Genomic DNA, 57,671 nt, shown 5'->3' with positions numbered 1-57,671 from the left:
AGTCAAGTAGCCTGGGGCGTAGTGTCTAAGTTGCTATGTGGGAATCGACTGTTTTTGCAAGAACTGATTAACCTTGGTGTGGATGAAATTCACGACAGTAGGATCAGTAATCTTGCAATGATCAAAAAACTGAACCCGGAGGTTCAAACCGTTTATATCAAACCTGTTTCTAAGCGTAATGTGGGCAAAATGGTCGAGTTTGCCGATGTCAGTTTGAATAGTGAATTGGAGACAATCCACTGGATTAGCGAAGAAGCAGTGAGGCAGGACAAAAAGCACAAGATTATCATTATGGTCGAGACAGGGGACCTTCGTGAGGGTGTTATGGGAGAGCAGCTGTTGGATTTCTATTCGGAAGTTTTTAACCTACCCAATATCGAGATCATCGGTTTGGGCACCAACCTGAACTGTCTCAATGGGGTCATGCCTTCCACTGACAAACTGATTCAGCTTTCCCTTTACAAACAGATCATCGAATTAAAATTCAACAAAGAAATTCCCTGGGTTTCTGCCGGGACTTCAGTGACGATCCCTTTAATGCTCACTCAGCAGCTTCCAAAAGGAATTAATCACTTTAGGGTAGGGGAAACCTTGTTTTTTGGAGTGGATCTTTTCGAAGAAAAACTAATCGAGGGAATGCATGGAGATGTCTTTGAGTTGCATGCAGAAATAATCGAAATGCAGGAAAAGCCGCTTTTGCCGGTAGGGACTCTCGCTGCCAATCCACAAGGTGAAGTGCTTGAAATTGACGAAACGCTATACGGACAGACTTCCTATCGTGCCATCGTCGATATCGGATTATTGGATGTGGATCCTAAGTATTTGATTCCTTCTGATCAACATATCGAGATTCTTGGGGCCAGCTCAGATATGTTGATTATTAATTTGGGAAAAAATCCAAATGGCTACAAGGTTGGAGACCTTATGTCTTTTCAGCTCAAATATATGGGAGCCTTGAGTGTTCTCAATTCAAATTACGTAGATAAAAAATTGATCGATTAAACTTCTACTAATTCCTGGATTGATTTTTTAGTCTTGGATCGAATTGATCCAGTTGCTGATTAGTTCTATTCCCTCCTTGTCGACAGTAGTTCTTCCTATTTCGGGCATAGCGATTCCCACTTCGGTACTATTCATTCGATGCAAAAGGATGGATTCCTCAGCTTTTCCAGGTAGAATGTCGAAGGTGAAATTTCCTGCACCTGCTCCCGCCGCCACTGGGGTTTTCCTTATTCCCAACTTCATAAGGTTGGATTCATCATACGTTAAAAAAAGTCCAGATGTGCTGGCAGGTCCCTCCGCTCGATGGCAATGCGCACAGTTGATGTCTAGATATGCCCGAGCTCGAAGTTCGAGGGATTGGTTCTTGTCCTCATAATTGACCATTTGAGGATGATTTTCCTCTCCCATAAATCCTTCTAATTTCTCCAATTCAGTCCATTTTTCCAGTTGATTGGCTTTTTGACCAGCTTCATCAAGCGATGTATTTAAGTATGCAACGGAGATACCGATTGGAGTTAGCTTTTCATTTTTGTTATGGCAGCTTTTACACTGGTTTTTGTTTGGGATTAGGTAGTTGATGATTTGATCCTCCCCGTTTTGATCAGTGAATGCTACAGTGGTTTTTCCTCCTGCAATTTTTAAAACTGCATCGGTTTGGGTGTCATTCCAGACATAAGGAAAGGCTTCCCATCCGTTTTCCTGATGAATCATGATTCGGGTTTCGATGATTTTTCGAGTTGAATTGGGTTTTCTGAAATCTTCCGGATAAAAGAAGTTTTTGATCAACATACTACCAAGAGGCAGGTTCAATTCATCCGATTCGATTTTTACTTTTTTTTCTTCAGGAATCCATACAAACCGGCTTTTCTGAGCATAATCCGTGAATAGTGAAGATGCTGGCTGATAAAAAATGACTTCAGAACTCGGGCTAAGGTTTTTTAAATCTCCCTGAAAAAAACCATAGGTCGAAAGCCGCTGATAAGGAAAATTGCCATCAACAAGTTCCTCTTTGAGGATTTCTTCTGCCTTTGGGATTTCAGTTTTAGGGTTTTGGCAGGAAAAATTAACCATAGCAATAAATCCCAAAAGGACTAGGCTAGTTTCTATTTTTCCCTTGTAAAAGTACATGTAGCTTGAGGGTATATTTTAACGTGCAGCGATCATGCTGACATCAGTGTTGATTTCAACTCGGCAGTTGGTAAAAGGGCTTGGATCATCAAACGAATCAATTTTATCCTCACCTTCCATTAAATAAAATCTTGAAAATCTAAGTTCGGAAAGATTGTCTTCGCGGATGCAGAGATTCATCGGATTATCTTCGATTGATTTTCCTTGGGTATTTTCCCAAAACCCATCATAGATGATATCTTGGGTTTTGCCTTTGCCATGGGCATTGTAGATACTTACTAACTGGCCAAGTTCTCTGCTCAGATCAGGAATCCCAGCTCTTTTTCGATCGTAAGTATTACCATGGATGGAAATATTTTTGGAATAGGGTGACCAATTCGGAGCTTCCGAAGGAAATCCGGTAATCTGATAACTCGCGATGCCGATCCCAAAGGTTTTGTTTCGGATGAGTTCGTTTTCAAATATTTCCACCTCCTTAGCTGCTAGCAGTACAATGCCAGATCCCGGAGGGATCATTGTGACCGTGTTTCCATTGGGGCCTTCGCCCATAGGAGTGGCAAAGTTTTTATGGTTATTTTCGATGATTTTGTTTCGGTAAATTTTGGTGCCTCGCCCATCGGATTTGGGCAATCCGGGTAGGTTGAAAACCAAAATGCCTCCTGCATTATCCCTAGCGACATTATCAAAGACCTCAGCATTGTCACAGTTTTCGATTTCGATTCCCGCCACATTGCCAAAAGCTAAAGAGTTTTTGACGATGATATTTTCTGACTGGCCAACATAGATTCCGGCATCCCGAGAATGTGAAGCGATGCATTCATCGATCATGATATTTTTGCATTGGACAGGATAGATGGCGTAAGTGCCGTTTTTGGACTTGTCTCCGTGAGTCCAAGTGACATTGATCCGTCGGAAAGTCAACCCGTCAGTATGTTGGGCTTTGATCCCATCTCCAGGCGCATCTTCTACACTGAAATCCTGTAGAATGATATTTTCGCCGACTATTTTAATTCCCTCGCCTCCGCTTTTCAATTCACGGAAAGAAAGCACCGTTTGCTCCATACCAGCCCCTTTGATGGTCACATTTTTTTTATTGTCTAAGATCAGCTGCGTTTCTAATTCATAAAATCCAGCTGGAATTTCGATGATAGCTCCGTCCTCTGCGAGAATAAAATCCTCAATCAATTGTTCGACTTGTGCTGAACTTACTCTGGGTAGCTTGGCGGAATCAAAAATTTGTTCGTGGTTGGTTTTGCCGCAGGCAGCAAATAGAAAAATGAGGAATAGACTGAAAAGATATTGGCGTTTCATAAATGCGGGGTTTGGCCAAAGGATATTTGAATAAATTTACCTTTTTGCCAAAAGAAATGCATTGATGAAAGTCAAAAATCTAAATTTTTGCTCGAATGCGACTTAGAGTTTCAATGGTCATGTCCAAAAATGAAGCAATCTGTCCCACGGATGCTTTTTGGATGATCTTGGGTTTGTTGTCCATTAGCTCAAGGTATCGATCTCTGGCCGATTTGAATTTGGTGAAAATCTGTCGCTCCTCGAGTGCGATGTAGTATTTCTCCAAAATCATGCGATAGGCCCGTTCCATTTCTGGAAATTCCTCGAAGCTGTCTTGTAAATCTTTGTGCGAAATCCGGTAAAGGATAGATTTTTCAAGAGTTTCGATGGTTTCATAGCTGGGTTTTCGCGTGATAAAGGAATGCATGGCAGTCACAAATTCGCCTTCAAGCGAAAACGAGACGGTGATATCACGATTTTCACGAATGTAAAAACTCCGTGCCGAGCCCTCTGAGATGTAGTACAAATGATTACTTACTTGACCTTCACGCTCCATTTTAAAGCCTTTTTCGGCTTTAATTTCTTCCAGTTTCGCGATAAAAGCCAACCTCGCCGCCTCACTAACGGTGGTAATATTTTCAAAAAGGCCCGATGATTGTTTCATGTTTTTTGAGTAAAAAAAGAAAGAGTGTTAAAGCGGATTCAAGTAGATCTGCTAGTTTTAACGGAAATTTAAAACATTAAGAACATATGAGAAAGATTTTAATCTTATTCTTCGTCCTAGGCTTCTATTTTACTGCTGAAGCACAGTTTGGAATTCGGGCTGGATTCTCCTCGTCCAATTTTTCAAATACCAATTTCAATGCAAATCCCGGCTTCCATTTCGGGGGATATTATACCATTTTAGCTTCGGAATTCATCAGTGTGGAGCCCGGTATCCAATTTTCCCAAAAGGGATTTGAGACAGTTGATCCTCCGACAGCCAATGATGTAGATGAGCGCTTGAATTATTTAGACGTCCCTCTGTTGTTGAGATTAAACTTTCTGCCAGCAGTCAATGTTTTTGCCGGACCTCAGTTCGGTGCCTTGATTTCCAGACAGCGAACAGAAGAAGGGAATAATCAGACCTCAACCGAGCCCGTTCGTGGCTATGATATCAGCGGAGTAGTTGGCCTGCAGGCGCTTTTTCCTGCGGGAATCAATCTTCAGGTCAGTTATGACTTGGGCTTGACCAGTGTCAATTATTTTGGGCAGGATGCCAATAATCAAGTGTTGAAGCTGTCGATTGCATACGATTTTAATTAAATCTGAAATACGCATTAGATAATCTACTCCTAACTCAAAATGCTGAAAAATCAGCCGCCTTGCTTCACTTTTCGATCTTACCGTAGCGGTGACGCATCGACCTCCAAAGTGACAAATTTTCTTACATTTTGAACTCTCGCAACGGATTCTTATGCATAGTTCATATTAAAAGTAAAGGCTTGGTAATTCAGGCCTTTATTTTTTGATGCGATCGGGATTCTCGTCAATGAAGGATTTCCAGCCTGCATTTCTTCCGCGGGTTTGGACCCTTCCTTCGTGAAAATGATGACAAAGCGCCACCGCAAGTGCATCGGTAGCATCGAGGAGTTTTGGGATTTCGGTCAGATCAAATAGCGTCTGAAGCATTGCGGCGACTTGCTCTTTTGAGGCATTGCCGTTTCCGGTGACAGATTGCTTTACTTTTTTGGGAGAATACTCGGTAATTGGGATTTCCCGGGCCAATGCAGCCGCCATCGCTACGCCTTGGGCCCGTCCCAGCTTGAGCATGGATTGGATATTGACTCCGTGAAAAGGTGCCTCCAAAGCGACAGTGTCCGGTAAAAATTCGTCGATTATTCCCGTGATTCGCTCAAAAATCTTTTTGAGCTTCAGTTCGTGGGTTTCGTATTTTTTTAGATGTATGACACCGTATTGGAGGAGTTTGTATTTTTTGCCTTCTGTGAGAATCAATCCATACCCCATGACCGTAGTGCCGGGATCTATACCCAAGATGATTTTTTCCTTTGTCTCTTTTTTTGCTTCTTTACTCACCCTCGCAAGTTAGTCGAAAAGATGATCAATTTTTACCTGTTTTGGATCATAATCTATTTCCTTTCTCTTTGGATTATGGCCAGAAAATGGTCAGTTCAAAAAAAAATGGATTTGCCAGAAACCGATAAATCTCAGGTATCGCTGATTATTCCCTTTAGAAATGAGTCTGAGAATGCAGAAGAACTTTTGCGGCAGCTAGCAAAGATGGAGGCTAATGTAGGGGAGATCTTGTTAGTCAATGATCATAGTGAAGACGATTCACGAATTATTTTTGAAAGAGGTGCTGGGGATAGTAATCACATCAAAATTTTGGATAGTCCGGGAATTGGCAAAAAAGCCGCAGTTGAATTTGCCGTCAAGCAAGCTAAAGGCTCCATTATTTTGGTTTCAGATGCGGATTGTACATTTTCTGAAACTTGGGTGAAAAAACTACTTGCTCAATTTTCCGATCCCACCGTTCAACTGGTTGCCGGTCCGGTGCTTTCTCAGATGGAAAGGGATGGGTTTCTAGACCGGTTTCAGCAAATCGAATGGGCTAGTATTTTATTGCTAACCCATTATTTTTTTCATATCCAAAAACCGCTCATGTGCAGCGCTGCCAATTTGGCGTATCGAAAAGCTACTTTTATAGCGGTAGGGGGATTTTCTGGGAATGCCAACATCGCGTCTGGAGATGATGAGTTTTTATTAAAGAAAATAATGAAAAAATACGGTCCTGCTTCTTGCCGATACCTTAGAAATCAGGAGACCTTGGTTTGGACACGTCCGCAAGAAGATTTTTTTGCCTTGCTCAATCAGCGCATGCGGTGGGCAGGAAAATGGAAAAAGCATTCCTCATTTTCACATCTGATGACTTCGGTAGTTTTTGCGGCATTTCAAATGGTATGGATCTCGAGTTTTTGTCTTCCATTTTTTGGAGGGTTTTTTACTTTGATTTTTTTGGGGATTTGGGGAGTCAAAATTGGGATGGAGAGCCGGGTTTTGGGTAAAGTGCTAAGAAGTTTTGGAATAAGTATCCCAATTGAGTACTATATCAAAACCGGATTTTTTCATCCATTATATGTGCTATTGACAGTTTCTGGTATCTTTTTCGGGAAATTTGTTTGGAAGGGGAGAAGCGATTGATTTTGCTTAATTTAGCGTTAAGAAAAATAAAATATGAGTGACGAGGAATTTGACTTGCTGGATGAATTGTATTTTGTTCAGCCCTATTCTTATTTGAAAGAAAGTTTGGGATGGGAAGATCAACGGTTGTTGGAAACGCTAGCCCATTTATACCAAAAATCTTTTATTAAGTGCCTTTCAGCGCCTGATTCAGAGCGATTTGATCAGGTTGATTTAAAGAATGAAGGAAAAAACCTCTATTACCTGGCCACCAAAAAAGGCCTCATGGCCCATAATGCCCTTTGAAATTGATATCCGAAAACCACAAATACCAACGAAAAGAACTGGAATTAAAGGCCTTGCTTGAAATTACCCAAGCGATCAATGAAAACCAGTCGGAATCCGTCCTTGTCAATATTTTTAAATTCACCTGTCTGGTCCATCTGAATATCAATTCCTTGGTGCTGTATGTGTTGAAAGAAGGAGGTTTTGAGAAAAAGATTGCCCACGGAATCAAAGGCTCGGTCCCCGAGTTTATTCCAGAAAATGAAGTCACAGATAGTGGCGCGAAAAGTCAGTTTCGACTGGATTTTGAGGAGCGGAGTAATTTTTCGGAATTTGAAACAGCACTTCCCGTCTACCATAAGGAAAAAATGCTGGCGATTTTGTTTTTGCGAAGCAAAGATCCTGAGCTTGAATTGAATCTAAACTTTACCCAAGCGATTGCCAATATTCTGGTGGTGGCTTTAGAAAATAAGCGCTTTGCACGAAAACAAGTGCAGCAGGAAGTACTCAACCGAGAAGTAGCTATCGCCTCTCAGGTGCAGCAGATGCTTTTTCCTTCGGTTTTGCCCAATCAAGAAAATCTAAAAGCAAAGGTAACTTATATCCCACATAGCATGGTGGGTGGGGATTATTATGATTTTATCCAGCAATCCGAGGATGTAATTTATTTTTGTGTGGCGGATGTTTCGGGAAAAGGAATTTCCGCAGCGCTTTTGATGTCCAATTTTCAGGCGGCACTACGGACTTTGCTCCGAACAAACACCGATCTGGAAACCATCGTACATCAGTTGAATTTCACACTGTTCGAAAACACCAATGGAGAGCGTTTTATTACTTTTTTTCTTGGAAGATTTAATCTGAAAACCCGGCAGCTTCACTATGTCAATGCGGGGCATAATCCTCCGATACTTTGCTATGAGGCCAAACAAAGCAGTGAGTTGCTTGAAGCAGGGACGACGATTCTGGGAGCTTTTGAGCGGTTGCCCTTTTTGGAAGTGGGCCACCGTGACTTACCTGCCAATTTCACCATTCATCTTTATACCGACGGCTTGACGGAGACGTTGGATGAGTCGGAGCAGGAGTTTGGAGATCAGCGACTTCAGAATTTTGTAAGTGGTCATCTTTGTATGAATCCCGAAGACTTTCACCGGGAATTTTTGGATGTTTTGTCTCAGTTTTCGGGCAAAGTGCCATTACATGATGACTTGACTTTGTTTAGTATTCGGGTTAAATGAATCTGTATTTTCATCGGACCCCAACTTTGCTTTCGGTACTTTTTCCGAAGCGAATTTGGTCTATGCCATCGACAGATCGTCGTATTTTTTTGACCTTTGATGATGGACCGGTTCCTGGGGTGACTGATTTTGTATTAAATGAATTGGAAAAGCGAGGACAGAAAGCCACATTTTTTGTGGTAGGGGATAATGTCCGCAAGAATCTCACTTTGGCTGAGGATATCTTAAAAGCAAATCACACAATTGGCAATCATACTTTCAACCATTTTAATGGGTGGAAGACCAACACCGATCGCTACTTGGAGAATGTGGACCGCTGTCAAAAAATTCTTGAGGACCAACTGAATTTTAGTCCCGGTTATTTTCGCCCTCCATACGGATTACTTAAATCTTCCCAAGCGAAAGATCTTCAGAAAAAATTTCAGATCGTAATGTGGAGCTTATTGTCAGGTGATTTTGATTTGAATTTGTCAAAAGAGATAATTTTAAAAAAATCAAAGAGTGGAACGAGGCCGGGTACTGTGGTGGTTTTTCATGATCAGGAAAAAACCAAAGAGATCATTCGAAGGGTGCTGCCTGAATATTTGGACTTTTTAGGTGATCAAGGTTGGAAAACGGAAAGCTTATGATTTTTTCCGTGCTAATTGTTTCAATTCTGCTTTTACAGTTTGCATTTCTGTGGATTTACATTCGTTTTTTTTCTAAAAATTTTAGAAAAGAAGTCCATGAATTACCCATGGTATCCATTCTTGTGGCAGCAAGAAATGAACAGAGCGATCTTCCCAGACTGCTCGACTCCTTTGCTGAGTTGGAGTATCCTCAGGATAAAATCCAGTTTTTGTTTGTAGATGATAATAGTCAGGACGCGACTGCTTTGATTTTGGAGAATTGGTGTGTGACACGTGAGAATGCAAAGTGGGTAAAGCTTGATGCTAAAGATCTATTTAGGAAAAGCCCAAGTCCGAAGGCCAATGCACTTGCTTTTTTGGACGAGTATGCGATTGGTGAATATTTGTTTTTTACCGATGCGGATTGCCAGGTTCCGAAGTCTTGGATCGAAGAAATGTGGTTGAGTTTTGAAGATCAAACAGGAATTGTTTTGGGCATTACTCAAGTAATCGGCGTGGATTGGCTTGCTTACTTTCAAAGAATGGATTGGTGGTTTACCTTGGGTTTGGTGAAAATTGCCTCAGATTTTGGATTGCCGACGACGGGTTTGGGAAACAATATGGCGATTAGGAAAGATGCTTATGAAGCTTGTGGAGGATTTTCTGCAGTTTCTGATAGCTTGACAGAAGATCTGGAAATTAGCCGTGCTATTCAGCAGGAACGATATCAAATCCGTTTCCAACTCAGCCCGGGGACTTTGGTGGACACCAAAGCTGAAGCCGATTTGTCCAGCCTACTTTCCCAAAGAAAGCGCTGGATGTCCGGAGCGATGACTTTGCCTTGGTTTTGGAAGGCGGCTTTATTTCTTCAAATCCTGTATTTTCCTGCTTTAATCTATATTTTAATAACAGTGCCTATTCTTGGAATTGTTTTAGCTGCAACGAAGATGGTTTTGCAAAGTCAGTTTTTGAAACGAACTGGTCTTAAAGCCGGCCAAAGCCTATCAACAGTCTTCACCTTACTTTTTGATTTTTACTTTCTCCCATTATCTGTGCTGACAATTCTTTATTACTTTTGGCCTTCTGCAACTGAATGGAAATCCCGAAGGTATTCATGAATTTGATTGATACACACGCCCATATTTATTCTTCTAAATTTGACTCCGATAGAGATGAGGTCATCGACGCCATCAAAATGGCTGGCGTAGAGCGGATTTATATGCCCAATGTGGATGTGGAGACCATCGATCGGATGTTGGATTGTGAAAGACGCTATCCGAATTTTTGCATTCCTATGATGGGTTTACATCCCTGTGATGTGAAAGAAGATTATCAGGAGCAACTGAAAGTTATGAAATCCTGGCTTGATAAACGTTCCTTCGCCGCTGTGGGAGAGATTGGGCTGGACCTGTACTGGGATAAAAGTTTTTTTGAGCAGCAAAAATTGGCTCTGAAGGAACAAATCGAATGGGCTAAAGCATATGATTTGCCGATTGTACTTCATTGCAGGGAATCTATGGACGAAACGATTGAAATCGTTCGTGAATCCCATGATGGAAAGTTGAAAGGTGTTTTTCACTGTTTTACCGGAGATTTAACTCAGGCCATGCAGATTATAGAAATGGGATTTTTGCTGGGAATCGGAGGAGTAAGTACCTATAAAAACGGAGGACTTGATCGGGTCATTCCACATTTGTCTTTGGAAAATCTTGTATTGGAGACGGATGCACCCTATTTGGCTCCGGTTCCTCACCGGGGAAAGCGGAATTCTCCCCAATATTTACCTTTTATTGCGGAGCGGGTCGGGGATTTGCTACAGGTCAGCGCTGCAGAAGTGGCTCTTCGGACCAAGAAAAACGCATTGGGACTTTTTAAGGAATTTACACATGAATTATAAAATCGTACGACTGAATACCCGGATCAAAACGAGTCGAACTTCCTCTGTTTTGATTATTTACACCGGGGGTACTTTAGGCATGGCCTATGATGATAGCGGTGCGTTGGTTCCCTTTAATTTTGGGCAGATTCTGGAGAAAATCCCCATTCTATCCAATATGGATATTGCCATTACAGTAATTTCTTTTCCAGAGCCCATTGATTCCTCCAATGTTTCAATGAGTCATTGGGTGGATATGGCCTATATTATTACGGAGAATTATGACAGTTACGATGGATTTGTAGTATTGCATGGTACAGACACGATGGCCTATTCTGCATCAATGCTCAGCTACATGCTTCAGGGGTTGAATAAACCGGTGATTTTTACCGGCGCTCAGTTGCCGATTTCTGCCATGCGCTCAGATGCCCGTGAAAACCTGATGACTAGTTTGGAAATCGCCACTGCCAAGATTGACGATATTCCCATTGTGCCTGAGGTGTGTATCTTTTTCAATCATATGCTACTCAGAGGGAACCGGGCCAAAAAAGTACAGTCAGTTCATTTTGACGCTTTTGAATCCGAAAATTATCCCTCATTGGCGGAATCGGGAATTGTAATCGATTACAATACGGCTGCTATTCGCCCTCATGAACCGCATCGAAAATTGGTGAACAAAAATCAATTGGACAATCGGGTGATGATTCTAAAGTTATTCCCAGGAATAACAGAAAAAGTCATGGATGCCTGTTTTGCGATCGAAGGCTTACGCGGAGTAGTTCTAGAAACTTATGGCTCCGGCAATAGTCCAAGTGAGGCGTGGTTTATGAAATCTCTGGAGCGGGCGATCAAAAAAGGGGTGATTATTTTAAATGTGTCCCAATGCAATGGAGGTCGGGTGATTCAGGGTCGATACGAGACTTCAAAAGAACTCCTTCAGGTGGGCGTAGTCAGTGGAGCAGATATGACTACTGAGGCCGCAGTGACTAAATTGATGTTTTTACTTGGTCAGGAAAAAGCGGTCAGCGAAATTCGATCTAAACTGACTTTACCCTTGGCTGGAGAAATGACGACCTAGAAAAAGGTCATTCCTTTTGGGATGTAAATTTGGAAAGGGGGAGAATAATTAATTTCTTTGCACTCCGATTCAGAAAAGGGTCGGAAAATTCAACTAGAGAGGTGTCCGAGTGGTTGAAGGAGCACGCCTGGAAAGCGTGTATACCCCTAAAGGGTATCGAGGGTTCGAATCCCTTCCTCTCTGCAAGTCAACTTTAGCAATAAGGTTGACTTTTTTATTTTTTGTAAAATTCTAGGTTGTCGACCAAGAAGGGATGAAAACCCTCGGGTTTGAAATCGACCGGGCCGTACGGCATGGCTTCCCGTATGAGCAATCTCTTCCTCCCTCCCATAAAAATGAAACAAAAGGACACCGAGCGACTGTTGGTGAGCGAAGTCGAACCAAGTCGAGGTGGATATAGAAAAAACTTAGGTACAGGCAGAATTCCGTATATCCACAAAATCAAAATATAGTAATAGGGTTAAACAAAAAGATAATTTTGCCTTAAATATGGATTGCTTTGCTTTTTATTGCCGAGAATGAGCCGTTGGTATTTTTTCAGTGGGATGAATGGCGCTTATTTTTCAGAATTATATTTCAATTATTTGCTGAATACGCAAGATACTTCTGAGTGGAGAAAATAAGTTGACCGATCACCAAAATTCTTGTTTATAATCACATTTTTATTTTTGATTCTGATAAAAAATGAGAACCTTTCGAGCGGTTTTAGAGGAAGTCAAACTTTCAAAGAGGAAAATAAAAATTGTCCGCTTGTGTAAAAAATGCCTAATTCATGCATTAAATGCGGACTTTTCGAAAAAAATCTAAGGAGGTACATTGTTTTTTGAATATAAAAAATGATAACTTTAAAACTCGATTTTACTTAAGAAACCATTTAACCTTTATCAAAAGTCTATTTAAAATTCACATTATGAGAAAGTTAATCGCTTTGTTCATGCTTGCAGGTATTCTATTTGCGCCTGTTTTCGCTAACGCACAAGAAGCAGAATCAGATTCTGTCGTTCAGGAAGAAGAAACCACCCCAGTCGTAGAGGAAGAGCCTGAGGCTACTCCTGCTATGGTAGATGATGATATCGTCGCTGAGGAGCAGAGTTTCCACCAAGTAGTAAAGGAGAAGTTCATTGAAGGGGATCCCCTTTACATGACTCCTGTATTAATCTGTTTGATCCTTGGATTGGCAGTTGCATTAGAAAGAATCGTAGTTTTGAACCTTTCTACTACCAACACCAAGAAATTGTTGAACAAAGTTGAAGAGGCTTTGGCATCAGGTGGTATTGAAGCTGCTAAAGATGTAACCAAAAGCACTAAAGGTCCTGTTGCATCGATCTTTACCCAAGGATTGATGAGATACTCTGAAGGTATCGAAATGGTAGAAAAATCAATCATTGCCTACGGATCTGTGGAAATGGGTCGATTGGAAAAAGGTCTTGTTTGGATCTCTCTATTCATTTCTCTAGCTCCGATGTTGGGATTCATGGGTACAGTAATCGGTATGATTGGTGCATTTGACTCAATCGAAGCTGCCGGTGATATTTCTCCATCTCTTGTGGCTAGCGGTATTAAAATTGCACTTTTGACCACAGTAGCTGGTTTGATCGTAGCGATTATCCTTCAGTTGTTCTACAATTACTGTGTAGCAAAAATTGATTCTTTGGTTAATGACATGGAAGATTCCTCCATTTCTTTGGTGGATATTCTAGTAAGACACAAATTGACGGGTAAGTAATTGCTTGTAGTCCCTAATCAATTTAAATTAACTAGTTAACCTCAAAGAACAAACAATATGGATACCTATGATATTTTACTATATGCAGGTTACCTACTGATTGCTGTCGGAGCAGTGGTTGCGATTATTATGCCTTTGATTAATTCATTGGATAATCCAAAATCTCTGTTGAAGACTGGTCTAGGTATAGTGGGCATAGTAGTATTGTTCTTTATTGCTTATTCAGTTTCGAGCAATGAAGTATTACCTAAATTTGAAGCAGATCCTTTCAACCTGACCCCTCAAGGTTCGCAGTTGGTTGGGGGAATGCTGATCACAACCTATATTTTGGCGATCATCTCCTTATTAGGAATTGTGTTTACTGAACTAAATAAAGCTATTAAGTAATATGGCCAGAAAGAAAAATAGAATGAGTCAGGAGGTCAATGCAGGATCTATGGCAGATATTGCTTTCCTGCTCCTGATCTTCTTTCTCGTCACCACTACGATCGCTTCGGATAAGGGGATTCTAAATGTCCTTCCTCCAAAGCTGGATCCCAATAATCCTCCTCCGGAAATTGATAAAAACGAACGAAATATCTTTACGATATTAGTTAACGCCAACGATCAACTTTTGGTAGAAGGTGAGTATGCTGAGCCTGAAGGTTTGGATGAAGAAATCAAACTATTTGTGTTGAATTTCGGTCAGCCGGATGAAGAAGCTTCAGCCTTGTACAATTCGTTGCCTGCTTCTTTAAGAGCGCTGGCTCAGCAAGATCCTGAATCTTCGGATCACCCCAATGAGGCTGTGGTATCGATCAAGACTAACCGGGGTACAAGTTATGAGCGGTTTTTGGAAGTGTTTGATTTAGCAAAGAAAGCTTATTTCGACATTTACGCAGCCCGAGTGAACTTGACTACCGACGAATATCGAGCCTTGAGTGGTAAAGATGCTGCAGAGCAAGCCTTGATTGATAAAGGCAAGGAAAATCTACCCATGGCAATCTCGATTGCGGAACCAGATAAAATAGGAAGTTGATATGGCAAAGTTTAGTAAGAAAACAAAGACTTCTGAAAATATCCCAACCTCGGCGTTGCCGGATATTATCTTCATGCTTTTGTTCTTCTTTATGGTTACCACCGTATTGAGAGAGCAGGAGATATTGGTAGAGCAGAAAATTCCTCAGGCCACTCAGCTTCAAAAACTTCAGAAGAAAACACTGATCTCCTATGTTTACATAGGTAAGCCTAAAAACACGGCGCTTTATGGTTCCGAACCTCGCGTTCAAGCCAACGATGCCTTGTTAAATACAGCAGATATCGTTCAGTGGGTCAATAGAGAGCGAGATGCTTTACCCGAGGCAGATCGTCCGATGATCACGATTTCTATGAAAGTGGATAGAGATGTGAAAATGGGGCCGATTTCTGACGTTCAGACTGAACTTAGAGATGCAGACGCACGTCGTGTACTCTATGCTTCGGTAGGAAAAGTAGCAGGGAATTAATTAAGAAATTAAACTTAAAATATATAAAGCTGTCTCTTTTGAGATGGCTTTTTTTATTTTCACTCCATGCTTTTATCACTTCAAAATAAAAAGAAGGTCCAGAACTCCTGGGCTATGTATGACTGGGCCAATTCGGTGTACAGTCTCGTCATTACTTCTACAATTTTCCCAGTGTATTACAATTCGGTAACAAAAGGACTGAATGATCTAGATAGAGTTTCTTTTTTCGGATTTGAGATTGTCAATACAGTACTTTACTCGTATTCTATTTCGTTCTCGTTTTTGATTATTGCGATTATTTCTCCATTGCTTTCTGGAGTAGCTGATTCGAGTGGAAAGAAACTTCAATTCATGAAGTTTTTCGCATACTTGGGATCTTCCGCATGTGTAGGACTTTTCTTTTTTGATGCCAGTAATATCGAATGGGGGATTATCTGTAGCGTCACTGCCAGTATTGGTTATGCGGGAAGCATTGTTTTTTACAATGCCTATTTGCCTGAGATTTCTGAAGAAAAAGAATACGATTTATTAAGTGCCAAAGGATTTGCTTTGGGTTATATCGGGTCAGTCATACTTTTAATTCTCAACCTCCTGATGATTCAAATGCCTCATTGGTTTGGAATTCCTGAAGGAGGTTTTGCTGCTAGACTTTCCTTTTTGATCACTGGTTTATGGTGGGCCGGGTTTTCTCAGATTCCGTTTCGGTTTTTACCTAAGAACCCTTACAATAAAAAGATTAAGCGAGAACTATTATTGCACGGGTATCAAGAAATCAGAAAGGTTTTCAAAGAGGTCCGTCAAATAAAAGTCATGAACCGCTTCCTTGCTTCTTTCTTTTTCTATTCCATGGGTGTCCAAACGGTGATGTATCTGGCGGCAACCTTCGGGGATAAAGAATTAGGACTGCCAGGTGATCAGTTGATCATTACCATTTTGATCATTCAATTTGTAGCGATCATTGGAAGTTATTTCTTCGCTTTTATTTCCAAGCAATATGGCAATAAAATCAGCTTGGTAATTATGGTTTTGATTTGGACATTGATTTGTGGTGCAGCCTATTATGTTTATACCGTATATGAATTTTTTGCCTTGGCTTTTGTGGTGGGATTAGTCATGGGAGGAATTCAATCTCTTTCTAGGTCTACTTTTTCTAAATTGATTCCACAGTCAACCACACAACACGCAAGTTATTTTAGCTTTTACGATGTCACTGAGAAGTTGGCAATTGTAATCGGTACCTTTTCCTATGGCGTGATCGAACAAGTCACGGGAAGTATGCGTAATTCAGCGCTTTCCTTGGGGATTTTCTTTCTGGTAGGATTAGGTTTCTTACTTTTGGTAAGTATCCCAAAACGGGAATTGGCGGCTCAACCTGTGCTAAGCGATGATTAAAATCTTAAATGGAAATTCGGTTGGTCAATTGGATAAGCTTCACTGTGAGGTTTCAGGTCAGCATAGCTTGGATCTAATGGAACAAGCAGCTGATTCTTTCGTCACTTGGTTTCTGGAACATTTTTCTGACAGGAAACATAAAATTGCAATTTTTTGTGGTGCAGGTAATAATGGTGGTGATGGATTTGCCATCGGAAGATTACTTAGGGAAAAAGGTTTTGAAGTTCATATAATCAAGTGTTTTTCTCCCGATTCCAAGCTGAGCGAAGATGCTCAAACTAATTTGGACCGACTTCCTTTAGAGGTTGATTCATATTTCTTCAATTCTAATTTAGAAAAATTAGAAGTCGATGTCATTTTGGATGCCTTTCTTGGGGTAGGATTAACTGGAGACTTGCGAGAAAACGCCAAGGGAGTGATCGGATTTATGAATCAATGCGATGGAGTCAAAATCGCAGTGGATATCCCCAGCGGCTTGCCTTCAGATGGGCTTGCTTCTGAACATGCCTTTAAAGCTGATTTTACCATTTCATTCGCTTTTCCAAAATTGAGTCTACTTCTGCCAGATAATGCCCAATTCAGTGGAGACTTAGTCGTCCAAGACATTGGAATACTTCCCGAGCTTTATGACAAATTTGATAGTGATTTTTATTTTTTGACTGCAAAGGATATTCCTCAGTTTCATCGCAAATTTCATCGGTTTTCCCATAAAGGAGATTTCGGAAAAGTGCTTTTAATCGGAGGAAGTCCAGGGAAAATGGGTGCGCTCCATCTTTCTGCAAAGAGTGCTTTACGAACGGGGGCTGGATTAGTCTCTTGTCATTTGGATGAAAGCGAGCGATTGATACTTCAATCTTCTTTGCCTGAGGCGATGTGTCTTTGGGGAGATTTGCCTAATCTGGGATTGTTTGATGCTATTGGCATTGGTCCTGGATGGGGAGTCGAGCCTAGAAAAAAAATATTGGAGGAGTTGTTAAGGCAGGTTTCAAGGGCTCTGGTTCTGGATGCAGACGCAATTACTATTCTAGCAGAGAATAAAAAATTGCTTGATTTACTTCCTGAAAACAGTATTCTAACCCCGCATCCCGGAGAGTTTGATCGACTGCTTGGCAAATCGAAAAATCATTTAGAGCGTTTGGAAAAAGCTAAAGAATTTTCCGAAAAACGAAAAGTAGTAATGGTGTTGAAAGGTGCGAATACGGTAGTTTCTTTGCCAGATGGTCGACAGATTTTTAATAGCACGGGCAGTAAGTTTATGGCCACAGGAGGCTCAGGAGATGTATTGACTGGAATGATTACCGCATTTTTGGGGATGGGATATCAGCCCGAGCATGCCGCACTGTGTGGGGTTTTTCACCATGGTTTGGCTGGAGAAATTGCAGGTTCGAAAACACGTAGAAGTACCATCGCCAGTGATTTGATCGCCCATATTTCCGAAACCTATATTCAGCTAGGTATCGATTAAAAATAGAACTGATGGGTAAACTAATCTTGGGCATTCGGGGTTTTGGCCTAAAGCATTTTTTATGAATCGGGAAAAATTACTCCTTTGGACCCTGGCGGCCATCAATTTTATCCACATTGTAGACTTTATGATTTTGATGCCCTTAGGGCCTCAACTGATGCGGGTATTTGATATTTCTCCAAGAGAATTCGGGTTGTTGGTTTCCTCCTATACTTTCAGTGCCGGGGTTTCCAGCTTTTTTGGAGCTTTCTTTTTGGATCGATTTGATCGAAAGAAGATTTTAATTTGGGTTTATGTGGGATTTTCCATCGCTACTTTAGGTTGCGCACTTTCACCCAGTTATCCGATTTTATTAATTGCTCGCGTCATATCAGGTCTTTTTGGAGGATTGACTTCAGCTTTGATTTTAGCAATTATCGGTGACGTGATTCCCAATGAACGTCGGGGACGTGCGATGGGATTGGTTATGGCGGCCTTTTCAGTTGCTTCTGTGCTTGGAGTCCCAATGGGCTTGTTTTTAGCGAGTTTATCAGATTGGCATATGCCATTTTATATCTTGACAGGGCTATCGGTGGTTAGTTTAGGAATGATCTTTCGATTTATTCCAAAAATCACGGAGCATCTGGGCAAGGAAATTAAGCGACCTCATCCACTCCAGGTGATTCGCAGAGTGACGAGCAATCCCAATCAAATGCGTGCCATTACCCTCTCCGTGATGATGATGTTTGGACAGTTTATGATCATTCCTTTTCTCAGTCCTTATACCGTCGCCAATGTCGGATTTACCGAGATGCAGTTGACTTATATCTACATGGCTGGTGGAGCATTTACCATATTTACCTCTCCTTGGGTGGGGAAAATGTCGGATAAATACGGAAAGCTAAGAATTTTCACCATTTTCATGTCGCTGAATGTGGTTCCTATTGCGATCATTACCCATCTTGGGGTTACACCGATTTTCTATGTACTGTTGGTATCAACGCTGTTTTTTGTGACTTCCAATGGCCGTTATGTTCCGGCAGCAGCTATTATCACGGGTACGGCAAAGCCCGAAAATAGAGGCAGTTTTTTGAGTTTCAATTCCGCCGTGCAGCAGTTGGCTACGGGAGTAGCTTCTCTAATTGCAGGAATTATCATCGGGGAGACTGCCACCGGAGAGCTGACCAATTATAATGTAGTGGGATATATTGCTATTGTTTTTAGTGTGCTTTGTATTCCTTTGGCAAGGAGAGTTAAAATAATTAGCTAAAAAATCCCCGACATTACTGCCGGGGATCGTGACTATTTTGAATCTTTAAGAATATTAAAACTCTGCATTTCCCGGAGTTCGTGGGAATGCAATGACATCACGGATATTTCCCATACCGGTGACAAACTGCACCATTCTTTCGAAGCCCAAGCCAAAACCTGAGTGAGGGGTAGACCCGAATCTGCGGGTATCCAAAAACCACCACATTTCATCAGTCGGGATTCCGAGCTCTTCCATTCGGTTCACCAAAAGATCCATTCGTTCCTCCCGCTGGGATCCTCCTACAATCTCGCCGATTCCGGGGAAGAGGATATCCATCGCCGCTACTGTTTTGCCATCTTCATTCTGTCTCATATAGAAGGATTTGATTTCCTTCGGATAATCAGTCAAAATCACAGGTTTTTTGAAATGCTTCTCGACCAAAAATCTTTCGTGCTCGGATTGCAAATCTGCTCCCCATTCTTCAATCAGGAACTGAAACTTTTTCTTCTGATTGGGCTTTGATCTTTTCAAAATCTCAATGGCCTCAGTATATGTGATTCTGACAAATTCATTTTCTGCGACAAACTTCAGCTTATCCATCAGTCCCATTTCTGAGCGCTGATCGGCTGGCTTGGATTTTTCTTCATCCAAGAGTCTGTTTTCCAAAAACTGAAGATCTTCTTGACAATTTTTCAGCGCATAGTTGATCAAGTATTTGAGAAAGTCCTCGGCCAAATCTGCATTATCTTCCGCATCATAAAAGGCCATTTCTGGCTCGATCATCCAAAATTCAGCCAAATGACGGGTCGTATTGGAGTTTTCGGCACGGAAGGTCGGTCCAAAAGTATAAATTTCCGACAGTGCTAAAGCAGCCAGTTCACCTTCCAATTGTCCGGAAACGGTGAGATTGGCTTCTCTTTCGAAGAAATCCTGCTTGAAATCTACCGAACCAGCTTCTGTTCGTGGAGGGTTTGCAATATCCAAGGTGGTCACTTTGAATGTTTCTCCTGCTCCCTCCGCATCCGAGGCGGTAATGATGGGCGTATGGATGTAAAAGAAGCCCTTGTCATTGAAGTATTGGTGTACTGCGAAAGCCAAGGCATGGCGGACGCGGAAAACAGCTCCAAACGTGTTGGTGCGCATTCTGAGATGAGCGATTTCCCGCAAAAACTCCAGTGAATGCTTCTTTGGCTGAAGGGGATATTTTTCGGGATCTGCTTCTCCGAGCACTTCTATACTTTTGGCATTGAGTTCAGATGCTTGGCCCGCTCCCTGAGACTCGACCACCGTACCGCTTACCTTCAAGCATGCACCCGTCGTACATTTTTTAAGGATATCTTCTGCGATCAAATTGGGATCAGCCACCACTTGATAATTAGTGATAATGGAGCCATCATTGAGTGCAATGAAAGAAACATTTTTGTTGGAACGCTTAGTGCGGACCCAGCCCATGAGGGTGATTTCACTGCCGATTGGATGTTGATCCAGGATGGTCTTGATTTTGACCCGTTTGTTGAACGCCATGATATTTTTAGATTTTAAAAAAAGACGGAACGCCGAATTTTTATTGGTTTGCAAAAAAACGATTAAATCAGCTTTTTATCAAAAAATTGCTTGTTTTTCCTAACTTTGGCTTCGGGGCTTTTTCACTGAAAAAGTCCTTTTTTGAACCCAAAAAGCAGGTTTTAATCGATTCAGATGCAAAAGCTAAATCTTAGCCAGTCACTTTCACAAAAACTTTCTCCCCAGCAGATACAGTTTATCAAGCTGCTGCAAGTTCCTACGGCCGAATTGGATACCCGAATCGAAGAGGAATTGGAGATCAATCCTGCGCTGGAAGAAGGAAAAGAGGAGAAGGAAGAAGCTACTCAAGATGAGTATGAAGATACTTATGAGGAGGATATGGGATCAGATGACCGTGACCTAAACCTCGACGACTACCTTGATGATGAGTATGGAGGGTATAAAATGCAGGGAGATGGTAATTACAACTCGGACGAAGAAGACCGGGAAATTCCCATTTCCTCCCAATCTTCTCTCCATGAATTGCTGATCCAACAACTAAATTATTTAAAGCTTGACGATAGGCAACGCATCATCGGTCAGCAACTGATCGGAAGCATCGAAAATGATGGGTATATCCGCCGAGATTTGGAGGCAATTATTAATGATCTGGCTTTCAGTCAAAATATCGAATCGGATATCGATGAGGTAGAAGAAATTTTGCGAAAGATCCAAACTTTTGATCCAGCAGGAATTGCTTCACGGAATCTTCAGGAGTGTCTGATTTTGCAATTGGAGCGAAAAGAGCACCCAGAAGACCCCATTGTACAGCATGCACTTCGGATCATTCACGATTGTTTTGAGGAGTTTACCAAAAAGCATTATTCAAAAATCCAGCGGAAATGTGACCTGAATGAGGAGGAGATTAAAGATGCGGTGAATTTGATCACGCGACTTAACCCTAAGCCGGGAGGGGCTTCTGACGGATTGGTGAGGACGCAATACGTGATTCCGGATTTTATTTTGACCAATAATTCGGGAAAACTGGAGATCAGCCTCAATTCAAAAAATGCTCCGGAACTTCGGATTTCCCGTTCTTACGCGGATATGTTTGACGCCTACGACAAATCCGACAAAAAGGATAAAAAGCTCAAGGAAACTGTATCATTTGTCAAGCAAAAGCTGGATGCGGCTAAGTGGTTTATCGATGCCATCAAGCAGCGGCAAAATACGTTATTGAGGACCATGGAGGCGATTCTGCAATATCAGAAGGAGTTTTTTATCGATGGAGACGAAACTAACCTTCGCCCGATGATTCTGAAGGATATCGCCGAAAAGATCGAAATGGATATTTCGACTGTTTCGCGGGTGGCAAACAGTAAGTCGATTCAAACCGAATTTGGCGTGTATCCGCTGAAATATTTCTTTTCTGAGGGAATTGCTACGGATAGTGGGGAGGACGTTAGTAACCGTGAGGTAAAATCTGTCCTCCAGGCTATGGTAGACGCTGAGGATAAGAAAAAACCGCTATCAGATGATAAACTGGTCAAGATGCTGAATAAAAAAGGGTATAATATCGCCCGCAGAACTGTTGCCAAATATCGTGAGCAATTGCAGATACCTGTGGCTAGATTAAGAAAAGAATTGTAGTGGGGAGAATTTTAGCACTGATTGTCACGATCGTATTCCAACCTCTAATCATGCCGACCTTGGTATTTGGTTTGATACTGTTTGGAGTACCAGAGGCAAGTAGTGTTCCTACTGAATTTAAGCTCCGTATTTTTTATTTGATCTTACTTTCTACCTTGGTCATACCCATGATCACCATCATTGGGTTGCGATTGAGTGGAACAGTTAAAAGCCTTCACATGGCTGAGCTAAAGGATCGTTTGATACCTTTTTCGGTGACGTCACTTTATTTTTTGATGACAGTTTATTTTATGAGCCAAATAGGGGAATTGGACCCTATCATGTGGCAATCTTTGGCGGTCATAGCGGGAGTTGTGGTTGTATTGACTATCGTGACATTATTTTGGAAAATGTCAGCCCATATGACGGGAGTAGGTGGAGTATTGGCCTTGGTAGTTGTTTTTGGGATGAAATTCCCCAATTTTTCTGCTTTGTATCCATTGCTTTTATCCATTGTGCTAGCCGGAATCATTGGAACTGCGCGTTTGGCTTTGGATGCCCACCGTCCTTTGGAAATTTATGTGGGAATGGCCTATGGATTTGTTTCGTGTTTTGTCCTGTATTTTTGGCTTTGGTCCTGATTAAGCTTGTTCTGAGTCTGTTAGATTCCTTCCATGTTGAACTTGCGAAATAAAAAAAACGAATCCTTTTGAGATTCGTTTTTGAAATATTTTATAAGGAAAGCTTAGAATAAGTTCACAGCAATTCCAAAACTCACTTGCTGTGCTTCAGTATTGAAAGGTCCTTGATTTTCCTGGAACATTTTATTCAATCCAATATAACTCCAGACATAAAAGCCCGGGGTGCCTGCTTTGATACTCACTCCGTATCGGATTTTCTCTAGGCCATAGTTCTGGGCATCTTTGACTTTTCGCTCAAGACCCTCTCCGTCGGTATATTGAATTTTGCTGTGCGCATTGTAAAGAAAACCAACTTTGGCACCTATACTGGCTCGAAAACCTTTGGCATAATTGTCCTTGTTTGCGTGGTAGGTTAGGTCTAGTGGGATATCAAAATAGTTTACAGCAAAATTATTTTTATCCACTTGGATATCATCTCCCAAAACTTCTGTTAACTCCAGGTATTCACTAGATTCAGTTCCTTTAGTTGGATCATTGAATAGGTTTTGTTCGTCCTGAAAGGCGAATTTGTTGGAGCTAATTCCAAACCCCGGATCAAAGGTAAATCCTGAAGACTCTCCGAAAATGGCAATGGGGTATTGGTAATAAATATTGAAGGATCGGGAGCCAAAAAAATTGGTAGAAATGTCTGCAGGTCTGTTATTGAGTAAGTTAAAGCCAAATTCAACTTTCAGATCGGCGGGGATATTGGGTCTCCCACCGATGGGAACTTTTGGGGATTTGACTTCGTCCTGGGCAAATGCAAATTGGACAAGGCTAAAAGCGAGCAGGAAACCGAATATTTTTTTCATTAAATCAAAGCTTAATTAGATTCTATTGCGGGCAAAAATAGAAAATCTCGTAGGATTAAACCTGCTTTTCCTCTTAATAATTCTTAAGGCTCAGATTCAGCAGGATAGGAGAATGCTAAAAAATCCCCGAAAAAGAAATTTGCAGAAAAATGATTTTTGGGTACCTTTGCAATCTGAAATGGCTTCGTAGCTCAACTGAATAGAGCACCTGATTACGGCTCAGGAGGTTTCAGGTTTGAATCCTGACGAGGTCACAATATACGACAAACCAGACGGGTTTTCTAGTGTTTTTGTCTCCATTTCTTGTCTCCCTTTTTTCGATGGAGACACAAAAAGGAGACATGGAAAAAAGGGGAGAGCTGAGGCGTCTCCCTTTTCTTTTTCTAGTGTGGCTTGTTCGGTCTGCTTTCAGCGAAAATTTTTACAGGAAACCATCTCCTCTCCAGACCCTCTATCTGAGTGTTCAGAATCTCAAAGTTTCCCCTCATCCGCAAAGCTGAAGTAACCATTGTCAGCAGTTACAATGAGATGGTCCAGTAGCTCGATTTCCACATGCCGACAGGCTTCCCGGACTCTCCTGGTCAACCGTATATCCTGCTCGGATGGATTGAGCCTTCCCGATGGATGATTGTGCGCCAGGATGATCCCAGATGCCAGCGTTTTCAGCCCCATGGTCAGTATCAGCTTGGTGTCAGCCACTACTGAAGCTACACCCCCTTGGAATGCTTTGTAGAATCCGATTACCGTGTTTGTCCTGTTCAGATACAGGATGACGAATTCCTCACGGGCCTCGATCAGATCCCTGTCAAATACCCCCTCTAAGACTCGGAAGGCATCCAGACTTGACTTGATCGAACCGTATTTCTCTTTCTCCCCAGTCCTGTGGTAGCTGAGCTTGAGTTCGTACAGAAAATTTTTCATGTTGCTTCTCATAAAGAAACCCCACCGCTAGAAACGATGGGGTTTGCTGTTTAACTCAAGTACCAAAAGTCTGGGTGAGAGGAATCCAGTGCCCTCCTGACCTGATGAGTGAATTCATGCCCGTTCACCCCACGTTCCAGAAACTTGTCAATGTAGGACTGCTTGTTGGCTCCGGTGAATAGGTTGAAGAATCGCCACAGGTCAATCGAACCGTTTTCCGATCTGGAGAAATCAGCGTCATCGTAGAAAGCCTCCACGATTCTCGAAACCTGGGTGTCGTTGATCAAAAGCTCTGGGATCTCGTTTCTGAGAACTCTGGGGAGAAACTGATACATCCTGCAACGTCCGATGATCTGTGCGAATTGACTCTCCTCTAACTCGTAAGCGGTGAGCATGGCCAGATTTCTGACATAAGAGACGGGATCGAAGCTAGCGATGAGCTCCATCACCTGATGGAAAAGCTCCTCAACTGTTCTTGCTTTCAAGTCCAACTTCACGCCGTCAGTAGAAACACACAGATTCGTGCAGACTCTGTTCTTGAACCCGATGAAGACTTTGAAATGTTCGGGACTGCCCTTGCAGGAATTCAGGTTGTCCAAGTGAAAGGCTTTAACCCCACCCACGGTCAGCTCAAGAAGATTCCCAGAAACCTCATCCCGTACACCCGGAATGGTGATCATGAATGCCATCCGCTCGTAGTAGATCGTTTTCTCATGCGGGAGTAATTCCTGGGCTTTCTTGTGACGGGCCTCATACACCCTGCCCTTGACGGGATGAGAAACTCTGATGCTAGCCTCGGGAAAAGCATGCAGCCCGAAACTCTCCTGTGCAGCCTGTGAAACTGCCTCCACGAACTCACAGTGAGAAATCGTAGGCTCATTGTCCTTCAAGAAGACTGGTATCACATGCTGGTCACGCATCTCAGAGAACTCGACGATCTCTGTGTTGGCTTCGATGAATCGGGAGTCCAGCTGTACCTCGTCCTTCTCGGTGGTTGTCCGAATTGCTGGTAGTTGATCAATGCGCAGTAGTTCCATTTTGTCTAAACTTTGAGAGTGAGAGAAGGGAATTTTTCTGCGCTATGAACTCGTCACGATAAGCCTCCTGCAGCTTCGGGTTTGCATTGAACAGCTTGATGAGCTCATCCATGTTCTGACAGGCGTGGATCGAGTCAAGGAAACTCAGGCTCTTCTCAAATTCCTCAGAAAGAGAAAAGACATTTGGTTTCTGAGAAGCTTGGTTTCCATCCATGCACCAATTCAAGATCTTCTTTCCGGTTTCTTCTGAGATCTTGAACTCCGGCTGGTCCACAAACATACCTGTCCTATCTTTGGAGGCGGAAGCTTGATGCTTGATGTTCACGTCGAAGACGATAGTAAAATCGTACTCCAGCCCATCGCGCTGTACGCCCTTCATCCCAACTTTCTCAGGAACCATCTTTCCGTTTTTGTCCGTGAGCACGTAATCCTGTTTGCTCCGAACAGTCGCAATGACATGCGCAGAGGAAGAAAGGATTTTGTTGATCAAGGCATTGTGACGGGGAGTGATCTTTGCCCAGTTGGTGAAGCTGTTGCCTGGCATGCTGGACTGGATGTCGAGGAGAGTTTCCCACTCATGGGAGATGCTGTCAATGATGATGACCTCCATGCCCGCTCCTTCGCAAAGGTCGATGGCCTCCACGTATTTCTCAGGGGTATGCGGTGAACTGATGGAGACCACATTGTACTGACCCAGATGGGCATAGAGATCAGCGCTCTGGTTCTCGGTGTCTATTACGGCAATCTTTGACCAGTTGCCTGTAAGACCGTAAGCTAGCAAGAGAGAGGAATAAGTTTTTCCTGCCCCACTTGGACCCTGTAACGCTAGTCTGATGCGTGCTTGGGAACGTTTCGATGTACGTAAATCCATGGTGTTTTTAAGTTTAGGTTTAACACTGGATTTGTTGGGGGGTAGGAATCTGGGTGGAAAGAGCAAAAGAAGACCCCCGGGGGGTAGGTCCAAATGCTACCGATGCCGGGGGTTCTTCAGTGGGGGGTACTTATTCGCTAACGTGTTGGTCGATTTCCTCTGACAGGGAGTCAATCAAGATCTCATCGATGGCTTCTTCGATGAACTGATGTGAGCGCTCCAAATCACCCCATAGTTTGAGGATAGCCTCTTCCAAGCTGATGGGTGAAATCAATCCACAGGGTTCTACTTCGCAGACCTGCAACTCCAGCATCAATCCATCCAACTCGTGGTCAGTGATGGAGCGTGGATTTGGTGTTTTCAGTAGCTTGAAAAGGAGATCGCGGTAGGTTTCAGCATCGGTTTTTGACTTGAACTCATCGGACACGATGAGGGATTTTTCGACAGTTGCCGAGTTGAGCCTAATGTGGTAGTTTTTGGTCATGAGTTAAACGAGTGTTGTTATATATAAGATACGGAAAAACCGGCTAAAAACCATCTTAAAGGCCAGAAAATCAGTGTCTTTAGGCCTTTTTTTTCGATTTGAGCACGTGGTTTTTGATGATGATTTTCAGGATTGAAAGCGCATAAGACCTCGGTTCTGACAAACGGGGTTTCTTGAACTCGGGGGCTTTTGAGCTTTTTCTACCCAGACCACTGGTGTTTATCCGTAAGGTGATCAATCTGAGGTTTTCTCCCAAACTTGACTTGCTGTCCCGGGTGGGGGAGACGTCTTGGAGTTCTTCTGTTCCAGTCGGATTTTGGACACTCTTCCACAAAACGGGTCAACATTTCATCCACGGCTCTGGTGTCGGTCAAGGGCTCGATCTGTTTCTCCGGAGTGAGGTACATTCCTGTTTTGTGAATGCTCGGCAACACTTCCTCAAAGATCAAGTTCTCGAATCTCTCTGCGGCAGGCAGTTTGGATTTGGCGATCAAGCGGTACACGTCGGGTCTGGGGATGATTTTGGTGTTTTGAATACCGCCTTCCGAAGGTAGTCGCAAATCGCGCCCCCCTTTACAATGCTTTGATATTGCGTCTCTTGTGTTCTTGTACCCCAACACTTCGGCAACATCTTTGGCGACAAACCACTCCTTGCCGTTCTCAACCTCGAACCTTTACCCAGAAGAAACCGTGTTTTGCTATTTACTTTTTGAGCAAGTTCAAATTTGCACCGAAAGGAAAGAGACGAAATAAGTATCAACGGTGATCACCTTCAAACGCGGAGTCGCAGAGTTAACTTTTAACATGTCCTGAGAAAACTGAAAAGGGCAACCTACCAAAAAGACCGTTATGTATTTCTGGCGCTATATATAATCGTCAGGAACTCACCTTAATCAGGGATGTAATCTTCCGCTGCAAAACCGGGGAAAAAGTACTTTTTTAAACCAGCCGGAAGACCTTCCACGATCTTTCTTCCTTTCAGATAATAACCATCCCGCTCATTATTGTTACTTGATCTTGTTTCAAATATGGCCTTGATGTCCTCAAGAATCATTTTCTCCACGTCTTCCTTCGTTCCTGGTGGTATCAGTTTTCCAGAAATTGCAGCGGCTTGTTGATACTTATGGATCAGGTCATCGTTGGAGTACCAAACACCTTTTTCGGGTGAAAGTGGAATTTTCTGAAAAAGCTCTTTTAGGAAACCAGTTGTCGGATCTTGGATGGCGAAATCCAATTTGGTTTCTAACCTTTTCAGGTTTCTAACTGATGTGCCAGATCTCTCTTTGCTAAGGGTTTTTGAAATGGCTTCAATCAATACATCTTCATCGATGTATTTCCTGAACTTTTCAAAGATACTCAGCCCTAATACCACAGCCTTTGTTGTGGCTTGTTCCTCATAAGCTTCCTCAAAGCTCATTTTCCTTTTCGCGATATTGTAGAGCAGCGTTATCAGTTTTTTCTTTTCGGTAGAAGCCAATTTCGCTATATGCGTGTCAGTTTCGCTGGGGGTTAAAGCCGAATGTTTTTGAGAAATATTCACTACACATCCACTAGTTCGAAGCGCTTCGGCAAGCCCGTTTTTGGGATGATAAACAGTTTTTGCAACTCGTGAGTACTCAAGTAAGGCGTCGATATTTAAAAAGGACACCGAATAATCACCTTTTAAATTCTTTCGAACCAGCCGGGAAGAGTCAACAGCACCATTTGTCAGCATGGCTTTAAAGGTACTTTCGATTCGTGCTTTCATGATAGGACTTTTACTGTATGTTTTCTCAATGCAGTTCAGGCTTTGGAGTTGTGATTCCGCTGCTTCCTTCAAGTCATGAAAAGAAAAGAAAGGGCCTTTCGGAATATCTTTTCTTTCGTAGATGATAGTTTCGGACAAGAGTCCGTTTCTTCCTCTTCCAGCCACTTGTTTGATTTTCTTCTCAGAAAGCCGAAGGACAGACTCTTTTGATGAAACATATGTGAAAAGGTGAAATTTATCCTGAAGATCAAGCCCCGTGAAAAAAGCAGACGTAATAAACGTCACTAAGCCAGGTAGATGCTCACCTTTTAGCTCATGGTATTTTATGACTTTGGCCTCACTCGAACTGCTGCACAAAACATTTATCTGTGCGATGTCAACCCCTCCACTAAGCTTGTCGTCGGTAATAGCTTCAATCACAGAGTTTATCAACGATAAACTGTTCAAGGCTATGACTACTTTTTCGAAGTTCGAAGGGTCACCAGAAAACTTTTTCAATATTGACTCTACTAGAACTCCAAACCCATTGTCGCATTCAAAAAGTTGAACATCCCTCTTATTGCCGTGCTCATACCGTATAGTGATTTTCGGTTCATTTAAAAGCTCAGGGTCAGTAAACTCTAGTGGTGTTGCAGTAACCATCGACCTTCTTTCTGGTTCGATCTGTTTGTAGATGTCCAAGCATTTTTCCATACCATCCCGAAAGGTTGAATCGAGCTGAAAAGAATCTGATTCATCGATGGTAAAGTGGTATGTTCCCAGCTCCTTGGTTGGAATTTGTTTGATAAGTTTGGTCAAGCTTTCGGCGACTACAAGAAACTTTTTGAAGGGATTTTTACTCCTGAGGTAGCTTTTGATCATTGACGGCTCAATCCCTTTTCTGGTTTCGATATCCGATCCGACATACAACGCTGGGAATGGGTTGTTTGGGTTATTTGCTTTTTGAAACGCTGTACTTCTTGTAGGTTCCACGATGATTGAGTTTCTTAAACTGGTAAGCTCCAGCGTTGTTGCTCCCATTCCGGTTTCAGCTTTGTAGATGATTCCTGACGGAAGAAAGTTTAAGGCCTCTGAGAGCTTTGTGTTTTTACCTGTTTTTGGATTTACGGTTTTGATAGTTAGTGTGTTTCCTGATTCTGAGACTATCAAATCGTTGGTCTTAATATCAAACATGTTGGTTTTGGAGCTTATTTCTACACTTGAGAGGTTCTGAAAAAACGTGTAAAAGTAGAAAGATCAATCGCTAAAGCTTCTGTCTTGGCTGGATAATTCTTCCAATTTTTTTAAGCAGCCGCTATCCCACTGATAAAAGTCTCCACGAAGTCCACGATTTTTCCAATCACCCGCTCGGCTGTGGTTTTTCTTTTTGAGAGGCTGGGCTTAGCCTTCATGATGGATACCACCTCGTCTCGGAGGGGTTCTTTCTCGGTGTAGATGTAGCGTGAAATGATCTCTTCCAACTGCTCAGATTCGAGTCCTTCTTCTTCGCTGAGTTTTCGAACAGCTTCAATCCGTTCTTTGGTCCAGAAATCGGCAAACTCATCAGGGATTTGAGCTGAGTCCTCGATCTGTGGTAAATGCTCGCGTATGAATTTTTCCACCAGTTCGCGCTTGCTTCTCAGCTGTGACTCTCCCACCATCAGGTCAACGATGGCTTTCTGCTGTTTTTCTTTTTCCTCTTCCGGTGCATCCTTCAGTTTGGCGAGGAGCTTGATGATATAGGCCACATTGATTTCATCACGATGGATCAGTTCCAGCTCGAAGTCCACGTCTGAGAGAATCGAAACCTTCTCTTTTTGATTATGACCTTTGGCTTTGTCGTAGAGATCGAGGTATTTGCTCTTGTAGTCTTCAAAGGTCTGCTCTGGCATTGCCAAATCTTCAAAACTGAACTCGGTGTAGGTTGTCATCACGTTTTTCAGACGCATCAGCTCCCGAAAAGCTTTGATAAACTCCATTTCCTCCACTTCGCTCGGGAGTTTATTGACGCTATTTACAGTGGGTGTGATTTTCAGGAGATTAATAAAAGCTTCGTTGAATTTCTCCACGTAGTCCTCGTAGGGTTCAAGGATGATTTCATCCTTTGCCTCGATATTTGAGAAAAGTGTGATGGCTTCATCGGTCGCATCTTTCAGATTTCTGAAGCAGACGATATTCCCCTGGGATTTGAGGTCGCCCTTGATTCGGTTGGTGCGGGAATAAGCTTGGATCAAACCGTGATATTTCAGGTTTTTGTCCACGTACAGCGTGTTCAGCGTTTTGCTGTCAAAGCCTGTGAGAAACATGTTCACTACTAAAAGGATATCCACCTGCTTTTTCTTCACCCGCTTGGCTACGTCGTTGTAGTACTGGTAGAAGAGCTTGCTGTCTTTGGTGGAATAGTTGGTGCCAAACTCGGAGTTGTAGTGGCCTATGAACTCGTCCAAGTATTCTCTGGGATGCTTTTGTCCAAGGGTAGGGTAGAGCTCTCGCTCTTGATCAGCAGCCATGGGGAAATCGCCTTCCTCCCAGTCGTTTTCAAATCCACCGTCTTCAATCAAGTCTACATTGGCACCGTATGAAAAGATCGTGGCTACTTTGAGGTCGTGTAGCCCCTGTACTTTTTTCTCGTGAAAGATCTGATAGTAGTCGATGAGGACGGGTACACTCGGCACGCAGAATATGGCGGTAAACTCTTTGTTGTGGGTTTTTCTTCGGTGGTTTTCCAAGATGTACTCCACGATATTTTCGAGTCGTTGGGGAGCTCGCATGACTTCCTCCTCGTCAATTGCCTCCACGTTGATGTCCAGGATGTGTTCCTTTTTTTTGAAAGTGCTGATGTACTCCACGGAGAACTTGAGCACATTGTCGTCTCGGATGGCATCCGTGATCACATACTTGTGGAGACAGTCCCCGAAGAGCATGGTGGTTGTCCGCTTGCCGTAATTGTTGGATCCTGCATTCTTTTCGAAGATCGGAGTCCCGGTGAAACCAAACATCTGAGAGCCATGGAAAAAGTTTTTGATTTCCTCGTGGGTCTTCCCAAACTGGCTTCGGTGGCATTCGTCGAAAATGAAAACGATGCGCTTGTCCTGAAGGTGCTTGATTTTGTCAAGGTGCCTTGTTTTCGAGACAGCCGTGTTCAGCTTTTGGATGGTAGTGACGATTAATTTGTTGTCTCCGGCAAGTTGATTGACCAGCGTTTGGGTGTTGTTGGTTCCGTCGATGCTCCCTTTGCTGAAGCTGTTGAATTCTGTGATCGTCTGCGTGTCGAGATCTTTTCGGTCCACCACAAAAACGACTTTGTAGACCTCGGGGAGATTGGTCAGGATTTGGGCTGTTTTGAAGGAAGTCAATGTTTTTCCTGAACCCGTCGTGTGCCAGATGTATCCGAATTTGCTGGTAGTCTTGACTCGCTCTACCAAAGCCTCCACCGCATAATACTGATAGGGGCGGAGCACCATCAGTGACTTGTTGGATTCGTTGAGCACGATGTACTTGGTGATCATCTTGGCGATGTGGCATCGCTCCAGGAAAATATCAGCAAAAGCTGAGAGCTGGGTGATCAGCTGATTTTTTGGAGTCGTCCAATAAAAAGTCTGTTTGAAATCCCGCTCATTCATGGATGAGTTGGCGTAGTACTTCGTGTTGACCCCGTTGCTGATGACGAAGATCTGAATGAACTGGAAAAGCCCTTGGCCTGAGCCGAATGAATGAATCCCGTAGCGCTTGGTTTGGTTGAAAGCTTCTTTCAGTTCCAGCCCTCTACGCTTCAGTTCGATTTGAACCAGCGGCAGCCCATTGACCAAGAGGGTGACATCGTAGCGGTTTTTGTACTTGCCCTCCATGGAAATCTGCTGGGTGACCTGAAACTGATTCTGACACCAGTGGATCTGATTGATCAGCTCAACGGTTCGATGTTCGCCCTTGTCGTCTAGGTAGGGAACCCGATCTCTGAGAAGCTTGGCCCGCTCAAAGACATTGCCCTTGTTGATGAAGTTGAGGATCTGAGTGAATTCCTTCTCACTGAGCTGTTCCTTGTTGTGAGCCTCCACCTGCTTTTTGAGATTTGCGAGCAGGTCTTTCTCGTCTCTGATCAGGACTTTTTTGTACCCCAGCTCTTCCAGCTGGACTACAAGATTGTTTTCTAGGGTCTGTTCCGGTTGTATGGTCATGAAAGCTAAAAAAACGACCCGAGAGCAGATCTTATGGTATGCTACTCAGGTTTTGTTGGCCCTAAGATGCTAATTTTAGTGAACAGCTACAAGTTTCGACGGGAAATCGAGAAAAAGTCAAAGCCGTGGCTTTTCAGAAACTTGACGAAGCAAAACCTTCGGCTCTTTTACAAAACTGAGTGGTGGTTGGATCACTCTTCTCTTAAGCCAAGTAGCCAAACAGCTTATGGAAGCGGTTGAAAGCTGATTTGGTAACTACGCCTCTTACATGAGGTGTCGGAAGAGATTTTCTACTTCTATGAGGTTTTCCTCTTTTTCGGATTCATCGAAGCTGTCCAGTACATCCTGCTTCTGCCTCTCGCTAAGATCCTCCCATAGGGGCTTTCCTGCCGATTGTTGATTTTGCTTGGAGAGGAATTCAATCAGCGATTCGAGGAGTTCCTCATTTTGAATATCCTCGACCAACTTGATAAGCTGGGCTTTGAGTTTTACCACTGACATGATTTTGGAGGTTTTGTTCTGTCAAGATAGTTGAGGACGCAGTACTTTCAAAGTTCCGGCGTTTCTCGCTAAGGAGTCAACAAAAAGGAAAGTAAACTCAATGCGTTTAAACCAACGGTGTTTAAACAGGAGAAGTTTGATTTATTAGCTCTTCGTTGCGTTTCACAAGTTGTTGTAGAAACTCAGTTCTAAAGCGGCGATTGATTTAAAGTTTTCTCTTGTCGCTAGGATTCGAGCTTCTTCGATCACTTTGATGTAATCATCTTCTTCCATGTTTTTTGTCCAGTTTGTGGGATTCTTGATCTTCATTTTTTGTTGAATCAGTCTGTCAACCGGAAAGTGAGGTGGTTCCTGGACTAATCCGAGGCACCAAAGGTACTTGAGGTAAAGGTTTAAAACTTTTTGTGCATGACCAAAGCGAAAGTTTACAAACCCAAAACGTGTTGTGTATTCTTTGAGCTCTTTTATGTTTTTTAGGTGTGTTGGTTCATCTAGAGTCGTGGCCTCATAATGGTTTTGGATCATTTCAGTCACAAACTCGTGAAGAGCTTTCTTGAAGCTTTTCTTGTCCTCACCTGTTGTTCCGACCTTATAAATATTACCCGCCCGGCTTGTTGCAGCTCCAATGGTAGATGACCAGAGCTGTTCTTTCAGAAACTCTTTTTGCTCTTGCTTGATATCTTCTGTCATAGGGTTTTTAGATGCTATCCACACTTCTTGATCAACCAATCCACCAACCCAGCTGAAATCGCAAGTTCGGCAAGCTTGTCGCTGAAGTATAGGACTGTTCCAGTTTCAGATTTCAAATTCTGCAATCCTTTTTCAGGACGAGGGCAAACGTAGAATACTTTCTGGTAATCTTTTCGAAACCCCTCAAGCTCTTTTTCATAAGCCCGGAATTCCTCCAGCGTAGACCGTGCTTTTACTTGTACGACTCCTCTTTCACCTGTGACAGTGGATTCCAAGTCGAGATCGATTGTCTTTTCTTGTTTTCCAAGGTAGCTGACTCTCCTCCACCCAGACTGTCTGAACACTAAATCAACGAACAGCTCTAGGTCGTTCCAATACAGCTTTTGGATCAAGCCCGCAATTTTGGTCTGAAGTGCTGCAGTCAAAGTCTTGATTTCTTCGGCATCCCCGGATAACTGATTATTGATTTTGCGGAGGACATACTCAGAAGGAACCTTGCAAATCGTTCCACGGTAGGCCTTTGTGGTCAGAAGTTCACCTGAAAGATTTCCAAACAAAAGTTTTTCACCGGCAATATTCTCATCTGACCATTCTCCTTTCACCCTCCTTGATTTGATGTTTTGTTCATCTATGGTGATCTCTGTTTCAGCTTGACACCACCATAGCTTGTTGTCATGAAAGGTCACCCAAACAGTACTCTCACCTTCTTCGTAGAAAGAGCGGATTTGCCTCAGGTGGTTAGTTGATGTACTTGCAGAATGGCCTTCTTTCGTAAGAAATTCATGTACAGCCGACCAGTCGCCATCCATACAAAGAGCATGTGGAACTGTCCGATAGTCGAGCTTCATTGTATGAGGATTTCCTGTGAAGCATTTTTTTACAAATTCACCACCTTGCCCGAGCTTGATGTAGAGTATAGTTTCTGCTTCAAGTAATCCTAAGGGACTTGATTCATTGTTCATGTTGCTGTGTTATTTCTTACTGATCAGGTATCTTCCCGAACTATCTGCTGCAGAGGATGTTGTTTCAACGGACACTATTTCCCCTGGAGTAAAAAGGTTGTAACTATACGGTTCTAGTACCTTTCCATGTTTGAAGCTTGCCAAAGGACCTAGGTTAACAATCATTCCCAGCTTATCTTCAATAAGGTTTAAGCTAGAGTAGGAACTGCTGGTTTTCTTCAGATGAACCATCATACTTCCCTTTGCTGATTGGAAAGCTTCTTCAAACTCCCACTCTCCACTAAGCATCGGAAATGATGATCGATTGTAGGAAAGGTAGCTTCTTTCAAACATTTTTGGGCGTATTGGTTCCAAGCCCAGCGCTTTCAGTTTGCTTTCATTAGCACTTTTTACATCAAGTTTTCGAAAGTATTGTTTCCCTCCAAATGCCACAAGGATCTCCTCATCAGAAAATTGCTGAGAGATTGTATGGTAGTTGCTCACGGTTTCATGAGTAATGTGTTTCATCTCAAAGGTTTTCTTGTTGAATGTGGAAAGTTCTACCAAAAAGTCATACTCTCGAACACAGAAGTCTTCCATGTTTTTGATGGCCCACTCTACATACCCTATATCGAACTGAAATAGATAGCTGATGGGTACACCCTTATACCAAGACTTGTGCATTTTGTCGTAAATGGAGGTGACACAGTTATGGGACTGATTAGTAGTGATGAAGGGTTTTGATTCGTCAAGCCCTTTGTTTTTAAAATACACTTTTGATGTTGCCCAAGATGGTTCCGTTTGGTAGGTTAGAGTGCTTTCTTCTTTATTGTTACTAACTTCTTCGGCGGAGGTAGTCAATAGGCTCTCTAAGTGGTGGATCACATCAATCTTCTTTTTCTTTGAGGAAAGCTGGTTGATAAAGTCCTCGCTATCTAGTTTTAGTTTACGGATTTTTGAGTCTGATAAGCTATCCTTATAAACCTGGAAATAGGGGAGAAACTCAGAAAGTACTTCTGCTAAGCTGAGTGTAAGAAAAAGCCATCGGTTGCTTGAGGTGTTAGTTGATTTTTCGTAAAATTCCTTTAAGAAAAAAATTAACTCTATCTCACTTTGAGGTAAGAGAGAGTGTTGAATGTAGGCAACTAGTGCCTGCAACTGAGAAGTAGTGAGCCTTTCCTCAAATATCGTTTCACTGAGTCTTTTCACTTTTTTCACACAAACATTTTTTGAAGCAGCCCCTTCTTCCAGGTCTGCGTGTGAGTGATCTGTTGATTTAGGTTTTCGATACTGCGGTCCAAGCTTGTTAGAAACTGGACGATTTTTTTCTGCTCTTCAAGTGTTGGGAGATTTACCAAAAAGGTTTTAACATCTGAACTGCTTACTGCGGTAAAAGTGCTCCCCTGTTCGATGGACTTCCAGTTTGGCTCCATGAACACCAAAGTTTGAAAAAGAAAAGGCTGAAGCGTTTTTGATTTTTTGGTTGTAATCGAGCAAATACCTCTACCTAGACAGGCTTTAATGTGATTTAATCCAATGTAGCCTACAGGAGCTCTCACTGTCATGACAATATCTCCTGGCAAGCTTGTTTTTGTTGGCGAGGATGTCCATTGTCTGGGTTCAACCTTTCTGTTTTTCAAGTCAGCATTTCCTTGAACAAGTGGAAGCCCTTCATGGACATCATTGTAAGATTTTGAATCTGGTGACTGCCCCATAATTATATCAGCAACCTCCCCCAACTTCTTCTCCTCCCAATCTGGAAACTCAGATCCATCCTCGGCTTTGAAGCGCAGAGTTTGTGAAAAGATCTTTTGCATCACGCCCTTTTTGTAGGCTTCCAGCTTTTCCTTCTTGGCCTGAAGCAGTTCGATTCTCCGGTCCACCGCTGTCAGAAACTCGGCGATCTTTTGCTGCTCGGGGAGGGAGGGGAAAGAGATTTTGAAACCTTTTATCGACTCAAAGTTCAGACCTTCACGACCACTTCCAGTTTGTCCTTGAAAAATTAGCTTTTGACCCCGATATGAACTCAGGATAGCCTGAAGAAAGCTTGGAGAATCCTTTTTTAGACGGATTATGCATACGTGCTGGTTGACGTTTCCTTCTTTGAAATCTTCAGGGGTGACACAGCTCCGACCTATTGAACCACCTGTGATATTGAGCAAAATGTCCCTTGGGAGTATTTTGCTCCCGGCCATTTCTTCGTGAACGTTTGTAGGGATACATACTCCGTCAAGCACTAGCCTTGAATCCAATACATTCTGGCTTCTGATGAATGGGATTCCCAGAGACGTGTAAATTTGCTCACCGCCTCTTGGTGTTTTTCCACTTCCGATCTTAGCGGTAATTTCCCCAAGTTTTTTCTCAGACCAGATATCTGAAAACTCTGGAAACCTCAGCTTCGGTACGTTTCTGTTTTCGCTCATGATTGATGTCTTGTTTGTGATCACTCTTATTTGCACTTAAGCCGTTTTCTGCAAATATGGATTTCCTTATTTGCACTTGCTGCCACATCAGAAAGGCGTTGAGATTCCGAGTTGCTTGCAGAAACCGATCAGGGAGGCTTCGTTGGACTTGAGTTCTGAGTCCAGCGTTCTGAGATCCTCGGCCACTTGATCGATGTCGATTTCTTCCTCTTCCTCGAAGGTGTCCACATAGCGGGGGATGTTCAGGTTGTAGTCGTTTTCGGCGATTTCGGCAAGTGTCGCCACATAGCTGTATTTCTCGATGGTCTCCCGATTGCGGTAGGTGTTGACGATCAGCTCCACGTCGGCATCTCGCAGTTCGTTTTGATTGCCCACTTTGATATAGTGATCGTCTCCACTTGCATCGATAAAGACCACGTTTTCATCTTGCTCCCGGCACTTCTTCAGTACCAGAATACAGGTCGGGATACCCGTGCCGTAGAAGATATTGGCCGGAAGGCCGATCACTGCATCGATGGCGTTCATTTCCCTGATCAGGTACTCACGTATCGTGCCCTCTGCCGCTCCACGGAAGAGCACCCCGTGTGGGAAAACAGATGCCATGATTCCGTTGTCACTGAGCTGAAAGAGCATGTGCTGTAAGAAAGCGAAGTCTGCTTTGGTCTTGGGTGCCAGTCGTCCATAGCGGGCAAATCGCTCATCGGTTTCATAGAGCGGATTGGCATCTCCCTTCCAGTGAGCAGAGAAGGGAGGATTTGCTACGATCGCCTCAAACCGCTCCTCCACATGATGAGGATGCTCCAGCGTATCCTCCTGCTGAATATTGAAGTTGCGAAAGTGAACGTCGTGAAGGATCATGTTCATCCGAGCCAAGTTGTAGGTGGTGCGGTTGAGCTCCTGTCCGTAAAACTCCGCGACCTCTGCCTCCTTCGCCACCCGGAGCAAAAGCGATCCAGAGCCACAGGTCGGATCATAAACCGATCGGATTCGGCTTTTTCCTGTGGTAACCAGCTTTGCCAGAATCTTGGAGACCTGCTGTGGGGTGTAGAATTCCCCTGCGGATTTCCCCGCACCAGCGGCAAACTTACCGATCAAAAACTCGTAGGCATCGCCCAGCACATCAGACTCAATGTCTTCCAGCTTGAAGTCGATCTTGTTGAGGTAGTTCAGAATCTGGGAAATGATGGAATTTCGTGCACCTACGGTTCTACCGATCTTGGTGGAATTCAGGTCGAGGTCCTCAAAGAGCGCATTGAAATCCTCCTCCGAAGCTGTCCCCATGGTGCTCTGCTCGATATGGTTCAGGATGGCTTTGAGGTCTTCCAGAATGTAGTTGGACTCACTTTCCGTGTCTGCATTTCCCCGAGCTGCGATAGCGTCAAATAGCTCGTTGGGTAGCAAAAAATAGCCGAGCTTGTCCAGTGATTCCTCCTTGACGGCTTCCAGCAGTTCGGGATCCTTGAGGAGTTTATAGTCTTTGACGGCTTCGGTCTCCAGGAGACTGTTGGCGTAGAGGTATTGCTTTTCGCTGAGGTACTTGTAGAAAATAAAGCCGAGGATGTAGTCCCGGTAATCATCAGCGGAGATTTTTCCCCGGAGTAGGTTGGCGATCCCCCAGAGTTGGCTTTCCAGCTGTCGTTTTTGTTCTTCGGACATGGATGGTTTGGTTTTTTAAAAACACTTTTTGGTGCTGATCCACAGGCATACAGAAAAAGGCCGGGTAGAATACCCTGTCGTGGAGCTCTTCCAAAAAGTCTTTCGGATTCCTAAAAATAGGCTTTTCGGTGGAAAGCGAAAGGGTGTTGGTGGAAAAAAAGAGCCCTCTTTTTGGGAGGGCTTGGTTAGCTACTGCAAGTACTTTGCTGAAAAGCTTCCTTTGATAGGGATTTTGATGGGGGTTTGGGTTCCGGTCTTGTAGACTTCTCCTTCAAAGGTTCCTTGAATTAGTTTTTGGCTGAGATCTTTTTTGGTGATAGTCACCCTACCCTCCGATGGTGTCGGAGTTTCATCGGATTCCCCATACCAAAAATGGGAAGTATAGCTACCTGATGGTACTTGGATCATCTCGACCTGCTCCCATTGTTGCGAACCTGAATTTCCAGCAAACAGCATGTTGATGAAAAAAGGAGAGATGCATTCATCGGGGGTACAGCCCTCATTGATCTCTGTAAGAAAACCACCGTCAAAAACCAAGGGGTGATTTTCATCTGGCAAATCAGGGAGCAGCTCTTGTCTAAATTTTTGCCCTTCGACCTCCACTTCGAAATAGAAGATTAATGCCTCGGGCTTTGGTTCGACGGGGTCAGTACAAGAGATGCTAAAGAGCACCAGAGCGATCCAGATTTTTCTCATATTCAGTCAGTGTTTTTTACCAAGATAAGTAAACTGATATTCCAAGTACAAGAGGTACGGAGAATCTCTTGTAAACAGAAGTACTAAGCCGTTAATTCACGGCTTGATAATTTCACCAGAAAAAGCAAGGCCCCAAGTTGTCTCACACTGGAAAGATCTTCCCCAAGCTTGTGAGAAATGTGATCTCTAAGAAGTTTTTCAAAGCACCTCATTAGCTCGGTCTATTTCAGAGCTGGAAAAACTGTCGAGATATACCTGAGTGATTCTGGTATCAGCATGTCCAAGCGCTGCAGATATCAGTGAGATCGGAGCATTATGCTTCATGAGCACGGTGGCATAGGTATGCCGGGCCGAGTAAAAGGTCAGTAACTTCACCTGGCCTGAATCGTATTTCAAGTGAGCTTCGGCCAGCTTCCGGATGTGTGCATTGATGACTTTGGCTCGCTGCTTTCTCACCTTGTTGAGGAGAGTCAGGTTCTCCATCTGTTTATCTGTCAAGTGATCAAAGACTCGGAAAATGAGCTTTTTGGCAGTCTCGTTCTTGATCAGACCAGCTTCCAGTTTTTCATCAAGAATTCTGCGCTGTTTAGCAAGAATCCTTCCGTGGGCACGTGGGATCATGCGAATGGTGAAAAAGTCCAGTGTCTTTCCGCGAGAATAAAAGATCCGATCGTCTATGATATTTTTGTCCCAGCGCAGCTCGCACATGTCCTTGAAGTTCATCCCCTGACAGTAGTAAGAAAACACAAACATGTCTCTGGATTCATCCATGAAGGGTGTTTTGCTGAGGTTTACAAGGGCTAGCTTTTTCATTTCCTCCTGTTTGATCGCTTTTTTGGGAGTTCGAGCGGATTTGATTTTGAAGCCCTGTCTTGGATCGGACTCGGGTTTGACCAGTTTCCTGCTGATCGCTCTGCCATAGACGGCAGACATGGAACGCAGATAAATCCCGATGCCGTTGGTGGTTTGTCCTGAGTTGACCATGAAAATCCGAAACTTCTCAAAGGTGTGCTGTGTAATGTGTCGGATCGGAATGGGGCGCTCTTTCATGAACTTCTTGAATTTGTTGAGCGCATTTTCATAGGACGCTGCAGTGCCCATTCTTTTTTCGGCACGAAGTTCCTTGACGACCGTTTCCCAGAAGGAAATGAAGTTCTCTCCCGACTGGAGCGGTGAAGAATCTGAAAACTCTTTGGAGAAGAGATCGAAGTCAAACTCATCATGGAGGATGAGGATTTTCTCCACGGTTTCTTTCGCTTTGTGGAGAAGTTTCTGCACCACCTTGTTGTCTCTGGCGGGTTTGATTATTTGAGAGGTGGGTTCGTCCCAGTTTTTGGGCTGTACAGAAATTCCGGTTCTGTAGTACCGTCGTTTCTGTTGGTGGTAGACTTTGATGACTACGGGGAAGTCTCCACTTTTGGTGGGCTTCCAGCTTTGAAGTGTGAGTGTGACCTGTGTATCTTGCGATGCCATAACGAAAAGAGTTTTGGTTAATCGCCGGATCCAACCTTGGACCTCACGCAGCTGCTCGGAGTATAAAAGGACAGGTTTTGTCTCCCTTTTATGTCTCCCTCGACTTTCAACAGTGAAACCTTGAGGATTGGTGCTTATCTAACTATCTGGTTTACAGTTCGAAAACCGAAATGGCTTCGTAGCTCAACTGAATAGAGCACCTGATTACGGCTCAGGAGGTTTCAGGTTTGAATCCTGACGAGGTCACCAAGCTCAACTATTTCAAGTTGGGCTTTTTTTATTTCTTCAGGGTTTGAAAAAGTCAGTTTCAGCCCAGGATGACTATCGGGGTGAATTCCCGCTTTGCGGGACAGGCTCTGAGGAGGTCACCAAGCTCAACTGTTCTAATGGGGCTTTTTTTTTGTGTCCTTTGTGCGTACTTTTCTAACATCAATTATACAAAATGAAGCAAATTCGATTCTGTACCATACTTGTTTTACTTTCGTTGACTTCTTGTGAAAGTTGGCTTCAGGATATCGGACTGAAAGATATTCAACGCTTCGATGGTCCATGCACCATTATTTTGTCTGATGGTTCAGTGGTGGAGACTCCCTATAATATTGAAGTTACTATTCGGACCGAGGCCATCACCTATCGAGATGAAGATGGAAAACTGTGGTCTTTGTTTAGGGAAGATTATGAGAGCTTCTCCTGTGGAGGGAATTAAAAAAAAGCTGCCAGATTATCTGACAGCTTTTTTAGGTTTTAGTGAGCGGTTACTATTTTGGCGGACTTAATATTTTTTTGCCAAATAAAGAAGATAATAAACAGTACAATTAGTATTGCCGGAAAAGTGGTCAGTTTAAGTAATGTTTCTTGACCAGTAGCTAATTCAAGGGCTGCTCCTTCCAAGCCCTCAGCTAGATTACTGGCACGGGCGGAATCAATCCATCCCCCGATGATTGGTTGCCAAATCGCCGTAGAGAACATGCCTACTCCACCTATTATTGACATTCCTAAAGCTCCACTTAGTGGCACTCGTTGGGCAACAGCACCGACCATCACCGGCCAGAAGTAAGCAACACCTAATGCGAAAATGATTGCGGCAGCATAGGCCATTGGGCCTTCTACGATAGAAAATAAATAAACACCGATGGTGGCGAGGACTGCGCCTCCCAGAAGTACACCTGTTTGACCTAATTTCTCGACTACAGGACCTGCAAAGAATCGGGCTACTGCCATTACTCCTGTTGTTAGAGCCAAGATCAGCATTCCACTTGCTCCGGAGTTACCGAGTACTACATTGGCCCATTGCTGAGTGCCGAATTCGGTAATTGCAGTCAAAGACATGCAAATAAATAAGAAAATGAATACTGGGCTTAGCATTGCTTTGAAATTGCTGGAAAGTGAAGTAACACCTTCTACGGATGGTTTTGGGAAAGCTTTTCCAAAGAAAATCACCGCATAAGCAACTGTCGGGATCATCATGATCCAGATTTGTGATTCCCATCCAAATCCCGCATCTGTCATAAATTTAGAGATCAATGAACCCAAGACGATCCCGCCGGGGAACCACATATGGAATCGATTGAGCATTTTGTTCATTTTTACCCCAGTGTACATGTCTGCTATCATTGGATTACAGGCCGCTTCGGTACAACCATTACCAAATCCAATGAATAAAGTCGATATCAACAGTGTGGTATATCCATCGGCAAAAACGGTCATTAATATCCCGATCGTGTGTGTGACAAAGGCGATATTCATAATGATTTTAGGTCCTACCGAGTGGTAGAAAATTCCTCCTAAAATCATAGAAATAGGAAAGCCTAAGAACCACATGGAATTAATAAAACCGAGTTGCTCGGCAGAAAGGCCGAAATCTTCGCCCAATTGGGGAAGAATACCTGCACGTATCGCAAAGGTGAAAGCAGTGGTAATGAGGGCTAGACAGCTCGCGTTGAATAGCGCTGTCCGATTGATAGCTTGCGTCATAGAATAGGTTATTTTGGATTAAGAGTTTTTAAAGCTGTGTTTGAAACAGCTGAAAATAGGAAAAATATTGGATACAGACTTTTCCAATAATAAAAAAAGTTGAAATCAAGCTATTGGATGACGATTAATAAACCGGTTATCTTTTCCTCAAATCCATAAATGGGGTTTCTCAGGACTAAAACAACAGCATAGGTTCCTAAGGGAATTAATTCTCCATTTTGCAGAGTTCCATCCCAGTTTAGTATAGGGGTATTTGGGGCGATCTCAGTAGTTTGGGCCTCATGAATCAAAGCTCCTTGACGGTTAAGGATGAAAAGTTGAGCATCGGATACTCCCTCTGAAACTACCACCCGAAAATCGCGATTTGGGTCCCCTAGAATCATTGCATTTGGAAAAATCACCTTGAAATCGCAAGCGTCAAAGGTGGTAAATGTATCGGAAAATGAACATCCGTCTTCCGTAGTGACAAGTAGTTGATAATTTCCGACTTGAGTAGGTTTGTAGATTGAAGAGGTAGATACAAGCACATCGTCAAAATACCATTCGTAAGTTGCAAACTCCCCTGGATCAATTCCAGGTAGGGTATTTTCTTTTGAGCAAATGGCATATCGATCTTCTAGTTGAGGAGGGCTGAGTAGTGTGCTTCGTTCTACTTCAATAAGATTCCTGCCTATTTCGCAACCCAATTCATTGTAGGCGACCACTTCATAGGTGCCGGGTAAATTTACTTCGATTTCGAAAAGCCCATCAAATTCTACAAGTTCTTGACGATTGTCCAACGAATCATAAAAAATCCATTCTGTAGTCTGAACCAAATCTTCCTCGATCTCTAATGTGATCAATCCAAATTCCGGATCTGGACAAATTTTAGAAGCGATTAATTCCATCGAAACAGGGATGATAGGTGCCACAACCTCAAACTCTACCGGATCTACTGGACAAAAACCACTTTCCAATGGTTGAACCAAGAGTGAATAGTAGCCGAGTGAGCTAGGGAAAAATTCTTTTGCTCTACCAACAATTTCTCCTTGATCATTATACCAACGAATACTGGCATCTTCAATGTCGACCCCTTGCGCATCAATTTCATATTTGATCGGATCAAAGCATTCCTCTATTGCCAATACAGGTTCAAAGGAAATAGTAGAGGAAAATGTCGCGGTGAATGTGTGTGTTTTAGGACAAAGGTTTGCATCCGAGCCAACTCCTTCCCCAATGATGGAATAGGTTCCAGCCTCAGTCAGACTGAAGGGCTGACCGGAATTGAGCGTTTCTTCGCTGCCATCAGGATAGCTTAGGATAAATTGAAGAGTTTGTTCAGTGTCGGCTTCAAGCTCGAATGACTCACAAATATTCAGACTTTCCGGTACAGTAAAGTTTACTTGGGGAGACTTATCAACCGTAAAAGTCTCCACAGGATAAGAACAACCCTCGACAATCACCAAAAGCAGATAAGTTCCACTGGATAATTCCAATTCCAAAAGTCCATCAGCGGGGATATTTCCAGACTGCACTTCTCCTTTTTCAGAGGACATTAATCGAAAAATACCATCAGGAATGTTATTTCCAAAATCAATTTCAGCCGATCCCAAAATGGTACCGTTTGATCCACAGGATTCTGAAGATACTCGAATGGATGGACGGTTTTGATCTGGTGGATTGGGCGTCACAGGAGGATCTTTGGAGTCCAAACTCACCAAAGTGGCCGTTTGACAACCGGATTGCGTCAAAATGATGGAGTAGATATTGGGATCCAGATTTGAGAAATTGAATTGCTGTCCAGCAACAATAGGTCCTTGGGAGAAATTCAGTTCGGGAATTGAAAATTCTTCCACATCTGAGTTTATCGTCAACTGAAATTCTCCATTGGATGCCAAGCAATCATCGGGTTCTTCAAGAATCACCGTATCGACTTGTGGAGCCTCCAAGAGTTCAAATTCAATGGTACGTTCTGATATGCAGTCTGGAAATTCTTCAGTAGTAGTTTGAAAAGTGATAAAATATCGACCTGGGCCCGATAGGTTATCTGCATCTAAAGAAATATCAAATCCACTGGAAACTATACTCCGAGCTCCTGTAAGGCCCTTTTGGATCAGCCAATCTCCTGAAAGTGGAGTGTCCAATCCGAATTGGATGGACTCGCCCTCGCAAATCGTTTCTGCTGAGGGGATGATTTCAAAATCTACCGGTGGACCTACAAAAGTGGATGCATTTATTATGCAGCCTGATTCTCCACCACCACTGTTTCGGGCGATTTCCACCAAATAAAATCCTTCCGATGTGGTAGAAAACTCATTGCCAGTACCCAAAAGATTTCCGTCTATATCATTCCACTCTATGGTATATTGATTTAAACTTGGAGTAGTAGGATCCAAGGCTCTCAACAGCGTAGACGAGCCTGCACAAAGCAAATAATCTGGCTTTAGTTCTAAATCCGGACCATTTAGGACCGTGACAACTTTCGAATCTTCAAAATAACTTGAGTTTGTGCCTCTCCGCACTTGGAGTCTCACGGTGTAATTTCCCGGAGTGGAAAAAACCACATCTATTGATTCCAATTGATCACCGGCAGTATCTTCAAATATTACATTTCCACTTGGATCGATTACTGACCAGGTATATACATCTCCTGGATCGCCACCAGCGCTGAATGTTCCTAAAACCTGTCCAAAAATTATACATAAGTCATCAGGGCCAACCAGTTGGGGTTCGGCCAAAATCGATTTTGGGAGCTGAAAGTTAGTTTCTTTGCGGTCTGATTTTTCTTTTGAAAAGCCGATACTAAGGAAACTGAAACTGCAAATCAGGATAATCCCAATCTTCCAAAAAGGAAATTGAGTCTTGGCGGACAATTCGGTGAATTTTATGGGTTAGGTTCCCAAGAATTTCTTGGTATCACGATTTTGGCAAAAAACATTCCAGAATTTGTGGACGAGTTTTGTCCAGATTATTCGATCACCAAAATTGACCCGAGATATTCGCCGCTAATATTTTTCTCAATATTTCTGAAATTGATTCGAACAGAATACGATCCATTTGGGATTTTCTCTCCATCAAAATAACCATCCCATTCACAGGTAGATTCCTCAGAAATGAGGTTGGAGTTTTCACAATAAAAAATTAATTGTCCCCATTGATTAAAAACCCAAACTTCAAGCTCATCAATTAAATAATTGGTATATACTAAAAACTCACGCTCCGGATCACCGGGAACGATAGCGGTTGGAACGGCTACTCTAAGCTCACATTCCTCTTCCGTGACAAACTCAGCCTGATAAGCACAGCCTTCCAAACTGTATACAGTAAGCGTATAACTTCCAGCTCGAATAGGCTTGAAGGTAGGACTGGTTGAGACAAGGTCTTCGCCCAAATACCATTCATAACTGGCAAAATTTCCTGGATTTATCGTCGGGCCGATTTCGTATTCCTCACAGACTTGATAGCTTTCTTCGACTTCCGGTCTCACAGGGTCCTGACTTCTCAAAATGAGCGCTTGATCTGAGCCAAGAAGGCAAGGTAAATAATTGAAAACGCGAACTTCATAGGTTCCTTCTTCAAAAGCCAAAATCTCAGTAAATCCCCTATTTGTCACCAATTCTGACTCATTTCCATTCAAATCGGTAAACCACCACTGTATTTCACTGATTTCGGTTTGATCTGCTTGTAGCGTAAGTACAGTTGAAGCTTCATCCGGGCAAAGTGGCTCAGTGAGCATGGTAACGTCCACGTTTAACACAGGCTCTTCAACCGTGAAATTAATAGGCTGAGTCGATGGACAGATAGTGGAACCACCTGGCTGCACTTCAAGTGAAAAATCACCATAAGTAATGAAATCAAGAAATTCTTCATCGCCGATTTGATTTCCTCCAGCGTCAAACCAAAAATAATCCACCTCCGAATTTGAATAGTTTGTGACTTGAGCTTGATAGGTCTTTAATCCATTACAATCTTCAGATACTAAAACAGGTTCGAAATCAACTGGCTCGGTAAGGGTGACGATAATCTCTTTTTGTTCGGGGCAAATATTCGAATTAGGATCTGTGTCAAAAGCCAGAAAGGTATAAGTCCCTTCTTGGTCTAGGGTAAAGCTCTCACCTGTTGATCCTGATTGGGTATTGCCTGCTGGATCAGTTACTGTGAAGTCAAGAGATTCAGTGGTCTCGGGAGCCAATTCAAAGCTTTCACATACCGTTAATTCACTTGGAATGTCAAACAAAACCTTGTCGGGAATCAAATCTAGCTGGATGGTTTCCCTTCCTAGCTCACATTCTTCTAAACTGATTCCAGGAATAAATCGGAAAAGAGAAGCCTCATAAGTGCCGGGAGTCCGGGTTTGAAACTCGGTCAGGTCATCGTATTCCGGCAATTCTTCGATCGTTCCGTCTTCATTAAATCTTCTCCATTCGATATCAGTTACTGCATCTGGGAAAGTCGATTCTAAGGTAACTATAGCCTCCGGGCCAAATTCACAAAGCTTGGTTTGGGTTAAGGTCACATCCACACTCAACACGGGCTCCTCGATAGTAAAACTTTTGGGAGGAATCGGGCAGGCTTGTGCATTAGCCGGCTGGACATCAAGTTTAAATTCACCTGTGGAAGTAGGAAAAAGAAATTGACCATTTCCAACCACTTCATCGTTTTCATTAAACCAAGTGAAAATGGCGGTGGTAGGATCCACCCCGAAAATATCGGCTTCAAAAACCCGGTTTCCAAAACAGTCTTCTTGGATTAATTTGGGCTCAAAATCGATTGGATCGACTAGGGTGACATTGATTTTCCTCATAAAAGGACACAGTACGTCCTGTCCTGGTATTCGCCCTATGATGGTGTAGGTCCCGGCTTTGTCAATTAAACCTGGATCTCCATCCTCAAAAATAGTTTCAACTCCATCGGGATCAGTGAGTAAAAATTCTAAAGGTTGATTTGTTGCTGGGAATAATTCAAAGCTTTGACATACATTAATGGTAGCAGGGACTGAGAAACTCACTTGACTTAGTCCTGGGATTTCGATTTCCTCACTTCTCGGAAGAGAACAACCACTTTCATTAAAAATCTCGAAGAAATAAATACCACCCGATAATTCTATAAAAATAGTATCATTAAGATCCGTTGTGTCTTGTGCTACTACAGGAATTCCTCGTTCATTTAAGACTTTAAATCCTGCTTTGGTAGGTCCATTTGGAAGAACTACGGTGAAACTGCCCGGTAATTTGCCCGTATCGGTACAGGTTTCAGGTAAAATCTCAGAAATTTCAAAATTCAATTCTGAAACAGGGTTTGCAAGAGGGACGACTGACGCAATCGAATAGGAACAGGATCCCAAAGAAGTATTCAATGTATAAGCTCCGGATTTTAAGCCTGGGAAATCCACTATTTGTCCAGCAGTGAAAGGGCCTAGGCTAATTCCTAAAGAATCTATTGTAATCCGATCCACATCGGTCAAGGCTCTAATCCTGAGTACACCATCATCTACCGAGCAGTCACTTGCCCCAAAAGCCTCTTCAAATATAATTCGGGGTTCTGGGTTATAGGTGAAATCTGCCGTAACCTCTGGAATGCAATTGGGGTTGTTGGCATTTGGAATCTGAAAGATCATGGTATAATCACCAATTACGGAAAGGTCCCTGCTGGGGAAAAGCGAAAATTTCGAACTTGTTCCCAGATATTTCCGACTTGTTTCTCCCACTTTTTGTACGTACCAATCTCCTACTATATTAGGATTAGATTCAAATTCGATGAATTGGGTAGTGCAGACTTCTGATTGAGCCGGACTTATACTGAATGAATTGAGATCAACGACTGAAGTCGAAAGTTCAGTGATACACTCGTTTTCTCCCTGGGAATTCACGAAAAAAAATTCAACACTGTAGGTTCCGGGTTGACTGACGCTAATTTCATTATCAGTTCCTATGACATCACCGGACTCATTTTTCCACTCAAATACATAATCCCCAAAATTTGAAGTTCCCGGATCCAAAGCTGGAATCGTCAAATCAGTTCCATTACATACAATATAAGATTCCTCAAGAGTAATGGTCGGCCCCGGTAAGACATCAATCGATTTGGTCTCATTGCCTATTTCTACATTTCCCCGGAGAATTCTTAAGCTGATTTGATGTGTTCCGATTTTAGAGAAAGTTTCAGAAATTGTCTCAAATCCCCCCGTTCGGGAAAACAAGATATTCCCGTCGGGTTCGATGATTTCCCATTCATAAACATCTCCTTCTTCTCCCAAACCTGTGTATGTACCGATGACACTACCAAATACGGCACAAAGTCGCTCAGGTCCGTCTATTATGGAGTTCGAAAAAGGCCGTTCAACCGAGGTAGAATATAATTTTTCTGCAGTACTTGAAAAAAATAGCAAAGTGCAACAGAGTAAGAAAATTACTCCTATCCCTCCCTGCCAAAGGTTTATTTTTTTCGTACGTATATTTTTTTCTATCACCTGAAAAAAACTTGAAAATCAGGCTACTAAGCTACAATAAAAAGCAGTCCCTAAAAAGTATGAAAAGCTTTGAATGATATTTTAGTACATTTTTAAGCTTAGGAATGCAGTTTTTTACCTTACAAATACCCAATCTGATGTTGTACTCAATTGATCTGCAAATTCATAGCCAGATTCGTTGAATGTTTTTAGTTTTTCAGGATCTGTAATTTTGTTTTTAATCGCATAGTTGGCCATTATTCCCCGGGCTTGTTTAGCAAAAAAACCAACGACTTGGTACTTCTCGTTCTTAAATTCTTTAAAATGGATGGTAATGACAGGGACTTTGAGCGCTTTTTGGTCCACAGCTTTGAAATATTCCTGAGAAGCGAGATTTATCACAGGCTTATTATTTGATGCTTCATTGATCGCTTTTGCAATCTTTTGACCCCAATATTCATATAGATTTTTGCCTTTATTCGTCTCTAACCGGGTTCCCATTTCAAGACGATAGGGTTGGATTAGATCAAGCGGTTTCAATAAACCGTACAAACCCGATAAGATCCGAAGATGGTTTTGGGCAAATTCAAAATCCTCATCAGTGAAAGTATCTACATCAATCTTGGTATAAACGTCTCCTTTAAAAGCTAATAAGGCTTGTTTTGAATTTTCTGGAGTAAATTCTTTTTGAAAAGTTTTGTATCGTTCCTCATTAAGCTGAGCCAGATTTTCGCTTACATGCATCAAGTCCGCAATGTCTTGAGCTGATTTTTTCTTCATCACCGATACCAAGGACTTGATATCTGAGGTGAATTCAGGTTGGCTGTGTTCTTGAAAATCGGGCGTACTGTAATCTAGGGTTTTGGCAGGGGATAATAAAATAAGCATTACTGAATGATTGTTATTGCAGAGGTGATTTGTTCGGTTTTATTTTGATCTCTACTGGTAAACTTCACGACGACGGCATATGTTCCGTTGGGGACAAAATTTCCGTTATACTGTCCATCCCAAGGGCAGAAAGGCTGCGCGGGTTCCAGGTTTTCATGTTCGCAATGGAAAATCAATTCGCCCCATCGGTTGAAAATAAATACTTCTGCCTCATCGATGTATTCATTGGCATAAAGAATAAAATTCCGCTCCGGATCATCTAAAACCACACCGGTGGGGAAGCTTACTTTTAGGTTACAATCCTCAAATACTTCAAACGATTCCACAAATTCACAGCCTACATTGTCTGAAACGATCAGTTCATAAACTCCCGGATCGGTAGGGGTGAAAATGGCATCTTGTGAAACTTCTTCTCCATTAAGTAGCCAGGAATAATTGTCATATTCCCCCGGATCAATGCTTTGGGTGACTCCCTCGATCGCACAAATGGTAAAATCATCGGGTACGATAGGGGCGATGATGGACGACTTTATTACGGTGGTATTTGCCCTGCCGATATCACATCCTGCTTCACTTCGCAAAACCACTTCATAGGTGCCTTCATTGGCTACATCAACAATCGGTAGGCCATCCCATTCAAAAATCCGAGTTCGAGTTCCACCTTCTACGCGGTACCATTCGATCCCTTCCACGGTGTCCAAATCTGCATCAACAGTTATGGTAGTAGATACTAAATCCCCACAAAAAGGAACCAAATCCAAACTGACATCAACATCCTCTGTGAGTGTAATCGCAGAAAATGGGATCTCTGGGCTAGTGCATAATCCGCCTGTATTTCGCTGAACTTCCAAGGTATAATCTCCTTCGACGGATGGAGTAAAGGTTTGTCTTCTACCTACTATTACCCCCAAATTATCTCTCCAAAGGAAGGTGACTTCATCCGGGTTGGCATTGTTGAGAATAGCTTCATACCGAACGCCTTCCTGACAGTCTACGATTGGATTTGACACTTCATAATCCAATGGCCCCGTAATATCCAACGCGAAGGTCCGCTCCCTAGGACAGTCGACTCCATCGGGATCGGTGGCTACCATCGAATAAGAACCACTTTGCGTAAGCGTGTATTCCCAAGTCGCGGCATCGATAGGATCGACTATACTGCCATCTTCGAAAGTCAACTCAAAGATCAAGTCACTGTCTTCAAACTCGGGAGAAAAGGTAAAACTTTCACAAGCTTCGAGTTGCAAAGGTACCGAAAACTGAACCGGCTGAATGTCGCCGACAGGATAGGTATCTGGATCTGGAATCGCACATCCGGCTGCGATTACCTCCACAGTGTAGCTGCCATCAAGCACTGGAACTTGAATGCTGGTTTGATCAGTGAAGTCTACTGTATAAACTTGCCCATCTCCCTGACTGAGGATCTCAACCGTTCCTGAAACTGGAACTCCAGCCGTAAAATCAAGCTGAATGGCTCCGGATGCCACACCATTCGCATCGCAAGTTTCATCAATAGGGGTTACAGTAAATTCAAAACCTGATGGTGGATTGAGGTTTTCTACTGATCCAGTCGATGTAAAAGTACATCCTGCCGAGTTGCTCGCCTCAACTGTGTAATTTCCTGGAAGTAAACCGGTGATTGAAAATATTTCACCGGCGTTCACACTGGTGAATGTTTCTCCTGTTTCTACGATTAATACCTCGTCGGCATCTGCCTGCATTTCTATTTCAAAACTTCCATCGGCAGTACTACAATCGGTAGCCGGATTTAATGGGGTAGTGGTCAAGGCAGGTAATTCATTGACTCTTAATTCCATCCTTTTTTCAATCGTACAGCCTTCTAAAATTGGATCTTCGGCTAGGAAATAAATCTCATAATCACCCGGCCCGGGAAGATTATTTACCCATAGCTCCAATTCGAAAAATTCACCCAAACTTACCCGGTTTCCATCCTGATTAAGTTCGTATTCCCACTGACCGCTCAATGGAGTATCAGGAGCGAAAGTCACCAAAACTTCCTCATAACATACCTCTTGGGCATCTTGATTGATGTCAAACTCAAAAGCCGGACCGACAAAAACTTCCGCCTCAGCTGGGCAAGTTTCAAAAAGCAAGGCTTCTTCATCTGTCAAGTCTTCTGGTAGCCGATAGGAAACTGAAACGCTATAAATACTTTCTTCAGTTACCGTGATGCTATTTGAATTTTCATCTCCTAAAATTTGTCCGGCTGCATTGGTCCACTGAAAATCATACAATTCCTCGGCTGGATCATATCCTTCGATGGCAGTTAAAGTAACGGGCTCTTCAGCGCATAAGGTCACATCCGATTCCAAGGTTAAAGTCGGAGGAGCGACCACTTCAATTTCGATATCTTCATCAAAATAGTCTTCCGTAGCACATCGGGTCACATTGAGATTTACGGTGTATATCCCGGGCTCGTCAAAGATCTGCTCCAGATTTTGGAATTGATCTCCCGGACCTCCAAAATTATCTAGGATTACGGTCCCGTCATCACGGGTAATCGTCCAGAAATAGCTGTCAATATCCGGTTCGCCTCCTCCTTCTATCGTGGCTGTAGCCCCATCCTCCGGATCTAGACACAGTCGTTCGGGAGCAACTAAAGAGGGCTCTGGAATGGAGGATCCACTATTTTGAGCAAAGGCAGGCAAGCCCAAATTAGTCGTGCCAGGCATGGGTTCTACCGAATCCTGATTAAATGTGCTGGTAGCATTACAGCCCGAGCCAACAGCAATTTGGCCGATTTGATTGGAACCGACCACTGCGGCATAGACATTTCCGTCAGGCCCAATTTGCAAGGCCCCTAAATCCAGAGAACCGGTACCACTGATAGCATTTCGGGTAGAAAGGATACAGCTTTCCCGCTGATCTGCCGTATCAGCATTATCAAAACATGCCGGGCAACTTGTGGCATCCGGATCGTCGTTTTCTACCGGTTTGATATTGAATTCTTCTATTCCCGGTCCTCCATTTCGGTAGGAGACAAAAATCTTTTCCCCACTATCGGAAAACTCCAAGCCATAAACTTCCCCATCACATCCTAAATCCAATAAAGCGTATTCGGTCAATTCTCCCGTATCCGCATCAAAATCAAAAATTTCCAGTCGATTACATCCTCCTTCGGAAATAGTTACGGCTAATTGATCCCCTTCTGGGCTAAATTTCATAGACCCGACGCCGGAGTTAAATCCGTGATTGCTTCCTACAGAGCTCAAGATAGGTTGGCCGATTCCCTCTTGAGAGACCGGGTAAGCCCGGAAGGTATTGTTTCCTAATTCATGAAAAACCACCCAAGTGGTATCTCCATTAGCAAAGGCAGCTGATTGCTCTGTCGAGGGACTGAACAGGAAATTGTCTTTTGAAACTACATTCCCAACTCCTGTTGGATTTTCTGATTTAATATCGACTAAGGAATATCGAACTTCATTATTTCCATCTGCCGTGGTTTGGGTGGTAAAGAGGTAAAATAGAGTTTGCTCATTGGGTACCCCGATCGCGATGACCGATTGACTCGCATCATTACTCCCACCGATGGAATCCCCATTTGCCATGAGTTGCCCATTGAGATCCCAGACCGATTCTCCGTCGGTAAAAAACAAAACTTCCCCGCTGGAGTCGGTAATTGTGGTTGTTCCTGCCGGAATATCTTGAGGGTGCGGACTTTCTATAGGTCTGGGCGTTGGGGCATTGGGGTCGTCAGGGTCCGGATTGAAATTCAGTCCTGCACCATCCCCAAAATACCAAATGCCATTGCTTTGATCCTGGAGATCCCAGACTTTAACATTGATTTCAGCATAGGCATAGCAGCTAGATCCTGGCTCCCGCACCAGTGCCCAATAGGTGCCGGGAAGGCAGACTTCATTTTCTTGGCGACTGGTCCAACCTTCTTCCTTATAATTAGACCAAAAATATTCGTAATTATCACCGCCCCCAGTGGGAGGAGCTTCCCCGTCTTGTTGACCAGCAGTGTTTTGTGCTTCAAGTAAGGCTCCGATATCCACGCATTGACCTTCACAGATGGTAGTATCCTGTGGGGTAAAATTGGCCTCCAAATTATTTTCTGTCAGCGTAATCGAATTACTGTCGGTACTGTTACTTCCATCGGCAAATTCCACGGTAAGGGTCACATTGATGCTTTGGCCGGTAGCCGCATCAGCTGGAACCAAAAAATGCTCTTGGTTATAATCCGCCGGAACTGGATTACCATCCGAATCGGTCAGTGGTGGGCTGAATTCCCAATTGAAAGAAACAGGTTGGTAATTTTCTGGTGTAATCTCACTTGTAAGCTGAATGGGATTGTTGGCACAGGGTTCTTCGGGTTGCCAAGTGAAATCTACGCTTGCCGAAATGTCGGCGTTGGGCCCAAAAGTCGGAAATACCGTCCCACAAAAATCAGTTCCCGTGAATGGATCCTCTTCCACGTCAATCAATGTCAAATCTTCTTCCTCTGGATTGGTCACTCGTCCGATTAGCTGTGGTCCTCCGTCCGTTTCTTCGTAGATATAATAAAGCTGACCATCTGGCCCAAATTTCAGATCATAAATGGACGAAGGTTGTGGATCCAGGGGAATTTCCTCCGGAGTGGCCGCCAAATCATTACTCGGAACTCGGAATAGCTGATTCCCTCTTGAAAAATAGATGAAATTACCATCAGGAGAAAAGCTTGCTCCTTCGATATTTTCCGATCCACCGGATTGACTGATTGCCTCGGCTGAGCCAAAATTCCCGGATGCCGTATCAAAGTCCAACACCAAAATATCCTCATCAGGATTTTCTGGAATAAGGATCAATTTCTCTTGGTCAGGATCAAAAATGATTGCTTTTGGCGTAAAGGGTATATTTTCAGTATCCGTTTGTGAAAAACTTCCAGCTGTATTTTCCAGTCTTCTTGAAATTAATTGCCCTCCGTCAAAACTGATTAGATAGGAAGGCGATGCGGCAGTTTTTACTACTAGAATTGCACCTTGTGCATTGCCGATAGCTTGATCCTGTTCGGTGATTTCACCCAGTGGAGGCTCGTTTCCGGTCGCTTGTCCCGGGGCATTCATGTCAATTTGAGTATAAAGCAACTGTCCGCCGGGAGAGACATAAAAAAGGTAAAATAGCTTTTCTCCATCGGGTTCATATTCCAAAAACCCAGTGGCAACTTGCTGCCGGCTGTCAATCGGACCATTGAGATTTCCCACTTGCCCTTGGATGACATTTCCATTGTAATCGTAAACCAAGGATCCATTGGAATAAAAGAGGGGTTGGCCGGTGATGGGATCGATGGCGACGGTGTTGCTTTGAGCGTCAAGAATTATACCGTCAGGGAGAGTTTGAACGGTAGCCGAGGTTCCTTTTCCAAAAGAAAGGTAATTGTTATCTCCCCCAGATTCGCAGTATCCAAAAATCCACTCATTATCATTAAACCCTTGGGAATAAGCAGAAATTGCAGTTCCTACCCATAAAAATGAGCTTAAAACTGTGAAAAAAAGACATATAAGTATGGAATGCAATTTGCTTTTCATATTTTTCCAACTGCTATCTAAAACATGCTGGAGGCAAAAACGTTTTAGATGCTGATTGATTATTCAAATAAACGAACAAATCCTTGTTACGGTCTTCGCTACTAATTGTTTTTTTTCTGATTTTGGGCTTTTTGCCCTTCTCAAGTCTGCAAGCGCAGGACCCGCAATATAGCCAATATTATGCTGCTCCACTTTACTTAAATCCCGCTATGGCTGGAGGTGAGTTGACTGGTCGAGTGGGGTTTAATTACCGAAATCAGTGGCCAAGCATAGATGCTCAGTTTACGACTTTCTCAGCATTTTATGATACTTACCTGCCTGAATACAATGCTGGTGTTGGTTTTCATGTGATGCAGGATACCGAAGGCGCTGCCAAATTACGATCCACCACGATTTCGGGAATGTTCTCTTATGAACTAAAACTCGGGGATAATTCCTATTTCCGACCGGGTTTTCAAGCAAGTTATATTCGGAGGGAAATCGGGTTCTACGAGAATCTTATTTTTGCCAATCAGATTAATGAAACAGATCCTTTTGGGCCTACGCTTCCGGGGGCCGATATTCCCGGTCTAGGGGACCCTGTCGGAATGTTGTCACTTTCATTCGGGGGGTTGTTTTTTACCGAAAATCTTTGGGTCGGCCTATCGGCACATCATGTCAATGAGCCGAATCAGTCTTTTATTGATGGCATAAGTCCACTTCCAGCCAAATATTCTGTACATGCAGGCTATCGGATTCCACTGGGTGAGGGCTCAATGCGAGGAGATTTTACCCACATCCGTAAGCAGCGTTATTTTACGCCTACGGTCAATTATAAACGACAGGGGCCTTTTGAGCAATTGGATGTAGGAGGATACTTTTATGTGGAACCTTTGGTGCTGGGATTGTGGTATCGGGGACTTCCTTACAAGCCAGTCAATAACCAAAGCAACCGAGATGCAGTTGTGATGATGGTAGGCGTCAATTTGATAAGTGGCTTGAATGTGGGGTACAGTTTTGACTATACAGTCTCTCAACTGGGGATTCAGTCCGGAGGCGCCCATGAATTAAGCCTCTCCTGGACACTTCCCAATAGCTATCAAGGCAAGCCGCTCAGAAGAGACACGATTCTACCTTGTCCAAAATTTTAATCTACTTACATGTCCGCAGAAAGTTTAAAGCACCTAGTAATAGGAGTGGTAGTTTTTGGCTTTTTGGTAGAGAAAATCTTAAGCTACCTCAATGTAAAACGCCCTGTCCCGCAGGTGCCTGAGACGCTGGTAGAATACCTTACCCTCCAAAAATTAAAAGAATCCAAAGCCTATCAGCTTGAAAACTATCGCTTCGGCTTGTATTCGGGTATTTTTTCTTTCGTCTTGACGATCCTATTTATTTGGAATGGTTGGTTTGGAGTGATCGATAGCTGGATTGGAACATTTGTGCCCAACCCGCTTTTTCAGTCGGTTGTGTTTTTCGCCGTCATATTTATTGGTTCGGATCTGCTGAGTTTACCCTTTGATTACTACGGCACTTTTGTAATCGAAGAAAAATACGGATTTAATAAAACTACGGTAGGGACTTTTTTTGGCGATAAAATAAAAGGATATGTATTGAGTATTTTTGTAGGTGGTGGATTGCTGGTTCTATTTCTCTGGCTGATTCATCAGATGGGAGCCC

At 43.1% G+C, this 57,671-nt stretch carries 45 protein-coding genes, 3 tRNA genes and 2 pseudogenes (1 of these 50 running past the window's edge); 24 read left to right on the top strand and 26 right to left on the bottom strand.

Annotated elements, in window-relative coordinates; translation table 11 throughout:
• Positions 1 to 1,002 carry the 3' portion of an alanine racemase gene (locus BM043_RS12875; protein WP_092792272.1) on the top strand. The gene continues 72 nt to the left of window position 1, outside the view, so 1,002 of the gene's 1,074 nt are visible here — the last part of the coding sequence; the start codon falls outside the window, past its left edge; its stop codon occupies positions 1,000 to 1,002.
• Between the two features lie 27 nt (positions 1,003 to 1,029).
• On the opposite strand, the gene BM043_RS12870 is transcribed toward BM043_RS12875, so the two are convergent.
• The 3 genes from BM043_RS12870 to BM043_RS12860 all read right to left on the bottom strand — a co-directional run bounded on the left by BM043_RS12870 (position 1,030) and on the right by BM043_RS12860 (position 4,084).
• Entirely contained in the window at positions 1,030 to 2,130 is a 1,101-nt protein-coding gene (locus BM043_RS12870; protein ID WP_245753032.1) for an SO2930 family diheme c-type cytochrome, read from the bottom strand.
• Between the two features lie 18 nt (positions 2,131 to 2,148).
• A complete protein-coding gene (locus tag BM043_RS12865) occupies positions 2,149 to 3,441 on the bottom strand; it encodes a parallel beta-helix domain-containing protein (protein ID WP_092792269.1) in 1,293 nt (430 codons plus the stop codon).
• A 79-nt stretch (positions 3,442 to 3,520) separates the two neighbouring features.
• Positions 3,521 to 4,084: a Crp/Fnr family transcriptional regulator gene (locus BM043_RS12860; protein WP_092792268.1), complete on the bottom strand. Its 564-nt coding sequence runs from the start codon at positions 4,082 to 4,084 to the stop codon at positions 3,521 to 3,523.
• An 86-nt stretch (positions 4,085 to 4,170) separates the two neighbouring features.
• Between BM043_RS12860 and BM043_RS12855 the strand changes: the two genes are divergently transcribed.
• Positions 4,171 to 4,725, top strand: coding sequence for a porin family protein (locus tag BM043_RS12855; RefSeq protein ID WP_092792266.1), 555 nt, complete (start codon positions 4,171 to 4,173; stop codon positions 4,723 to 4,725).
• 195 nt (positions 4,726 to 4,920) lie between these two features.
• Here BM043_RS12855 and ruvC read toward each other — a convergent pair whose 3' ends face one another.
• Positions 4,921 to 5,496: a crossover junction endodeoxyribonuclease RuvC gene (ruvC, locus tag BM043_RS12850; RefSeq protein ID WP_092792264.1), complete on the bottom strand. Its 576-nt coding sequence runs from the start codon at positions 5,494 to 5,496 to the stop codon at positions 4,921 to 4,923.
• Positions 5,497 to 5,601: 105 nt separating this feature from the next.
• Here ruvC and BM043_RS12845 point away from each other — a divergent pair, with 105 nt between their 5' ends.
• From BM043_RS12845 to BM043_RS12775, 15 genes are all read left to right on the top strand, one after another.
• A complete protein-coding gene (locus BM043_RS12845) occupies positions 5,602 to 6,621 on the top strand; it encodes a glycosyltransferase (protein ID WP_177188476.1) in 1,020 nt (339 codons plus the stop codon).
• Between the two features lie 33 nt (positions 6,622 to 6,654).
• Positions 6,655 to 6,906, top strand: coding sequence for a hypothetical protein (locus BM043_RS12840; RefSeq protein ID WP_092792261.1), 252 nt, complete (start codon positions 6,655 to 6,657; stop codon positions 6,904 to 6,906).
• Between the two features lie 2 nt (positions 6,907 to 6,908).
• A complete protein-coding gene (locus BM043_RS12835) occupies positions 6,909 to 8,120 on the top strand; it encodes a PP2C family protein-serine/threonine phosphatase (RefSeq protein ID WP_092792259.1) in 1,212 nt (403 codons plus the stop codon).
• 62 nt (positions 8,121 to 8,182) lie between these two features.
• Complete coding sequence (locus BM043_RS12830; protein WP_245753031.1) at positions 8,183 to 8,749, top strand: polysaccharide deacetylase family protein; 567 nt, start codon at positions 8,183 to 8,185, stop codon at positions 8,747 to 8,749.
• A 107-nt stretch (positions 8,750 to 8,856) separates the two neighbouring features.
• Positions 8,857 to 9,846 carry a glycosyltransferase gene (locus BM043_RS12825; protein WP_177188475.1) on the top strand — a complete coding sequence of 330 codons (990 nt, stop codon included), beginning with the start codon at positions 8,857 to 8,859 and terminating at the stop codon, positions 9,844 to 9,846.
• Positions 9,843 to 10,625, top strand: a complete 783-nt coding sequence (locus BM043_RS12820) for a TatD family hydrolase (RefSeq protein WP_092792537.1) — start codon at positions 9,843 to 9,845, stop codon at positions 10,623 to 10,625. The genes BM043_RS12825 and BM043_RS12820 overlap by 4 nt, the downstream gene beginning before the upstream one ends.
• Complete coding sequence (locus BM043_RS12815) at positions 10,615 to 11,682, top strand: asparaginase (protein ID WP_092792255.1); 1,068 nt, start codon at positions 10,615 to 10,617, stop codon at positions 11,680 to 11,682. Before BM043_RS12820 ends, BM043_RS12815 begins: the two co-directional genes overlap by 11 nt.
• Positions 11,683 to 11,777: 95 nt before the next feature.
• Positions 11,778 to 11,865, top strand: a tRNA-Ser gene (locus BM043_RS12810).
• Between the two features lie 727 nt (positions 11,866 to 12,592).
• Positions 12,593 to 13,408 (top strand): MotA/TolQ/ExbB proton channel family protein, encoded by an 816-nt coding sequence (locus BM043_RS12805; protein ID WP_092792534.1) that lies wholly within the window; start codon positions 12,593 to 12,595, stop codon positions 13,406 to 13,408.
• Between the two features lie 57 nt (positions 13,409 to 13,465).
• Positions 13,466 to 13,795 (top strand): hypothetical protein, encoded by a 330-nt coding sequence (locus BM043_RS12800; RefSeq protein ID WP_092792254.1) that lies wholly within the window; start codon positions 13,466 to 13,468, stop codon positions 13,793 to 13,795.
• Position 13,796: 1 nt separating this feature from the next.
• A complete protein-coding gene (locus BM043_RS12795) occupies positions 13,797 to 14,426 on the top strand; it encodes an ExbD/TolR family protein (RefSeq protein WP_092792252.1) in 630 nt (209 codons plus the stop codon).
• A gap of 1 nt (position 14,427) precedes the next feature.
• Positions 14,428 to 14,892 (top strand): ExbD/TolR family protein, encoded by a 465-nt coding sequence (locus tag BM043_RS12790; RefSeq protein WP_092792250.1) that lies wholly within the window; start codon positions 14,428 to 14,430, stop codon positions 14,890 to 14,892.
• Between the two features lie 66 nt (positions 14,893 to 14,958).
• Positions 14,959 to 16,284: an MFS transporter gene (locus tag BM043_RS12785; protein WP_092792248.1), complete on the top strand. Its 1,326-nt coding sequence runs from the start codon at positions 14,959 to 14,961 to the stop codon at positions 16,282 to 16,284.
• The gene (locus BM043_RS12780; RefSeq protein ID WP_092792246.1) at positions 16,277 to 17,749 is read left to right on the top strand and encodes an NAD(P)H-hydrate dehydratase; all 1,473 of its coding nucleotides are present in this window, start codon (positions 16,277 to 16,279) and stop codon (positions 17,747 to 17,749) included. Before BM043_RS12785 ends, BM043_RS12780 begins: the two co-directional genes overlap by 8 nt.
• Before the next feature lie 61 nt (positions 17,750 to 17,810).
• Positions 17,811 to 18,998 carry an MFS transporter gene (locus BM043_RS12775; RefSeq protein ID WP_092792244.1) on the top strand — a complete coding sequence of 396 codons (1,188 nt, stop codon included), beginning with the start codon at positions 17,811 to 17,813 and terminating at the stop codon, positions 18,996 to 18,998.
• A gap of 54 nt (positions 18,999 to 19,052) precedes the next feature.
• On the opposite strand, the gene asnS is transcribed toward BM043_RS12775, so the two are convergent.
• Positions 19,053 to 20,504 carry an asparagine--tRNA ligase gene (gene asnS, locus BM043_RS12770; protein WP_092792242.1) on the bottom strand — a complete coding sequence of 484 codons (1,452 nt, stop codon included), beginning with the start codon at positions 20,502 to 20,504 and terminating at the stop codon, positions 19,053 to 19,055.
• 174 nt (positions 20,505 to 20,678) lie between these two features.
• On the opposite strand from asnS, the gene rpoN reads away from it, so the two are divergent.
• The gene (gene rpoN, locus BM043_RS12765; protein WP_092792240.1) at positions 20,679 to 22,133 is read left to right on the top strand and encodes an RNA polymerase factor sigma-54; all 1,455 of its coding nucleotides are present in this window, start codon (positions 20,679 to 20,681) and stop codon (positions 22,131 to 22,133) included.
• Positions 22,134 to 22,183: 50 nt separating this feature from the next.
• Positions 22,184 to 22,753: a PA-phosphatase gene (locus tag BM043_RS12760; protein ID WP_245753029.1), complete on the top strand. Its 570-nt coding sequence runs from the start codon at positions 22,184 to 22,186 to the stop codon at positions 22,751 to 22,753.
• A 104-nt stretch (positions 22,754 to 22,857) separates the two neighbouring features.
• Here the strand turns inward: BM043_RS12760 and BM043_RS12755 are convergent, their stop codons facing one another.
• Entirely contained in the window at positions 22,858 to 23,604 is a 747-nt protein-coding gene (locus BM043_RS12755) for a porin family protein (protein WP_092792236.1), read from the bottom strand.
• 180 nt (positions 23,605 to 23,784) lie between these two features.
• Here BM043_RS12755 and BM043_RS12750 point away from each other — a divergent pair.
• Positions 23,785 to 23,858 (top strand) — tRNA-Arg (locus tag BM043_RS12750).
• A gap of 217 nt (positions 23,859 to 24,075) precedes the next feature.
• On the opposite strand, the gene BM043_RS12745 is transcribed toward BM043_RS12750, so the two are convergent.
• From BM043_RS12745 to BM043_RS12675, 15 genes and pseudogenes are all read right to left on the bottom strand, one after another.
• Positions 24,076 to 24,525, bottom strand: a complete 450-nt coding sequence (locus BM043_RS12745) for a JAB domain-containing protein (protein ID WP_092792234.1) — start codon at positions 24,523 to 24,525, stop codon at positions 24,076 to 24,078.
• A 50-nt stretch (positions 24,526 to 24,575) separates the two neighbouring features.
• Entirely contained in the window at positions 24,576 to 25,481 is a 906-nt protein-coding gene (locus BM043_RS12740; RefSeq protein ID WP_377901397.1) for a DUF3871 family protein, read from the bottom strand.
• 61 nt (positions 25,482 to 25,542) lie between these two features.
• Entirely contained in the window at positions 25,543 to 26,433 is an 891-nt protein-coding gene (locus BM043_RS12735) for an AAA family ATPase (protein WP_092792532.1), read from the bottom strand.
• 130 nt (positions 26,434 to 26,563) lie between these two features.
• Positions 26,564 to 26,917: a hypothetical protein gene (locus BM043_RS12730; RefSeq protein WP_092792230.1), complete on the bottom strand. Its 354-nt coding sequence runs from the start codon at positions 26,915 to 26,917 to the stop codon at positions 26,564 to 26,566.
• A gap of 200 nt (positions 26,918 to 27,117) precedes the next feature.
• Positions 27,118 to 27,570 (bottom strand): annotated as a pseudogene (locus BM043_RS12725) (BRO-N domain-containing protein); the annotation flags it as partial.
• A 236-nt stretch (positions 27,571 to 27,806) separates the two neighbouring features.
• Complete coding sequence (locus tag BM043_RS12720; RefSeq protein ID WP_218144149.1) at positions 27,807 to 29,357, bottom strand: hypothetical protein; 1,551 nt, start codon at positions 29,355 to 29,357, stop codon at positions 27,807 to 27,809.
• 590 nt (positions 29,358 to 29,947) lie between these two features.
• A complete protein-coding gene (locus tag BM043_RS12715) occupies positions 29,948 to 32,818 on the bottom strand; it encodes a type I restriction endonuclease subunit R (protein ID WP_092792224.1) in 2,871 nt (956 codons plus the stop codon).
• Positions 32,819 to 33,082: 264 nt separating this feature from the next.
• On the bottom strand, positions 33,083 to 33,319 hold the full coding sequence (locus BM043_RS12710) for a hypothetical protein (RefSeq protein WP_092792222.1): 237 nt from the start codon (positions 33,317 to 33,319) through the stop codon (positions 33,083 to 33,085).
• 162 nt (positions 33,320 to 33,481) lie between these two features.
• Complete coding sequence (locus tag BM043_RS12705; RefSeq protein ID WP_143189537.1) at positions 33,482 to 34,009, bottom strand: hypothetical protein; 528 nt, start codon at positions 34,007 to 34,009, stop codon at positions 33,482 to 33,484.
• Positions 34,010 to 34,023: 14 nt separating this feature from the next.
• Positions 34,024 to 34,971 (bottom strand): hypothetical protein, encoded by a 948-nt coding sequence (locus BM043_RS12700; RefSeq protein WP_143189536.1) that lies wholly within the window; start codon positions 34,969 to 34,971, stop codon positions 34,024 to 34,026.
• A 9-nt stretch (positions 34,972 to 34,980) separates the two neighbouring features.
• Positions 34,981 to 36,168, bottom strand: coding sequence for a hypothetical protein (locus BM043_RS12695; RefSeq protein WP_092792216.1), 1,188 nt, complete (start codon positions 36,166 to 36,168; stop codon positions 34,981 to 34,983).
• Positions 36,165 to 37,373 (bottom strand): restriction endonuclease subunit S, encoded by a 1,209-nt coding sequence (locus BM043_RS12690; protein WP_143189535.1) that lies wholly within the window; start codon positions 37,371 to 37,373, stop codon positions 36,165 to 36,167. Before BM043_RS12690 ends, BM043_RS12695 begins: the two co-directional genes overlap by 4 nt.
• Positions 37,374 to 37,460: 87 nt before the next feature.
• A complete protein-coding gene (locus BM043_RS12685) occupies positions 37,461 to 39,029 on the bottom strand; it encodes a type I restriction-modification system subunit M (protein ID WP_092792213.1) in 1,569 nt (522 codons plus the stop codon).
• A 189-nt stretch (positions 39,030 to 39,218) separates the two neighbouring features.
• The gene (locus tag BM043_RS12680) at positions 39,219 to 39,725 is read right to left on the bottom strand and encodes a hypothetical protein (protein ID WP_092792211.1); all 507 of its coding nucleotides are present in this window, start codon (positions 39,723 to 39,725) and stop codon (positions 39,219 to 39,221) included.
• A gap of 198 nt (positions 39,726 to 39,923) precedes the next feature.
• On the bottom strand, positions 39,924 to 41,198 hold the full coding sequence (locus BM043_RS12675; protein WP_092792210.1) for a site-specific integrase: 1,275 nt from the start codon (positions 41,196 to 41,198) through the stop codon (positions 39,924 to 39,926).
• 172 nt (positions 41,199 to 41,370) lie between these two features.
• On the opposite strand from BM043_RS12675, the gene BM043_RS12670 reads away from it, so the two are divergent.
• Positions 41,371 to 41,447: transfer RNA gene (locus BM043_RS12670), tRNA-Arg, on the top strand.
• Positions 41,448 to 41,640: 193 nt separating this feature from the next.
• The gene (locus tag BM043_RS12665) at positions 41,641 to 41,904 is read left to right on the top strand and encodes a hypothetical protein (RefSeq protein ID WP_092792208.1); all 264 of its coding nucleotides are present in this window, start codon (positions 41,641 to 41,643) and stop codon (positions 41,902 to 41,904) included.
• Positions 41,905 to 41,942: 38 nt separating this feature from the next.
• Here the strand turns inward: BM043_RS12665 and BM043_RS12660 are convergent, their stop codons facing one another.
• From BM043_RS12660 to BM043_RS12640, 5 genes are all read right to left on the bottom strand, one after another.
• Entirely contained in the window at positions 41,943 to 43,172 is a 1,230-nt protein-coding gene (locus BM043_RS12660; RefSeq protein ID WP_092792207.1) for an MFS transporter, read from the bottom strand.
• A 110-nt stretch (positions 43,173 to 43,282) separates the two neighbouring features.
• A complete protein-coding gene (locus BM043_RS12655) occupies positions 43,283 to 46,024 on the bottom strand; it encodes a hypothetical protein (RefSeq protein ID WP_092792205.1) in 2,742 nt (913 codons plus the stop codon).
• Between the two features lie 95 nt (positions 46,025 to 46,119).
• Positions 46,120 to 49,539 (bottom strand): T9SS type B sorting domain-containing protein, encoded by a 3,420-nt coding sequence (locus BM043_RS12650; protein WP_092792203.1) that lies wholly within the window; start codon positions 49,537 to 49,539, stop codon positions 46,120 to 46,122.
• A gap of 195 nt (positions 49,540 to 49,734) precedes the next feature.
• On the bottom strand, positions 49,735 to 50,487 hold the full coding sequence (gene yaaA, locus BM043_RS12645; RefSeq protein WP_092792202.1) for a peroxide stress protein YaaA: 753 nt from the start codon (positions 50,485 to 50,487) through the stop codon (positions 49,735 to 49,737).
• Complete coding sequence (locus BM043_RS12640) at positions 50,487 to 56,015, bottom strand: T9SS type B sorting domain-containing protein (protein ID WP_092792201.1); 5,529 nt, start codon at positions 56,013 to 56,015, stop codon at positions 50,487 to 50,489. The genes yaaA and BM043_RS12640 overlap by 1 nt, the downstream gene beginning before the upstream one ends.
• A gap of 83 nt (positions 56,016 to 56,098) precedes the next feature.
• On the opposite strand from BM043_RS12640, the gene BM043_RS12635 reads away from it, so the two are divergent.
• Together BM043_RS12635 and BM043_RS12630 are read left to right on the top strand one after the other, a co-directional pair.
• A complete protein-coding gene (locus BM043_RS12635) occupies positions 56,099 to 57,145 on the top strand; it encodes a PorP/SprF family type IX secretion system membrane protein (RefSeq protein ID WP_092792199.1) in 1,047 nt (348 codons plus the stop codon).
• A 9-nt stretch (positions 57,146 to 57,154) separates the two neighbouring features.
• Positions 57,155 to 57,671: pseudogene (locus tag BM043_RS12630) on the top strand (M48 family peptidase); the annotation flags it as partial.

Source organism: Algoriphagus hitonicola (assembly GCF_900113375.1).
In the GTDB taxonomy this organism is placed as follows: Bacteria; Bacteroidota; Bacteroidia; order Cytophagales; family Cyclobacteriaceae; genus Algoriphagus; species Algoriphagus hitonicola.
Note: the sequence above shows the minus strand (reverse complement) of the source record. Positions and strands in the feature narration are given on the sequence as shown.

Coding starts and splice junctions, on each gene's coding strand:
- BM043_RS12870 (WP_245753032.1), bottom strand. CDS start 2,130: ATGTACTTTTACAAGGGAAAAATAGAAACTAGCCTAGTCCTTTTGGGA.
- BM043_RS12865 (WP_092792269.1), bottom strand. CDS start 3,441: ATGAAACGCCAATATCTTTTCAGTCTATTCCTCATTTTTCTATTTGCT.
- BM043_RS12860 (WP_092792268.1), bottom strand. CDS start 4,084: ATGAAACAATCATCGGGCCTTTTTGAAAATATTACCACCGTTAGTGAG.
- BM043_RS12855 (WP_092792266.1), top strand. CDS start 4,171: ATGAGAAAGATTTTAATCTTATTCTTCGTCCTAGGCTTCTATTTTACT.
- BM043_RS12845 (WP_177188476.1), top strand. CDS start 5,602: ATGGATTTGCCAGAAACCGATAAATCTCAGGTATCGCTGATTATTCCC.
- BM043_RS12840 (WP_092792261.1), top strand. CDS start 6,655: ATGAGTGACGAGGAATTTGACTTGCTGGATGAATTGTATTTTGTTCAG.
- BM043_RS12830 (WP_245753031.1), top strand. CDS start 8,183: ATGCCATCGACAGATCGTCGTATTTTTTTGACCTTTGATGATGGACCG.
- BM043_RS12825 (WP_177188475.1), top strand. CDS start 8,857: ATGGTATCCATTCTTGTGGCAGCAAGAAATGAACAGAGCGATCTTCCC.
- BM043_RS12820 (WP_092792537.1), top strand. CDS start 9,843: ATGAATTTGATTGATACACACGCCCATATTTATTCTTCTAAATTTGAC.
- BM043_RS12815 (WP_092792255.1), top strand. CDS start 10,615: ATGAATTATAAAATCGTACGACTGAATACCCGGATCAAAACGAGTCGA.
- BM043_RS12805 (WP_092792534.1), top strand. CDS start 12,593: ATGAGAAAGTTAATCGCTTTGTTCATGCTTGCAGGTATTCTATTTGCG.
- BM043_RS12800 (WP_092792254.1), top strand. CDS start 13,466: ATGGATACCTATGATATTTTACTATATGCAGGTTACCTACTGATTGCT.
- BM043_RS12795 (WP_092792252.1), top strand. CDS start 13,797: ATGGCCAGAAAGAAAAATAGAATGAGTCAGGAGGTCAATGCAGGATCT.
- BM043_RS12790 (WP_092792250.1), top strand. CDS start 14,428: ATGGCAAAGTTTAGTAAGAAAACAAAGACTTCTGAAAATATCCCAACC.
- BM043_RS12785 (WP_092792248.1), top strand. CDS start 14,959: ATGCTTTTATCACTTCAAAATAAAAAGAAGGTCCAGAACTCCTGGGCT.
- BM043_RS12780 (WP_092792246.1), top strand. CDS start 16,277: ATGATTAAAATCTTAAATGGAAATTCGGTTGGTCAATTGGATAAGCTT.
- BM043_RS12775 (WP_092792244.1), top strand. CDS start 17,811: ATGAATCGGGAAAAATTACTCCTTTGGACCCTGGCGGCCATCAATTTT.
- asnS (WP_092792242.1), bottom strand. CDS start 20,504: ATGGCGTTCAACAAACGGGTCAAAATCAAGACCATCCTGGATCAACAT.
- rpoN (WP_092792240.1), top strand. CDS start 20,679: ATGCAAAAGCTAAATCTTAGCCAGTCACTTTCACAAAAACTTTCTCCC.
- BM043_RS12760 (WP_245753029.1), top strand. CDS start 22,184: ATGCCGACCTTGGTATTTGGTTTGATACTGTTTGGAGTACCAGAGGCA.
- BM043_RS12755 (WP_092792236.1), bottom strand. CDS start 23,604: ATGAAAAAAATATTCGGTTTCCTGCTCGCTTTTAGCCTTGTCCAATTT.
- BM043_RS12745 (WP_092792234.1), bottom strand. CDS start 24,525: ATGAAAAATTTTCTGTACGAACTCAAGCTCAGCTACCACAGGACTGGG.
- BM043_RS12735 (WP_092792532.1), bottom strand. CDS start 26,433: ATGGATTTACGTACATCGAAACGTTCCCAAGCACGCATCAGACTAGCG.
- BM043_RS12730 (WP_092792230.1), bottom strand. CDS start 26,917: ATGACCAAAAACTACCACATTAGGCTCAACTCGGCAACTGTCGAAAAA.
- BM043_RS12720 (WP_218144149.1), bottom strand. CDS start 29,357: ATGGAAAAATGCTTGGACATCTACAAACAGATCGAACCAGAAAGAAGG.
- BM043_RS12715 (WP_092792224.1), bottom strand. CDS start 32,818: ATGACCATACAACCGGAACAGACCCTAGAAAACAATCTTGTAGTCCAG.
- BM043_RS12710 (WP_092792222.1), bottom strand. CDS start 33,319: ATGTCAGTGGTAAAACTCAAAGCCCAGCTTATCAAGTTGGTCGAGGAT.
- BM043_RS12705 (WP_143189537.1), bottom strand. CDS start 34,009: ATGACAGAAGATATCAAGCAAGAGCAAAAAGAGTTTCTGAAAGAACAG.
- BM043_RS12700 (WP_143189536.1), bottom strand. CDS start 34,971: ATGAACAATGAATCAAGTCCCTTAGGATTACTTGAAGCAGAAACTATA.
- BM043_RS12690 (WP_143189535.1), bottom strand. CDS start 37,373: ATGAGCGAAAACAGAAACGTACCGAAGCTGAGGTTTCCAGAGTTTTCA.
- BM043_RS12685 (WP_092792213.1), bottom strand. CDS start 39,029: ATGTCCGAAGAACAAAAACGACAGCTGGAAAGCCAACTCTGGGGGATC.
- BM043_RS12680 (WP_092792211.1), bottom strand. CDS start 39,725: ATGAGAAAAATCTGGATCGCTCTGGTGCTCTTTAGCATCTCTTGTACT.
- BM043_RS12675 (WP_092792210.1), bottom strand. CDS start 41,198: ATGGCATCGCAAGATACACAGGTCACACTCACACTTCAAAGCTGGAAG.
- BM043_RS12665 (WP_092792208.1), top strand. CDS start 41,641: ATGAAGCAAATTCGATTCTGTACCATACTTGTTTTACTTTCGTTGACT.
- BM043_RS12660 (WP_092792207.1), bottom strand. CDS start 43,172: ATGACGCAAGCTATCAATCGGACAGCGCTATTCAACGCGAGCTGTCTA.
- yaaA (WP_092792202.1), bottom strand. CDS start 50,487: ATGCTTATTTTATTATCCCCTGCCAAAACCCTAGATTACAGTACGCCC.
- BM043_RS12640 (WP_092792201.1), bottom strand. CDS start 56,015: ATGAAAAGCAAATTGCATTCCATACTTATATGTCTTTTTTTCACAGTT.